Below are 57,671 nucleotides of genomic sequence, written 5' to 3' on the forward strand. Positions count from 1 at the left end.
GGGCGCCCACGATTGCGGTCCGGCGCGCGGGCGCCGGACTTCCCCTTCGTCATCTTCGTCCAGGCCTTCGGCCTTCCCTTCAGATTCCCTCGGGCGCATCGAGGTTGCCCGCCGCCACGAAGCCCTGCACGACGGGCTACGCGTGTCTCGGTTCGTTGCGCAGCTAGACCTGTGGTCAGGGCATGAAACCTGCAGGGCCAGTCAGCACCACGAATGCCAAACGCGGCCGCCCGCGCGGCCGCGGCTTGGCGGCCCTGCAGGTTTCATGCCCTGACCACAGGTCTAGCTGCGCAACGAACCGAGACACGCGTAGCCCGTCGTGCAGGGCTTCGTGGCGGCGGGCAACCTCGATGCGCCCGAGGGAATCTGAAGGGAAGGCCGAAGGCCTGGACGAAGATGACGAAGGGGAAGTCCGGCGCCCGCGCGCCGGACCGCAATCGTGGGCGCCCGCCGCCACGAAGCCCTGCACGACGGGCGACCTACGAAGACCAGACCGACGCACGAAAATCAAACCAATGCAAAGAAACCAACTCACCCCCCGAAGCCCAATTCACCAAATCCAGCGAAACAACTACCGCGAATAAGCCGAAAACTTGGACTTGGAAATAGAAGTCGCCGCCACCTGCACATGTTGCGCCAATTCAGCCTCAACACGCGCCACCGTCCATCGCGTCGTCGGCACAGAAATATTGATCGCCGCCACCGCCAACCCCCGATGGTCAATCACCGGCGCCGCCACCGAAATATCCCCCAGCACCGTTTCGTTCACGATGATGGCGTAACCCTTCTCTGCCACACGCTGCGCGCGTTCCAGCAGCTTATCGGGGTTCACTTCCGTATAGGGCGTGATCGGGTCCAGGCGGGTTTGCGACAGGATTTCGCGGCGCTGGTCGTCCGACAGGCGCGACAGGATTGCCGTGCCCGATGCCGTGAAATACGCCGGCAGGCGGCTGCCTACCGCGATGTCCACATTGACCAGGTGATGGCCCGGAAAGCGGGCCACGAACACAATCTCGTGGCCGTCCAGTTCTTGCAGATTCGTCGTTTCGCCCAGCGTGCGGCTGATGTCCAGCAGATACGGCGATGCCTTGTCGATCAGCTCGTTCGCGCGCACATAGTTGTACGAGAACTGCAGCACCTTCGGCGTCAGGCCGTAATTGCGCGTGTCCGGAATGCGGCGCAGATAGCCCAGCGTTTCCAGCGTATAGACCAGGCGTTGCGTCGCGCTGCGGTCCAAGCCCGAGGCGCGGGCAATGTCGGCCAGCGTCATGTGGCGCTTCGGGCCGTCGAAGGCATGCAGCACCTGGAAGGCTTTTTCGGTCGAGCCTACAAATAGCGAAGACCGGGTCTCGGTCGCCGCCTGCGTCTTGTCCGTATCGTCGGGCTTGCTTTTGGGCACAGGAAACAGCCTATTGAATGAAGGAGCGTGCGCGCAGATTGGGGGCGCGGTGCCGTCTTGCCGGGGGCAATCGCGCGTATCGCACACTATTTAATTGTAATTCAATTATTAATAGCAAATTCCAATTACCTGATCGTCCTGGCAGAGGCGCGCCTCCTCTTGATCCGACCCGCATGGCTGCCGCCCTGCAATCCCTCGCCCGTTGGCGGAGCCGAATTGCAAGCGCGCCGGCAGTACCCCCGTCTGTCCTACCCCGCCAACGGCACGCCCGGCTGACTCGCCGAGCGCGTGCCCGGCAGCGGATGGCACGACTGCGGATGGTAGGTATGCACCACCGAGAGCTTCACCCGATCGCTGCGGTTGCCTTGGGCCGCATGTAGCGTGCGACAGTGGAAGAACACCACGTCGCCGGCTTGCAGTTCAGGACAGACCGCGCGCGCGATCCAGTCCTGGTTTTCAGGGGCGTCTTCGCGGAAGAATTTCCTGTCGTCGAATTGCTGCGGCTGGAACGCCGCGGCGTGCGAACCCGGGATGAAAGACAGGCCGCCGTTCTCGCGCATCTCGGGGCCCAGGGCCAGCCAACAGGACACCAGGTCCGTGTCGGAAAACGACCAGTAGCGGATGTCCTGATGCCAGCCCGTCAGGCTGCCGTAGGCCGGATGCTTCGTCATTACGCAGTTATGGTGCACCGTGGACAGCACCGGGGCTTCGCCGAAATAACGCGCCAGCGACTGGCCGATGCGCGCATCGGTGGCCCATTGGGCGAACAGCGGATCGCGGGCATAGGCGTTGAGCAAGCGCCGCACCGTCAGGCCGCCTTCGGCCGCGCGGGACTCGGGGGCGCCCGGATAGCGCAGATCCGCTTCGTATTCGATGGGCGCGACATGGTCGTGCAAATGGCGTTCGGCCAAGGCGCGCAGCGCCTGGACCTGGCCGGCGTCCACCAACTGGCGCGCCACGACAAAGCCCTGCTGGCGCAGGACCGCTAACTCTTCATCTTGCAGTGACCCGGACATCTCGATCCTCACACCCCGCGGCGTAAGCTGCAAAGCGTCTGCGCACAGGGCAGGCGCGTGCCGGGCAAGGCGCCGGCGAGCGCGGGGAGAGCTAGATTACCAAATGTCCGGGCCGGACCGTTATCGGAAATCCGGCCGCAATCCTTGCGGGAATGCGGCCGGCGGCGCCTGGGCCTATCGACGGTCAAATGCGTCTTGCATCGGCGAGCCGATGCGCGGCCGAACGCACTCAGGTTGACGTCAGCCAGCCGGCGTCTTGTCCGGCAATTCGGCGGCTCGCAAGCGGGCCGTGTCGCGCTCGACTTCCTCGTGGTGCACCCACTCGCGCCATACCGCCACCAGCAGCGCCATCAGCACCGGACCCACGAACAGGCCCACGAGGCCCATGGTCTTGACGCCGCCCACCAGGCCGAAGAACGTCGGCAGGAACGGCAGCTTGACCGGGCCGCCCACCAGGCGCGGACGCAATGTCTTGTCGACGATGAACAGCTCGACGCTGCCCCACACCATCAGGGCGATGCCCGCCACGACATGGCCCGAGCCCACCAGGTACAGCGAGACCAGCGTGAACGACAGCGGCGCGCCGCCGGGGATCAGCGCCATGAAGCCGGTGACCACGCCCAGCAGCACCGGCGACGGCACGCCCGCCACCCAGTACGCGACGCCCAGCACCAGGCCCTCGCCCAGCGCGATCAGGCCCATACCGGTGACGGTGGAATTGATGGTCGCCGGCACCACGCGCGAAAAACGCTGCCAACGCGCGGGCAGGATGCGTTCGCCCAGCACGTCCAATTGGGCCACCATGCGCACGCCGTCCTTGTAGACGAAGAACAGCGTGATCAGCATGAACAATACCGTCAGCAGCAACTGGAACACGTTGCCCGTGGCGGCCAGCACCATGCGGTAGATGTTGCCCAGGTGTTCGCCGCTGACGGCTTCGACCAGCGCGCCCAGCGCGTGGGGCTGGCCGATATAGGCTTCCCAGTACTCGCCCAGGCGGTCGCCCACCACGGGCATCGAGGTGATCCACGCGGGCACGGCCACGCCATGCCGGTTGGCCGCGATGGCCCAGGCGAAGAACGTGCTGGCTTCCTTGATGGCGTAGGACAAGGCCAGCGACAGCGGCACGATCAGCACCACGATGACGACCAGCAACGCCAGCGAGGCGGCCAGCATCGTACGGCCGCCGCAGCGATCGACCAGGCGGCGGTACAGGGGCCAGCTGGCCAGGCCGATGATCAGCGCGGCCAGGGCGGGCACCAGGAAACCACTCAGGAAATACACGCCCGCCAGCAGGACGAGCAGCAAAAGCCAACGGGCGATCAGGTAAGCGGGAAGTACAGGCTGCATAGAGATCGACAGTGAATGCGTTTAGGCTTTGACTGTCGGACTATACATACGTTTCGCCAAATACGAGGGACGCAATCCCTGTATTTACTACGGGGTTTCCCGCGTTTTCGAGGATTTTCCCAGCCACTTGCCGGCACGGCGGGCCCAGGGGCCCGCCGCAAGACCGGCGCCAGCGCCATTACAGCGCGTACTCGGCAGCCTCTTCCCGGGCGCTGCGGCGCCGTTGCGGCATTTCGGGCGCATTGGCGGCCGCCACGCCGGCCACGGCCATCTGCTTGGCCTGGCTGAGGTTGCGCTGCTGGAACACGCCGCAGCTGACGGCGGCCGGATCGGTTTCGTCGCGGCCGCTGAGCAGCGGGCAACTGGCGAACAGCTCGGCCACCCAGTCGGCGAACGCGCGCACCTTGGGCGACAACTGGCGGCTTTGCGGATACAGCACCGAGATCGCGGTGGTGCTGGGCTTCCATTGGGGCAACACTTCGATCAGCTCGCCCGATTGCAGGTACGGCAGCGCCATGTAGCGCGGCGTCTGGATCAGGCCAAAGCCCTTCAGGCCGCAATCCAGATAGGCGCCGGCTTCGTTCACCGCCACCGTGCCGCGCATGTCCACTTCCTGGTGCTTGCCGTCGATCTTGAAGTCCCAGGGGCAATTGCGGCCGCTGCGGCTGGAGAAATAGTGCACGGCGTGGTGGTCGCGCAGGTCCTCGATGGTTTGCGGCATGCCGTGGCGCGCCACGTAGGTCGGCGACGCGCAGGTCACGGTCTGCAGGGTGCCGATGCGGCGCGCGACCAGGCTGGAGTCTTCCAGGTCGCCGGCGCGGATGACGCAGTCCACCGCCTCTTGCACCATATCCACGGGGCGGTCGCCCAGCCCGAGCACCAACTCGACGTCCGGGTACTTGTCGTGAAAATCACACAATGACGGGATTAGAATCAGCCGGCCGATGCAGGTGGGCACGTCGATGCGCAGCCGCCCCTTCAGACGCAGGGCCGCTTCCTGGAAGCAGGCCTCGGTTTCTTCGACGTCGGCCAGGATGCGCACGCAATGCTGGTAATAGCCCGCGCCGTCGGGCGTCAGGCCGATGCGGCGGGTGGTGCGATTGAGCAGACGCACGCCCAACAGGCGTTCGAGATTCTGGATGATGGTGGTGACGGTGGTGCGCGGAAGCGAGAGGCTGTCGGCCGCCCGGGTGAAGCTATTGGCATCCACGACGCGCACAAACACCTGCATAGCCTGAAAACGGTCCATGGCGACGGTGTCCTTTGGGGCAAGTAGTCGGGGTGTACGGAGCATAACCCGAATCCGCCCTGGATTAGACAAATCTGCCGAACAGTGTTGCCGAACAACACGTGTTTATCCGCGCCGGCAAAACACTCAGAATTCAACCATCTTGAAGTGCCCGTGCCGCCCGGCGCATCCAAGGGCCTGTCAATCCTCAGATTCCGATCACGCGAGAGCCCGTCCCCTGAAAGGACCTTCTCAGCCAGGGATACGTAACAGAGTTGCATGCTGCACCGCAGTATGACATCGGTGTTTCAGGACTGACAGACCCGCCGCGATGCTGCCCCCGCCGCCACCCGCCCCCTCGCGGTCCCGGCAAGCGCACTTCACCCCGACACCACCCTCAAGGAACATCATGGTTTCGCGTAATCGTATTGCTGTGCTCGTCGTTTTCGCGGCCGTCATCGCGGCCGGCGGTAGCTACGCCCTGTTTCGCGCCCCTGCCGGCGCCAACGCTGCCCAGGCGCAGGGCGCCCCGGCGGCTCCCCCCGTCGAAGTCGCCGAGGTGGTCAGCAAGACCATCGTCGACTGGCAGCGCTATTCCGGCCGCCTGGAAGCCATCGACCGCGTGGACATCCGTCCGCTGGTCTCCGGCACCCTGACCGCCGTGCACTTCCAGGACGGCAGCATCGTCAAGAAGGGCGACGTCCTGTTCACCATCGACCCGCGCCCCTACGCGGCCGAAGTGGACCGCGCCGCCGCCGCCCTGACGGCCGCCAAGGCCCGCGCCTCGTACACGGCCACCGAACTGGCCCGCGGCCAACGCCTGTTGACCGACAACGCCATCGCCCGCCGCGACTTCGAGGAAAAGCAGAACGCCGCCCGCGAAGCCGCCGCCAACCTGCAAGGCGCGCAAGCCGCGCTGGACTACGCCAAGCTGAACCTGGGCTACACCCGCATCGAAGCGCCGGTCGCCGGCCGCGTCTCGCGGGCCGAAGTCACGGTTGGCAACGTGGTCGCCGCCGGCGCCACCTCGGTGCCGCTGACGACCCTGGTGTCGGTGTCCAAGATGTACGCCTCGTTCGACGTCGACGAGCAGACCTTTCTGAAGTACGTGAACCCCGCCCGCAATGGCCGTGCCGGCTCGGTGCCGGTCGAGCTGGGCCTGGCCAACGAGGAAGGTTATTCGCGCACCGGCTTCGTGCAATCGGTGGACAACCGCCTGGACGCCACGTCCGGCACCATCCGCGTGCGGGCCGAATTCGACAACGCCGACGGTTCGCTCCTGCCTGGCCTGTACGCCCGCATCCGCCTGGGCGGCAGCGACCCGCGCAGCGCCGTGCTGATCGACGAAAAGGCCATCGGCACCGACCAGGACAAGCGCTTTGTGCTGGTGCTGGACGACAAAAACCACGCCAACTACCGCCAGGTCAAGCTGGGCGCCAACCAGGAAGGCCTGCGGGTCGTGGATTCCGGCCTGGCCCCTGGCGACCGCATCGTGGTCAACGGCTTGCAGCGCGTCCGCCCGGGCGACGCCGTGAGCCCGACCGTGGTGCCCATGGTCACGGCCCAGCGCAACCCGGTCAAGACCGCATCGGCTAACGCCAACTAAGCGGCCGGTGACAAGACAAGCAGAACGAGAACGTTCATGAATATCTCGAAATTCTTCATTGACCGGCCGATCTTCGCCGGGGTGCTATCCATCCTGGTGTTGCTGGGCGGCCTGCTGGCCATGTTCCAGCTGCCCATCTCGGAATACCCGGAAGTGGTGCCGCCGTCGGTGGTGGTGCGCGCGCAGTATCCGGGCGCCAACCCCAAGGTCATCGCCGAAACCGTCGCCTCGCCGCTGGAGGAATCCATCAACGGCGTGGAAAACATGCTGTACATGCAGTCGCAGGCCAACAGCGACGGCAACCTGACGCTGACGGTCAACTTCAAGCTGGGCGTAGACCCGGACAAGGCGCAGCAGCTGGTGCAGAACCGCGTGTCGCAAGCGCTGCCGCGCCTGCCGCCGGACGTGCAGCGCCTGGGCGTGACCACGACCAAGAGCTCGCCCACCCTGACCCTGGTGGTGCACCTGATCTCGCCCAATGACCGCTACGACATCACCTACCTGCGCAACTACGCGATCCTGAACGTCAAGGATCGTCTGGCCCGCATCACGGGCGTGGGCGAAGTGACGGTGTGGGGGTCGGGCAACTACTCCATGCGCGTGTGGCTCGACCCGCAAAAGGTCGCGCAGCGCGGCATGACGGCCAGCGAAGTGGTGGCCGCCATCCGCGAACAGAACGTGCAGGTCGCCGCCGGCGTGATCGGCGCGTCTCCCACGCAGGGCGACGTGCCGCTGCAGCTGAACGTGAATGCGCGCGGCCGCCTGCAGACCGAGGAGGAATTCCGCGACATCATCCTGAAGACCTCGCCCGACGGCGCTGTCACGCACCTGTCGGACGTGGCCCGCGTCGAACTGGACGCGCAGGAATATGGCCTGCGTTCGCTGCTGGACAACAAGCAGGCGGTGGGCATGGGCATCATGCAGTCGCCGGGCGCCAACGCGCTGGACGTCTCGTCGCAGGTGCGCGCCGCCATGGTCGAGCTGTCCAAGGACTTCCCGCCGGGCGTGGAATACCGCATCGAGTACGACCCGACCCAGTTCGTGCGCTCCAGTATCGAAGCCGTGGTGCACACGCTGCTGGAAGCCATCGCGCTGGTGGTGCTGGTGGTGATCCTGTTCCTGCAAACCTGGCGCGCGTCCATCATTCCGCTGCTGGCCGTGCCGGTATCCATCGTCGGCACCTTCGGGCTGCTGCTGATGTTTGGCTATTCGATCAACGCCCTGTCGCTGTTCGGGATGGTGCTGGCCATCGGGATCGTGGTGGACGATGCGATCGTGGTGGTGGAAAACGTCGAACGCAACATCGCGGCGGGCTTGAGTCCACGGGATGCGACCTATCGCGCCATGCGTGAGGTCAGCGGCCCCATCATCGCCATCGCGCTGACGCTGTGCGCCGTATTCGTGCCGCTGGCGTTCATGACGGGCCTGACCGGCCAGTTCTACAAGCAGTTCGCCATGACCATCGCCATCTCGACGGTGATCTCGGCCTTCAACTCGCTGACGCTGTCGCCGGCCCTGTCGGCCCTGCTGCTCAAGAGCCACCACGACAAGCCGGACTGGCTGACCCGGGGCATGAACCGCGTGTTCGGCCGCTTCTTCAACTGGTTCAACAACATGTTCGGCCGCGCCTCCGAGAACTACGGCGTGGGCGTGGCGGGTGTGATCCGCCGCAAGGCCGGCGCCATGGGCGTGTATGTCGTGCTGGTGGCAGCCACGATCGGCGTGTCCTACCTGGTGCCCGGCGGTTTCGTGCCGGCGCAGGACAAGCAGTACCTGATCGGCTTTACGCAGCTGCCCAACGGCGCGTCGCTCGATCGCACCGAAGAGGTGATCCGCCAGATGAGCGCCATCGCCCTGAAGGAACCGGGCGTGCAGAGCGCCATCGCCTTCCCGGGCCTGTCGATCAACGGCTTTACCAACAGTTCCAGCGCGGGCATCGTGTTCGTGGCGCTCAAGCCGTTCGATGAACGCAAGGGCGCGGCGTTGTCCGGCAATGCCATCGCGGCGTCGCTGAACCAGAAGTTCAGCGGCATCCAGCAGGCCTTCATCGCCGTGTTCCCGCCCCCGCCGGTGCTGGGCCTGGGCACGCTGGGCGGCTTCAAGCTGCAACTGGAAGACCGCGCGGCGCTGGGCTATGCCGAGCTGGACAAGGCCAAGCAGGCCTTCCTGGCCAAGGCTCGCCAGACGCCTGAACTGGGCCCCGCGTTCTCCAGCTACGAAATCAACGTGCCGCAGCTGGACGTGGACCTGGACCGGGTCAAGGCCAAGCAATTGGGCGTGCCGGTGACCGAAGTGTTCGACACCATGCAGATCTACCTGGGCTCCATGTATGTCAACGACTTCAACCGCTTCGGCCGCGTGTTCCAGGTGCGGGCCCAGGCCGACGCGCCGTTCCGCGCCCACGCCGATGACATCCTGCAGCTCAAGACCCGCAATGCCGCGGGCGACATGGTGCCGCTGTCGTCGCTGGTGACAGTCAAGCAGACGTTCGGTCCGGAAATGGTGGTGCGCTACAACGGCTACACCGCCGCCGACATCAACGGCGGCCCGGCCCCCGGCTATTCGTCGGACCAGGCGCAAGCCGCGGCCGAGCGCGTGGCGGCGGAAACCCTGCCGCGCGGCGTGAAGTTCGAATGGACGGACCTGACGTACCAGCAGATCCTGGCGGGCAACGCCGGCCTGTGGGTGTTCCCGATCAGCGTGCTGCTCGTGTTCCTGGTGCTGGCCGCGCTGTATGAAAGCCTGACGCTGCCGCTGGCCGTGATCCTGATCGTGCCGATGAGCATCCTGGCGGCGCTGACGGGTGTGTACCTGACGGGCAACGACAACAACATCTTCACGCAGATCGGCTTGATGGTGCTGGTGGGGTTGTCGGCGAAGAACGCGATCCTGATCGTGGAATTCGCCCGCGAGCTGGAAATGAATGACGGGCGCTCGCCCCTGGAAGCCGCCATCGAGGCCAGCCGCCTGCGTCTGCGCCCGATCCTGATGACGTCGATCGCGTTCATCATGGGGGTGGTGCCGCTGGTGCTGTCGTCGGGCGCAGGCTCGGAAATGCGCCACGCAATGGGTGTCGCGGTGTTCTTCGGGATGCTGGGCGTGACGTTGTTCGGCCTGTTCCTGACGCCGGTGTTCTACGTGCTGCTGCGTTCGCTGGGCGGCAAGACGCTGCACTCGGCCGCGCAACATGAAGCGCCGGTGTGCGTACCGCATCTGGACCCGAACGCGCCGCCCGCCACGCAGCACAACGCCTGAGCCGGCCTAGAAAAATAGCCAGCGCGCCCCGTCCCGAACGGCGGGGCGCGCGCCCAAGAGAATCGTCATGAAGACCAAAAGACTGATCCGAGGTTCCGCCCTGCTTGCCGCCCTGCTCGTGCTGGCCGGCTGCGCGGTGGGCCCGACCTACGAACGGCCTGCGGCCGCCGCGCCGGCGGCCTACAAGGAAGCCGCCCTGCCCGCATCGGAAGCGGGCACCTGGAAGCCCGCCGAGCCGTCGGAAGACGCGCTGCGCGGCGCCTGGTGGAAGGTATTCGGCGACGAAGGCCTGAACCAGTTGCAGGAAGAGGCCCAGAAGGCCAACCAGAACCTGCAAGCCGCCGCGGCCCGCCTGACGCAGGCCCGCGCGCTGCAACGCGAAGCCCGCGCCGGCTTCTTCCCGAGCCTGGACGCGGCGTTCGGCCCCAGCCGCCAACGCCCGTCGGCGGTGTCGCAAGGCCTGCCCGACGGCACGCCGACGAGCCCGACAACGACCTGGCGCGCCCAGGGCACGGTATCGTACGAGGCCGACCTGTTCGGCCGCGTGGCCTCGACGGCTGACGCGGCCACGGCCGACGCGCAGCAAAGCGAGGCGCTGTACCGCTCGGTGCTGCTGGCACTGCAGGCCGACGTGGCCAGCACGTATTTCCTGGTGCGCGAGCAGGACGCGGAATCGGCGCTGTACAACCAGACGGTGAAGCTGCGTACGGATACGCTGCAATTGATCCAGCGCCGCTACGATGCGGGTGATATCAGCGAGCTGGACCTGGCCCGCGCCAAGGCTGAACTCGCGTCGGCGCAATCCGAAGCGCTGGGCATCGACCGCCGCCGCGCCGCCGCCGAGCACGCGCTGGCCGTACTGCTGGGCCGCGCGCCGTCGGAATTCACGATGCCGCCGCAGCCGATCCAGAAGGTGGCGCTGTCGATCCCGGCAGGCCTGCCGTCGACGCTGCTGGAACGCCGCCCGGACATCGCCGCCGCCGAACGCGCGATGGCCGCCGCCAACGCCCGCGTGGGCGCGGCAAAATCGGCGTTCTTTCCCCGCCTGGACATCACGGGCGCGTTCGGCTACGAATCGTCGGACCTGGGCAACCTGTTCCAATGGTCGAGCCGCACGTTCCTCTTGGGCCCGCTGGTCGGCGCCGCGCTGTCGATGCCGATCTTCGACGGCGGCCGCCGCCAGGCCGGCCTGGACCGCGCCCGCGCGGTCTACGAAGAAGACGTGGCTGTGTACCGCCAAACGGTGCTGACCGCGTTCCGCGAAGTGGAAGACAATCTGGCGAACTTGCGGATCCTGGCAGACCAGACGCGGGCGCAGGATGCGGCGGTAGAAGCATCGGCGCGGGCGGCAAAGCTCTCGCATACGCAATACCGTGAAGGGTCGATCAGCTACCTGGACGTCATCGAGGCGGACCGCAGCGTGTTGCTGCAACAACGCGTGTCCGTGCAATTGAGCGGCGAGCAGGCCCGGTCGGCAGTGGATCTGATTCGCGCCATCGGTGGGGGCTGGGGCAATCCGGTGCCCAGCGCGGATAGCGTGGCCAGCAATCCCTGAGTCAGGTTATCGGCCGGAATCGAGCCCTGCGGGTGTCATACCCGCAGGGCTTTTTCATGCGCGGCGGGTGGCATTGCGCACGGCCAGCGCCTGTTCGAAAAATGAGGACAGCAAGCGGCTTTCACGGCGCTCGGCCAGGCAATAAAGATAGGTCTCCGTGCGCACCGGGTCTCCCTGAATACGGATTGCGCGAAACCGGTGGTCCGGAATGAACTCCGCTTCCGACACCGTGCCCAGCCCCAGCCCCCGCGCCACCGCTTCGCGCAGCGCTTCGCGGCTGCCGATTTCCATGACGGGCCGGGGTGTAACGCCGGCCTGCTGCAGCACGGCTTCCAGCGCCGCGCGCGTGGTCGAACCGGCTTCCCGTTGCAATAGCGGCGCATCGTGCAAGGCAGACAACGGCACGCTATCAAAGCGCGCCAGCGGGTGGGACACGGGCGCAAACAGAATGACGGCATGACTGGCGTAGTGCTCCGAACTCAGACCCGGTTCGTCGCGCCCACCCGCCAACACCGCGATGTCGGTGACGTAGCTCTCCAGATCGGCCAGCACCTCGGCGGAGTTGCCCACCCGTATCGACAGCTCAACGCCCGGAAACAGGCGGTGATAGGCGTCGACCATCTCAATCACATGGAATGGCCCGACCGCGCCGATACGCAACGTTCCCGTGTTCAATTTGCCGGCGTCATGCAACAGATTGAAGGCCTCCAGCTCCACCGCGCCCAATTGCTGGGCAACGGGCAATAACGCCAACCCGACCTGCGTGAGCAGCGCACCGCGGCCGCGGCGATGGAACAGCTCGACATCGTGCTGTTTTTCAAGCGCCTGTATCTGCGTGGTCACGGTGGGTTGAGCCAGGCCCAGCGCGCGAGCGCCCGCGCTGAAACTACCGTGGCGCGCGACGGCCAGGAATGCGCGCAGGCGGGCAACCGACATATAGGTTTGATCTATGGTTGACTGATGAAATGCATACTAAATCGATAATATGAAGGACATGTGACACCCCTAAGCTTCCTGGCATTCCTCCTCCACTACACCAGGAAGCCCGCCATGAAGTCCGCCGTCCGCCGTTGCACCCGCCGTTCGTTCGTCGCCGCCGCCGCGGCCATCTCGTTTTCCGTGCTGGGCGCCTCCGCTGCCCAGGCGGCGCAAGACACGCTCACCATCGGCCTGATCCCGGCCGAGGATTCGCAGGCGATGATCGAATCCAGCAAACAGGTGATCGAGCAGTTGCAACAGCAGACCGGCATGAAAGTGAAGCCGTTCGTGGCCACTGACTACAACGGCATCATCGAAGCGCTGCGCGCCAAGAAGCTGGACGTCGCGTATCTGGGACCCTTCTCGTACGTGCTGGCGACCTCGGTCGCGGACGTCGAGGCGTTCTCGGTCGCCGTGACCAAGAAGTCCGGCAAGAGCGCCTACAAGAGCCTGATCGTCGTACGCAAGGACAGCGGCATCGACAGCGTGCAAGCCCTGAAGGGCCGTACGTTTGCCTTCGTCGACCCCAGCTCGGCCTCGGGACACCTGTTCCCCAAGGCGGGCCTGGAACAAGCGGGCTACTCCCCCGACAAGCTGTTCTCCCGCGTCGTGTTCTCGGGTTCGCATGATGCCAGCCTGCTGGCCGTGGCCAACAAGAAAGTCGACGCCGCCGCCGTGGCCGACCGCATCTACGCCAGCGCCATTGCCAAGGGCCAGTTGCGCCCGGACGAACTGAGCGTCGTGTGGACGTCCAGCGACATCCCGGAATCACCGATGGTCTGGCGCAAGGATCTGGACCCCGCCGTCAAGGACAAGGTTGCCCGCGCGCTGGCCAATATCAAAGACGTGCCGTGGGGCGACCAGGGCATGCTCAACGGCTTTCAGCCCACCACCGACGCGGCCTACGACGTGGTTCGCGACACGGCCAAGGTGCTCAAGCTGGACCTGCGGAGCATGAAATGATCCAGCTGCGCGGCCTGACCAAGCGCTACGGCGCCAATGAAGTGCTGCGCGGCGTGGATCTGCAGGCAGGCGCCGGTGAATTCCTGGTGATTCTTGGCCAGTCCGGCGCCGGCAAGTCCACGCTGTTGCGGTGCATGAACCGCCTGGTGCGCGCGGATTCCGGTGACATGACCGTGGCCGGCATCGACGCCATGGCCGATCACGACACCCGGTCGCTGCGGCGGCAGGTGGCCATGATCTTCCAGCACCATGACGTGGTGCCCCGCCTATCCGTATTGCGCAACGTCCTGACCGGCCGGCTGGGCGCCGTACCGGTGCTGACCTCGGTGTTTCAGTTTTTCAGCCGGGCCGACGTCGCGCTGGCACAGGAATGCCTGGCGCGGGTCGACCTGGCCCATAAGGCCCAAGCGCGCACGGATTCGCTGTCGGGCGGCCAGCGTCAGCGCGTGGGCATCGCCCGCGCCCTGGCGCAACGGCCGCGCGTCATCCTGGCTGACGAGCCCGTCGCCAGCCTGGACCCCAAGACCGCCCGCCTGGTCATGCGTTATCTGCACTGTGCAACGCGTGAACTGGGCATCACGGTGGTCTGCAACCTGCATCAGGTCGACTACGCGCGGGAGTTTGCCGATCGCATCGTGGGCCTGGCCCACGGCCGAGTGGTGTACGACGGCTTGCCAGACACCATGCAGGAAGCGGATCTGGCCCGGATCTATCCGGCTGCGGACCCGGCCACCGACGCTGCCGGGATGGCGGGCGATGCGCTTTTCCGCACCGAGCCGCTGCAAGCCGCGCACAAAGGAGCCTGAGATGGATGACAAGAAATACCTTTGGGTCGCGCCCTTGCCGACCAGCCTGAAGGGCTGGGCCTGGGTCGCAGCCGCATTGGCCGCCACCATGGCGGCGCTGCAATGGAGCGCGCAAGGCGCGCAACTGAGCGCGTCCGAACTCGCCGCCGGCATCCCCCAAATTGCCGACTTCCTCAGCCGGACGTTCCCCCCGGACTGGCGCATTCTGCATTCGCTGGTGGCGCCGGCCATCGAAACGGTGCAGATCGCGGTGTGGGGCACGCTGCTGGGCGTGCTGGGCGCGCTTCCCGTGTCGTTCCTGGCGGCGCGCAACCTGCACGTCAACCGCTGGCTGTACCGCGCCACGCGCCAGATGCTCAATGTGATCCGCAGCATCAACGAACTGATCCTGGCACTTGTCTTCGTTGCGGCCGTGGGTCTGGGGCCCTTCCCCGGCGTGCTGGCGCTCGCCGTGCATGGCGTAGGCATGTTGGGCAAGTTCTTCGCCGAGAGTATCGAGGAAATCGACGAAGGCCCCTTGGAAGCGCTACGCGCCACCGGCGCCCGGCCGCTGCAGGTCATCGTGTTTGGCGTGCTGCCACAAGTCATCACGTCCTGGATCGCGGTGATCCTGTATCGCTTCGAGGTAAATCTGCGCTCGGCCACGGTGCTGGGCATGGTAGGGGCAGGCGGGCTCGGCTTTGAGCTGGTCAGCAGCCTGAAGCTGTTCAAGTACCAGGAAACGGCTACCTGCATCGTCGTCATCACCTTCATGGTGATCGTGGCGGATCTGATTTCCAACCGCCTGCGGGTCGCCATCCGGGAAAACGGACGCGGCTGAACTTCTTGATTCTTTCAGAGACTGACATGTGGCATTTTCATAACCCCGTCGCCATCGAGGCGGGCGAAGGCGCGCTCGACCGCTTGCCGGCGCGCCTGGGCAACCGGCGCGCTATCCTGATTGCCTTTCCCGAGGCGCGGCCGCTGGGCTTGTGCGGCCGGATCCAGGCGATGCTGGGCGAGCAGTTGGTGGCAATAGAAACGGACGTCCAGCCGAATCCTGACGTGGCCTGGCTGGCGCCGATGTACGAACGCCTTTGGCGTGAGCACCCCGACGTCGAGTGCATCATCGCGCTGGGCGGCGGCAGCGTCATAGACTGCGCCAAAGCCATGCTGACCCGCACGCCATCGGGCACTTTCGATGCGCTGCTGGCCTGCTTGTCGGGCGACACGGCGATGACCAGTCCGCCAGACCGTGTCCGCGCCCTGATCGCCTTGCCGACCACCGCGGGGACCGGCAGCGAAGTGACCCCTTGGGCGACCCTGTGGGACCAGCGGCAAGGCCGCAAATACTCGCTGCACCTGCCCTGGACCTGGCCCGAGACGGCCCTGATAGACCCCATGCTGATGCTCAGTCTGCCGCATGGCGCCACGCTCGCCAGCGGTCTGGATGCGCTGTCCCATGCCCTGGAGTCGCTCTGGAACATCCATCGCAATCCCGTCTCGGCCAGCCTTGCCGTATCGGCCGCACGCGAAGTGCTGGCGGCGCTGCCGCTGCTGATGCGGGATCCGTCCAGCAAGATGCTGCGTTCGCGCGTTTCCGTGGCGGCCGCATTGGCCGGCATGGCGTTTTCCAACACCAAGACCGCCTTGGCGCATTCGCTGTCGTACGGGCTGACGCTGGAACACGGCATCGCGCATGGCATTGCGTGTTCCTTCAGCCTGCCGCGCGTCATGCGGATGGCGTTTGGCGCCGATGCGGCGCTGGACGCGCTATTGTTGTCCGTGTTTGACGCGCAGGACATCGAGCAGGCCGTGGCGACGTTGACCGCCTTTCTCGAAGACCTGGACGTGAGCACCGATCCGGCGTCCTACGGCGTAACCGCGGATCAATGGGAGCAGCGCGTGGCCGACGCATTGCTCGGTCCGCGCGGCCGCAATTTCGTTGGCGCGCAGTGATACGCGCCGTTGCAGGCTTCGCCAATTCCGGCAAACCATCAACTCTCAGGCTGTTTAACATGCACCAAGCAAATCGCGCTTCAGACAAATCATGGCCCCATATCGAAGCGGTGATCTTCGACTGGGCCGGCACGCTGGTGGACTTCGGCTCCCTGGCGCCCACGCAGATCTTCGTGGACGCGTTCGCCACCTTTGGCCTGCACATCACGTTGGCGCAGGCGCGCGGCCCCATGGGTCTTTCCAAGCGTGATCACATCCGCACGCTGCTCGCGGACCCCGCAATCCAGGCCCAATGGATTCAGGCCTTTGGCAGGACCTCGGCGGATGCGGACATCGATGCGATCTATCAGCGCTTCATGCCGATGCAGATCGAGAAGGTCGCGGCGTATTCGCAACCGATCCCGGGCGCGGTGCAGATCCTGCAAACCCTGCGCGAGCAGGGCATCAAGATCGGCTCTTGCTCGGGGTATCCGCGCCAGGTGCTGGATGTGCTGCTGCCGCATGCCGCGGCCGACGGCATTGCGCCCGACTGCGTCGTCGCCGGCGATGAGCTGCCGGCGGGGGGCCGGCCAGGCCCCTATATGGCCCTGGCCAATGTACTGGCCTTGGGTGCAGGCGATGTCCGCCGGTGCATCAAGGTCGACGACACCACGCCCGGCATTGAAGAAGGGCGCAACGCCGGCATGTGGAGCGTAGGCCTGACGCTATCCGGTAACGAAGTGGGCTATTCGCCCGCCGAACTGGCCGCCGCCGCCCCGGCCGAGGTGCAGGCCCGTGTCGCGCGGGCAGCCCAGCGCTTGACGCAGGCGGGCGCGCACTACGTGATCGACAGCGTGGCCGATCTGCCGGCGGTCATTCAGCAGATCCAGCAACGCCTGGCCCGCGGCGAAGCGCCCTGATCCACGGCCCTGATGCAGGGTCCCGGCGCGCCCGGTTGCACGCCAGGACCTGTTTTCTGTGCAGCGCGCCGCCTCAAGCCGCGCCTGAGCGCGCGCCACCGCAGTGCTCGATTGCGTCAAAGAACGACGCAATCAAAGGACTATCCCGACGCTCGCGCAAACAGCACACGTGGATATGCGTCGACACTACATCGCCTTCTATACGCACGGGCCGCAGGCGCGGATCCGGCACATATTCGGATTCGGATACCGTTCCCACCCCCAAGCCCCGCACCACGGCCTCGCGCAGCGCTTCACGGCTGCCGATTTCCATAGCGACCTGCACCGTCACGTCGTGCTCGCGCAGGGCATCTTCAAGCGCCTTGCGCGTGGTGGAGCCCGGTTCGCGCATCAGCAAGGGCTGATTCGATAGTTCCTGCAGGGCAATCGACCCTCGCCCCGCAAAGGGATGGTCCACCCGCACAAAGGCAATCACCGGATAACGCGCATAGGGTTGCATGTAATAGCGTTCTTCCGGATCCCGGCTGGCCACGACGCCCACGTCGCAGACGTACTTTTCCAGGTCTTCCAATACCACTTCGGAATTACCCAGGCTGATCGACAGCGAAATCCGTGGATAGACGGCGTGATAAGCCTCGATCATCTCCGTGACGTGATAGGGGCCGACCGCGCCCACCCGCAACGCCCCGCGGCGCAGCTTGCCACTGTCGTCGAGCATCAGACGCATGTCCCCTTCCAGCGACACCATGCGACGGGCGAGCGGCAGCATTTCCATCCCCAGCGCGGACAGTTCCACCCGCCTGCCGCGGCGGTGGAACAGCTCGGCGCCGTATTCCCGTTCGATCATCTGGATCTGGGAATTGAGCGTGGTGTGGCTCATGCCCAGCACACGGGCGGCCGCAGTAAAGCCCCCGTGTTGGGCCACCATGATGAAGGCGCGTATCTGGTTAAGCGTCACGGCAGGTCTCGGCTGGCCATTGTGAAAGACAACGGCTGCAATGATGCCGCACGCACATGACGCTTACACGACCCCCATGGCCGGGTCACTGGTGCTGTCCTGGCCCGTCTCCATCCGGCCCGCAAACCGGCGTGCAAAGTCGCTGCCCTGGGTCACGGTGAAGTCATACCAGTGGTTTGACGCCTGAACCGACCAACGCGGCTCGACCTGCATGCCCGGATCGACGGTATAGGTCCAAGGACCGTCCGTACGGTAGGCGTTGGCCGTCACGACCACCGTCGCGGGGGCCGACCCCATATTCATAATGGTCAGCGAGACCGCCTTGCCGCGCTCGTCATAGCAGACACGCACCTCGGGATTCGGCCCGCTGCCCAGCGTACTGATGTCGCCCTTGAAATGCCGGTGGTAACCGTTGGGACCCAGCACCCACAGGCTGTACCGTCCGGCGTTGTCGGCGGTGGCTTGCCAGGCATCCGAGATCATCTTGCGGCCCTCGACGGTGTAACGCCGGGGATAGCGCGACAGATTCAGCTCGTCGTAGACGTGGAACACCGTGCCTTGCGTGCCGGTATTGCTGAACGTCAGCCAGACCTGGCCACTGCGCGTGTCCACGTTGGCGCTGGTATGCAGGTGGTAGGGCAATGCACGGGAGGGTCGCACCAGCCGCGCCTGCGTAGGCAGCGGCACCGTGCCCACATCCGGCACCGGCACGCTGCCCGAACCGACTTGCTGGGCCAGCGTCGCATCGGCCTCGGCGCGGGTCGGCGCTGGAATCAGCAGGGGTTTGGCGGTATTGGGATCCTTGAAGTTGAAGCACGACATCAGGTCGCCAAAGACCGCGCGCCGCCAGGGACTGATATTCGGCTCGGCCACGCCAAAGCGCTGTTCCAGGAAGCGCAGCACGGACGTGTGATCGAACTGCTGCGAATTGACCCAGCCGCCAACGCTCCATGGCGAAATCACCAGGGTCGGCAGACGCGGGCCGGCCCCGAACGACTTGCCGTCCGGGGTGACCTTGCTGGTGTCCCCCGGCGGCGCCGGCATGGTGTAGTACTCATTGGTGATATCCACCGTCGACTTTCCCGACTGCGTGCCGTCGGGCGCGCGCCAGGGCGGCGCGGGCGGCGGCATGTGGTCAAAGAAGCAATCGTTCTCGTCGTAGTTCAGGATCAGAACGGTCTTGCTCCAGACCTCGGGATTGGCGGTCAACATGTCCAGCAGCTTCTGCACATACCAGGCGCCCTGCCCCGGCACCGACATGCTGGGATGTTCGCTGTAGGGGCCGGGCGCCACGATCCAGCTGACCTGCGGCAACGTCCCCATGGCGATGTCGTCCGCAATCGCCTGCAAGTAGCCGCCGTCTGGCATCGTGTTGCCAAAGCCCTTGTACAGGGGCGACAGGGCCTCCATGGCGGGCGTGTACGGCGCGGACGGAGAACCGAGCGCAGCCAGCTGTTCATTGACCGCGCGGTAGGCGGCAAACGCCACCAGCTGATTGTTGTTGCTGTTGTTGCCCGGGGTGTTGTAGACCTTCCAGCTGACGCCGGCGGCTTGCAGGCGTTCCGGGTAGGTCGTCCAATCCAGGCCATCCTGCGATGGCCCCAGGCCGCCCCAGTTGGCGTTGGTCACGCAGGCGTGGCCGCGCACGTTGGCGCCGTTCGAGCCGCTCCACAGGAACATGCGGTTCGTGAAGGTACCGGTATTGATGGCCGTGTGATAGGCATCGCAGATCGTGAACGCATTGGCCAGCGACCAATGAAATGACAGGTCGGATTGCTGCAAATAGCCCATGGCGACCTTGGTGTTCTTCGCCCGGGGCCAAGCTGCCATCCGGCCGCCATCCCAGGCCGCCTGCTGGTCAGCCCAGTTATGGGCGCCGCCGACACGCAAGGCATTGCCCTTGGTCGCATCCAGATAATAGGGTTGCACCGTTCCCGAGGCGCCCTGCTGGATCCAGACGGGCTGGCCCGATGCCATGGGGATGGTGAACCGGTCGCTGAACCCGCGGACCCCGGGCATGGTGCCGTAATAGTGATCGAACGACCGGTTTTCCTGCATCAGGATGATGACGTGCTCGACGTCGTTGATCGTGCCGGTGGCGTTGTTGGCCGGAATGGCCAGCGCGCGCTGGATCGCAGGCGGAAAGGGACCGAGTGCGGCCGTCGCCGCGGCGGCGCGCAGAAAATTGCGGCGATTCATGAGGGTCATGGTGATCGGGTGTCCGTGGATCGTCGAAAGGAGTAGGTAGCGGCGCGCAAGCGCCGCCACCGTGCGTTCAGGGCGCGCAGTCCAGCGTGGAATTCAAGGGCGGGGGCTGCGTCGCATCGGTTCCGCCGTCCGGGCAGGAGCCGCCCGAGGGCGGCGCCACGATGGGCACCTGCGCCGCGGCTTCGCCATCGCCGGCTTGCGCCGCGTCCGCCCCGTCATCACCACCGCAGCCCGCGATCAGGGCACACGCCACGGTGGCAGCAAGCGCGCGCTTTAGCCCAGGCACGCGGAACCAGGCCTTCAGGGAAAAGGGAGTCATCGCGTTTTCCTTCAGTTCGGCGGCAGCGTCGACAAGGGCTTGTTCGACAGGAAAATGGACTGAAGCTCGCTGTCAGTCAGCACGCGGTTCCACATCGCCAGGTCCCCGAACATGTGCTGATAGGGCGGCGCGGTGGTGCATTGCCCGACCGTGTAGGGTGGCGTGGCGCCGCATTTGTTCATCAGATAGGTACCGGTGCCGTCCTCGCCGATGCCCCATTGGGGAAAAGGCGACAGTTTTGACATATCCACGGCGCCGGTCGATTTGCCGGTTGCTACCCGGTTCGTCGCGCCGGTCACGGAATCAAACACCACCATGTTCATGGTTTTGGCGACCCCGTCGACGGAGAACGCGATATAAATCCAGCGGCCGACAGTGACCTGCGTGTAGGGACTGGTCGGGCCGTCCGCGCGCACGCCGGCCCCCGAGCCGATGTTGAAGGCGATGCCGCACTGGTTCCCTGAACTGGAGAACATGCCGATCGCCACGCCCGCGTTACCGCCACTGACGTAGTTCTTGTTCGCCAGAATCGTGACATTGCTGCGCGGCACGCATTCCGGCGCCTTGAACCAGAAGCCGATAGTGAACTGCGGCGCGGCCCCTTTGGACACATCGAATCCATTGGCGGGCGTCAGCCGATAGCCCTCCAAGCCACTGGTCGCGACGAAGTTGGTATCGACCAGCAAGCCATGGGTACCGGCAAACGGGCCGGGCACCACCAGGCCCGCCGAGGCAGGCAAATCGGGAGAAGCCGGACCCATCGTGCTGTTGCCCTGCGCGTCCACGGGAGGCAGCGTCGCGCTGAAGGGGTAGTAGGACACCAGGCCATTGCGCAGGGTCGCCGCCAAGGGCACCGGCGGCACATACGACACTGGCGGACTGATGATGGCGCGCGATGCCGCGGCGTCGCCTTGGCCAGCCTGGACGGTGTACGAGAACTGATAGGTGCCTTTCGCGGTCAGGTCCGCCGTCAGCTGATTGTCGGTGTAGGACGCGGTACCGGCCGGCAGCCGGGATGCGATGACGCGGCCATCCCGCAACACGTCGACGGTACGGTCGGGCAGCGGCGTCCACGTCAGCACTACACTGACCGACGACGAATTGTTATCGGCCACCGCAGCCGCCAGCCGGGACACCGGCTGTGGCCCCAGCAGCCTGCCGCCATCCAGCGCGTACTGGGCGGTATGGGGCAACGCATCCAGATACCCCAACACCGTCGGTGCAATGTCCGCAATGCTGGCGTATCCATACAGATCGGCCAACGTCGCGGGCACGGGCGCGCCGATGCCTTGTGCGCCGCTATTGCTGGCCTGGTTCAATCCGATGAAGGTGGCGGACTCGGGAACCAGCGGCAGCCCGTCGTCCTGGCTATTGGCGCTCAAGCCATGGTTGCCGGTCACGACAATCAGCCATTGGCTGTTCGCGGCCTTGGCCGTCTCATCCAGCATGGCTCCCACCGCCCGGTCCAGCTTGGACAGCGTCGCCGCGTAGTTCGGCGAACCCACGCCGTAGTCCACCGCGGCGTCCTTGGCGGAACGGAACTGCGCGACCACCGTGCGGTACCCACCGCCGATCATCTGCACCGCGTGGCCGGACACACAGTCCAGGGTGGAGGCATTGAGCGAACAGTCGGCCATCGTGTCCAGATAACCCGCGTCGTGATCCGCCACCAGCAATTGCGCCAGCTCGGCCGAAGCCACCGCCGCGCCGTTCTGGCCCGCGTTCCTGGCTTTCGACAGCTGGAACAGCGTGGCGCCGCGCAGCACTTGCACGGGGGCATTGGAGATCACGCCATGCCGGTTTGCCCAGGTACCAGTCAGCAGCGTCGCCCAGCCCGGCATGTCCAGAGTAGGCTGTTGGCCGGGCGTGCCCGCGACCCCGCCGCTGTACGCCAGCTGCACCTGCAGCCTGGCCAGATTCGGCAGCGTGCCCGCGGCCATGCCGCTCTGCACGGCGCCGTAGAGCGCGCTATCCATATCGATGATCAGCGCATGACGGCTCGCGGGCCCGGAAGGCGTGCCGGGTGCGCCGGCGCCAGGCGTGTCGCCGTCCGAGTCGTCGCTGCCGCCGCAAGCGGACAAGGCGAGCGACAGCATGGCCACGGCGGCCATCCGCCCCCAGGGAGCGACACGGCAGCTCCTGCGTCGCCCCAGATCCGTTGATGTGCGGGCCAGGACTGGCGTGGCGGGATGATCGGCTCTCATTTTCGACTGTCTCCGTTCAGGAAGGAATAGTCGAATTGGAGCCGAGCGGAGTTACCTGGCAGCGACGATTTCCTAGGAATCGATCGTCTTTGCTGCCGAATTTTTCGGCAGAACTACAATCCCCCCATGCCGACCATCCGCCTCTTCTACGCCCTCTGGCCAGACGCCCCGTTGGCGACCCACCTCGCCACCTGGGCCGATCAGGCCCGCACACACGCCCACGGCCGCGTCATGCGCACGGAAACCCTCCACATGACCCTGGCCTTCCTGGGTTCCGTGGAGCAAGAGATCGCCGACGAACTGATCGACGCCACGCCGTTTCACCGCCTGATCCCGGGCGCGGTCACATTGGATCGATATGGCGTCTTCGCCCGTCAACGCATCCTGTGGGCCGGCCCCAGCCAGGTGCCCGACCTGCTGCAGGCCACCCATGACGGGCTGTGGCTCTGGCTGTCCGCATTTGGCGTGATGCCGCCCGCCCAGCCATTCCGGCCGCACGTGACGCTGCTGCGCAACATCGAACGCAACGATCCGCCGGCGGCCGACCCGCCCCCGCTGACCTGGCGCTATGACCGCATGGTATTGGTGGCGTCGGAATCTTCTACCGGCGGCAGCCGCTATCGGGTCGTGGCGCAATCGCGGCCGCAGCCGGTCTAGGGCCGCGAGCCAGCCCGGACTGAGGGTTCTTTCGCCGCTCTGGCACAATCGAGCGCGTCGCAATGACTTAGGACTTCCATGATCATCCTGCTCGACCAAGACGGCGTGCTGGCCGACTTCGAACACGCCTTCATCGATGCCTGGCGGGCGCGCCACCCGGATATCGCGCCGGTGGCGTTTGAAGATCGCAAGTCGTTCTACATCCGCGAAGACTACGCGCCCGAACTGCGCGGCATGGCCGAGGCGATCTATACCGCGCCGGGCTTCATCCGCAACCTGCCGCCGGTGCCGGGTGCGCTGGATGCGGTGAAGGAACTGCTGGCGCTGGGCATGGACGTGCGCATCTGCACCTCGCCGCTGTCGCAGTTCGAGAACTGCGTGGCCGAGAAGTATCTGTGGGTGGAAAAACACCTGGGACGCGAGGCAACCAACCGGCTGGTGCTGACCAAGGACAAGACGCTGGTGTACGGCAATCTGTTGATAGACGACAAGCCGTTGATACAAGGCGCGGTCAAGCCGCGCTGGAAGCACATCCTGTTTGATGCCCCCTACAACCGCGGGGTAAGCGACCGGCCACGCATCACCTGGGGCAACTGGCGCAACGTACTGGCCGGGGAGCTCTATACGGCGGATGAGTGACGCCCGGATGACGAGCCGGCGATCCCTTCGGATGAGGCCCGTCGGCGCCGTTGCCCTGCCCTGTTCAGGCGGCGTGTTTTAGGACTATCCTGTGGTGCTGTATCCCCATTTCCTGGAGGAGCCTGCACCATGAATCTGCACCGTCTGCTCAAGCAGCGAGAAGCCGACCACAAGCCCTTGCGCGTTGCGCTGTTGGGCGCCGGAAAGTTCGGCGCGATGTTCATGAGCCAGGCTCCGCGCACGCCGGGCATGCGCCTGGTGGCGGTGGCCGATCTGATGCCCGACCGGGCCCGCGCGGCGCTGACACGGGTGGGGTGGCCGGCGGCGGCGCTCAATGCCGCCAGCGTCAATGATGCGCTCAAGAACGGCAAGGTCTATTTCAGCGACGACCCGTACGCAGTCATCGCCAGTCCCGATGTCGATATCGTCATCGACGCCACCGGCCAGGCGGCCGCGGGCATCGGCCACGTGCTGGCCTGCTGCGAATACGGTAAGCACATCATCATGGTCAACGTCGAAGCCGACGCGCTGGCCGGGCCCTTGCTGGCGCGCCGGGCGCGCGAGGCGGGCATTGTCTATTCGCTGGCCTACGGCGACCAGCCCGCGCTGATCTGCGAAATGGTGGATTGGGCGCGCGCCTGCGGTTTCGAGGTCATGGCGGCGGGCAAGGGCACCAAGTACCTGCCCGAATTCCATACCTCCACGCCGGACACGGTCTGGCCATATTACGGTTTCACCGCCGAAATGGTGGCGGCCGGCGACTTCAACGCGCAGATGTTCAACAGCTTCCTGGATGGCACCAAGAGCGCCATCGAGATGGCGGCGGTGTCCAATGCCACGGGGCTGCTGCCCTCGCCGTCCGGACTGCATTTCCCGCCTTGCGGGGTGGACGATCTGGCACGGGTGCTGCGCCCGCGCGACGACGGCGGCATTCTGCATCACCGCGGGCAGGTCGAGGTGATTTCCTCGCTGGAGCGCGACGGGCGGCCGGTGTTCCGCGACTTGCGTTGGGGCGTGTATGTGACGCTGGCGGCCGATAGCGATTACGTGCGCCGCTGCTTCAAGGAATACGGCCTGGTCACGGACCCGGGCGGCAACTACACGGCCATGTACAAGCCTTATCACCTGATCGGGCTGGAACTGGGCATCAGCGTGGCCAGCGTGGGTTTGCGGCGCGAGCCCACCGGCGCGCCGGCCGGCTGGCACGGCGACGTGGTGGCCACGGCCAAGCGCGACTTGCAGGCCGGCCAGCTGCTGGATGGCGAAGGCGGCTATACGGTGTATGGCCGCCTGATGCCGGCGCGCGACTCGGTGGAAGAAGGCTACTTGCCGCTGGGGCTGTCGCACCAGGTCAAGCTCAAGCACGCCGTGCGGCAATCGCAGGCGATCCGCTGGAGCGACGTTGAATACGACGACCGATCGCAAGCGGTGCAGTTCCGCCGCGAAATGGAACAGACGTTCGCTTGAATATCTACACCGGCGCTGGCCGTTCCGCCTGGAACAGCCGCAGCCGGTCGGCGGCGTTGCGCAGGTGCTGCTCGGCCGCCCGGCCGGCGGCATCGGGGTCGCCGCCTTCGATGGCGGCGAAGATCGCCTGGTGTTCGCTCTGCACGGCCGCCATGCGCTCGGCATACCTGCGCGCCGTGTTATTGCGCGCGCTGCGGATGACGCGGCGCACATTGGCTTCCAGGTAGTCGTTCAGCGCCACCAGGTGCGGGTTGTGGGTCGCCTGCACGATGGACTGGTGGAACTGGTAGTCCTCTTCGTCGCCCAGCTTGTCGTTGATCAGCGCATATTCCATGCCGACCAGCGCCTGGCGCATTTTCTTCAAATCGGCATCGCTGCGGCGCTGCGCGGCATAGCGCGCGGCGGTGACCTCGATGGACAGCATCAGCTCCAGGATGTGTTCCAGGTCCTGGCTGTCGCCCGGGGTGGGCGCGGCGATGCGAAAGGCGTTGCGCTGGAAGTTGGGATCGACGAACACGCCGCTGCCCTGCTGCGACGTGATCAGGCCTTCGGATTTCAAGCGCGCCAGCGCTTCGCGCACGACGGCGCGGCTGACGGCGTAGATCTCGGTCAGCTGCTTTTCGGTGGGCAGGCGGTCGCCCGGCGCCAGCGCGCCTTGGCGGATCTGCTCGGCCAACGCGTCGGCCACGCCGGCGGACAGCGAATGCTTGGGTGCGGCGCGTTGCGGGTCGGAATCCCGCTTGTCCTGTTCGGAAATGGGCTGCATGGGAATCATTAAAACGTAAGGCGGCTCGCGGGGCGGCGACCTTGGGTTATAGGAGTTTTCGACGTTTCACCACGGCCACGCCCTTGAAGATTTTAGGATTTTGCCGGATTCAAGGGCACGGCCGTTCCAGACTTTACGCGATATAGATGCCGCCGTTGACCTGCATGACTTCGCCGGTGACAAAGCCTGCCAACGGCGAGCACAGGAAGGCGATGGCGCCGGCGATTTCGTCGGCGGTGCCAAAGCGCCGCAGCGGGGTGCTTTCCAGCAGTTGCGCGCCCTTCTGGCCGATCAGGTCGTGGGTCATGGACGTGGCGATGATGCCAGGCGCCACCGCGTTCACGCGGATCAGCGGCGCCAGTTCCAGCGCCAGGCTGCGGGTGAAGCTCTGCACCGCGCCTTTGGACGCCGAATAGGCGGCGTGGGCGTAGCTGCCGCGCTGCGCGGCCAGCGAGGTCAGCAGCACGATCGAGCCGTTCTGGCGCAGGTGGCGCTGGGCGGCGCGGCACACGTAGAAGGTGCCATCCAGATTCACGCCCATCAACTTCTTCCAGGCCTCGTCGCTGGTGTCCTTGACCAGTTGCTCGGGGTAGATGCCGGCGCAATGCACCAGGTGATCCAGCCCGCCGAAATGCTGGGCGGCGCGTTCCAGCACCCGGTCGCAATCGGCCGAGGCGGCCACGTCCAGCGCATGGGTGTAGACCCGCTGGCCGCTGGCGTCCAGTTCGGCCGCCACCTCGTCCAGGCGCGCCTTGTCGATATCGGTCAGCACCAGCCGGGCGCCATGGGCGGACATCAGCCGCGCGGTCGCCAGACCGATGCCATTGCCGGCGCCGGTGATGGCCACTACCTGTCCTTCGAACGAAATCATCCTGTCTCCAAAACTGTATCCAAGCGATCCGCGCCCGCTTCCGGGCGCTGCCGTGGATTCGATTGAACCGCCAAATCCGTTGCTTGACACGGGAAAAACGCTTGACCTATTATTTATCTGACAACTTAATAAAGTTGACTGACAACTTGTATTGAAAGCGTAAATCAACTGGCGCTTTCAGGCAAGGGCGTCAGCAAAAAGCACGGCCACGGGCCGCAGGACAGGCAGGGGACAACCAGGTGGACATCACCGGCAGCACTACCGTATTCGCGATTGCGGCGGACCCGATCGCTCACGTCAGGACGCCCCAGCGGCTCAACGCCCTGCTGCGCGAGCGCGCCGTGGACGGCGTGATGGTCCCCTTCCACGTGGCCGCCGCCGGCCTGCCCGGGCTGTTCGCGGGCCTGCGCGGCCTGGCGAACCTGGGCGGCATCGTCGTCACCGTGCCCCACAAGGAAAGCGCCGCCGCCCTGTGCGACGCGCTCACCCCGGCCGCGCAGCTGATCGGCGCGGTCAATGCCGTGCGCCTGCAAGACGGCTGCCTGACCGGCGGCAACTTCGACGGCCTGGGCTTCGTGGCCGGCCTGCGCAGCCAGGGCCACGATCCGGCCGGCCGCGATGTCTACCTGGCGGGCCTGGGCGGCGCGGGCAAGGCCATCGCCTGTGCCATCGCCGACGCTGGCCCGGCCAGCCTGTCGCTCTACAATCGTTCTGCGGCCAAGGCCGAGGCCTTTGCCGAACGCCTGGCGCGGCATTACCCCGCGCTGGCCATCCATATCGCCGGCTCCCGCCCCGACTCCTGTGACATCGCGATCAATGCGACCTCGCTGGGCCTGGCCGACACCGATCCCCTGCCCTTCCAGCTGGACGCCCTGGCGCCCGGCGCCGTGGTGGCCGACGCCGTGATGAGCCGCGTCGACACGCCGCTGCTGCGCGCCGCCGCCGCACACGGCTGCCGCATCCATCCCGGCCTGTACATGCTGGAAGGCCAGATCACCGAAATTGCCCGCTTCCTGGGCATACAAGAGCCGCATCAAGCAGCTTGATCGATTCACGGACCCCACACTCCCGTCCCACGGAGGAGACACGCATGAAATTGGCTTTCACCACCGGCCTGCTATGCCTGGCCGGCATTGCCGCATCGGCGCAGGCCGCGCCCGTCAAGATAGGCCTGATCGAAACGCTGTCGGGCCCGCAGGCCTCGACCGGCCTGATGTTCCGCGCCGCGGTCAAGTACGAACTGGACCGCATCAACGCGGCCGGCGGCTGGAATGGCCAACCGCTGGAACTGGTCGAATTCGACAACCAGGGCGGCCCGGTGGGCGCGTCCGACCGCTTCCGCGCCGCGGCCGCCGAAGGCGTGCAGATCCTGGTGCAAGGGTCGTCGTCGGCGATCTCCGGCCAGCTCACCGAAGACGTGCGCAAGCACAACCTGCGCAACCCGGGCAAGGAAGTCGTGTTCCTGAACGTGGGCGGCGAAGCCCTGGAACTGACCGGCCAGAAGTGCCACTTCTATCATTTCCGCTTCACCACCAACGCCGACCTGCGCGTGAAGGCGCTGGCCTCGGTCATGTCGGCCGACGGCACGCTGGGCAAGCGCGTGTACGCCATCAACCAGAACTACTCCTGGGGCCAGGACATGGAAGGCGCCACCGAGCGCTTCGCCAGGCAGTACGGCTATGACGTGGTGGGCAAGACGCTGCACGAGGTCAACAAGATCCAGGACTTCGCGCCCTACGTGGCCCGAATCCGCGCGACCAACCCCGACACCGTCATCACCGGCAACTGGTCCAACGACCTGCTGTTGCTGATGAAGGCCACGCAATCGGCCGGCCTGAAGGTGCGCTTTGCCACGGTGTTCCTGGACCAGGTGGGCAACCTGGCCAACGCCGGCGAGGTGGCGCTGGGCCACTACATCGCGCACCCGTACAACATCGAGGCCGCGGGTGAAGACGGCGCCAAGTTCGCCGAGGACTACAAGGCCAAGACCGGCCACTACCCCAGCTACACCGAGCCGCAGACCGTCATCGGCATCACCTTCCTGGGCGAAGCGCTCAAGCAGGTCCCGCCCAAGGACGGCAAGCTGTCAGTGCCGGACCTGGCCCGCGCGCTGGAAAAGGTGACCTACACCTCGCCGCTGGGCACCTACACGATGCGTGCCGAAGACCACCAGGTGCAGCTGCCGATGGTGGTGTCCAAAGTCAGCAAGAGCGCCAAGTACAAGGCCGACGGCACCGACATGGGCTTCGAGCCGGTCAAGGTGCTGACGGCCGCGGACGTGTCCGCGCCGGTACAGGCCACTTGCAAGATGGTTCGCCCGGACTGATGGACCCCGCCGCGGGCCTTGCTGCCCGCGGCGGCATCACAACAGCGCTCGCCGGCGCGGGGCCGGAAAAAACAGAGCGTGATGGATCGCCAGGCGCCCGGCGCCTGCGCGCAAGGATTTTGGAGCGGACATGGAATACTTTACGGTCTCGCTGTTGAACGGCGTGATCTACGGCCTGCTACTTTTCATGGTGTCGGCGGGCCTGACGCTGATCTTCGGCATGATGGGCGTGCTCAACTTCGCGCACGCCTCGTTCTACATGATAGGCGCGTACGCCGCCTACACCCTGGCGCCCGTGACCGGGTTCTGGACTGCGTTGGCGCTGGCCACGGTCATCTCCGGCGTGCTGGGCATGGGGGTGGAACGTTACTTCCTGCGCCGCGTGCACAAGTTCGGCCACGCGCAGGAACTGCTAGTGACCTTCGGCCTGGCGTTCATCGTCGCCGAGCTCATCAAATTGTTCTACGGCGACTTCCCGGTCGACTACCGCGTGCCGCCGTTCCTGAACTTCGCCGCGTTCCGCGTGTTTGACGCCGACTACCCCTTCTATCGTTTGTTGATGGGCGGCGTATCCCTGGCGATGTTCGCGGTGATCTACCTGCTGCTGTCCCGTACCCGCGTGGGCATCGTAGTGCGCTCGGCGATCTACCGGCCGCGCATGGCCGAAGCCCTGGGCCACAACGTGCCGCTGGTATTCATGAGCGTGTTCGGCGTGGGCGCGGCCATGGCCGGGCTGGCCGGCGCGGTGGCCGGCGCGTTCTACACCACCAATCCGAACATGGCGCTGGAACTGGGCGTGCTGGTGTTCGTGGTGGTCGTGGTGGGCGGCCTGGGGTCGCTGGGCGGCGCCATGATCGCGTCGCTGCTGATCGGCCTGATCAGCTCGTTCTCGGTCGGCATCGACGCCAGCCTGGCGACGTTGTTCGGCCTGTTCGGCGCCGGCGAGTGGGCCGAAAGCGTGGGCGGCCTGATGACGGTGAAGATTTCCAGCCTGGCCGCCACGCTGCCCTTCCTGCTGATGCTGGTGGTGCTGCTGGTCAAGCCGTCGGGCCTGAAGGGAGAGCAAGCATGAACCGCCCCGTAAACGCTACCGGCCGCGTCTCGGCCGCGCTGCTGCTCGTGGCCTGCGTGGCCGCGCTGTGCGCCCTGCCCTGGCTGCTGCCGGCCGGACAACTGGTCGCGGCGGTGCAGATGCTGATCGCGGCCCTGTTCGCCTGCGCCTTCAATCTGCTGGCGGGCCAGGGCGGCATGCTGTCCTTTGGCCATGCCGCGTATTTTGGCGTGGGCACCTTCGCCACCATCCATGCCATGAACGCGCTGGGCGGCGCGGGCCTGTTGCCCACGCCGCTGATGCCGCTGGCAGGCGGCGTGGCCGGCCTGCTGTTCGGGCTGGTCGCGGGCTGGTTCGCCACCATGCGGTCTGGCGTGTATTTTTCGATGATCACGCTGGCGCTGGCCGAGCTGCTGCACGCGCTGGCGCCGCACCTGAAGGGCGTGTTCGGCGGCGAGGCCGGCGTGTCGGCGATGCGCATGCCCGCCTGGGGTTTTTCCTTCGGTTCGGACATCGAGGTGTACTTCCTTGTACTGGCCTGGGTACTGGTGTCGCTGGCGGCGCTGTACGGCCTGACCCGCACGCCGCTGGGCCGGCTGACGCTGGGCCTGCGCGAAAACGCCAACCGTCTGCGCTATCTGGGCTACCGGCCGCACACGCTCAAGACCATGGTGTTCGCGCTGTCGGCCATGTTCGCCGGCATCGCCGGCGGCCTGCAGGCCCTGAACATCGAAGCCGGCAACTACGTGCTGTTCGAGGTCAAGCTGTCCACCGATGCCGTGCTGTTCGCCTACATCGGCGGCGTCAACGCCTTCCTGGGACCGGTGCTGGGTGCGTCCATCCTGACCTTCCTGTCGCAGACGCTGGCCGACATCACCCGTTCGTGGCTGCTGTACCAGGGCATTCTGTTCGTGCTGGTGATGCTGTTCGTGCCGGACGGCCTGGTGGGACTGGTGCAACGCGCGGCCAAGTCGCTGCGCGAACGCGGGCTGGCCGACTGGCTGCCGCGCGCTGCGGTGACGGTGGCCAGCGGCCTGCTGTTGACGGGCGGCACGGTCTTCGCCGTGGAACTGCTGCAACGCATGTTCGCCCGCGACTACCGCGCGCTGCTGGCGATGAACCCCGATGCCGGCTGGCCCGCCATCGCGCTGTTCGGCCGCGACTGGGCGCCGCTGGCGCTGTCCACCTGGCTGGTGCCGCTGGCGTTGTTCGCCGCGGGTCTGGCCGCCTGCCGCTGGGCCCTGGCCTTGTGGCGCAGCGGCGCCGATGCGGCGCCCTTGCTGGAGGCCGCGAAATGAGCCACGAGATCCTGACCCTTTCCGATGTGCGCAAATCGTTCGGCGACGCGCAGATCATCCGCGGCGTGAACCTGCAGGTCGAAGCCGGCGAACGCCACGCCGTCATCGGCCCCAACGGCGCGGGCAAGTCCACGCTGTTCCACCTGATGTCGGGCTCGTTCGCGCCGACCTCGGGCGACATCAGCCTGCGTTCGCGCGCCATCGGCGGCCTGCCGCCGGAGCAGATCAACCGCCTGGGCCTGGCGCGTTCGTTCCAGATCACCAACGTGTTCCCGCGCCTGTCGGTGCGCGAAAACCTGCGCCTGGCGGTGCTGCGCATGCACGGCCTGGTCTACAACTTCTGGCGCCCCATCGCCCGCCACCGCGCGGTCAACGAGAACGTCGACCAGCTGCTGGAAAAGGTGCGCCTGACGTCCAAGCAGCACACCGCGGCGGGCGACCTGAACTACTCCGAGCAGCGCTCACTGGAAATCGGCATGACGCTGGCCTCGCGTCCCAAGGTCATCCTGCTGGACGAACCCATGGCCGGCATGTCGCAGCACGAGGTCGACTACACGGTCGAACTCATCAAGGACGTGACGCGCGACTGCACGCTGCTGATCGTCGAACACGACATGCAGGTCGTATTTTCGCTGGCCGACCGCATCAGCGTGCTGGTCTATGGCGAAATCCTGGCCACCGGCACGCCGGCCGAGATCCGCGGCGACGCCCGCGTGCGCGAAGCCTACCTGGGAGAGGAAACGGTATGAGCATGCAATCCCCCCTCTTGGCCCTGCAAGGCGTGCATGCCCACTACGGCAAGAGCCACATCCTGCACGGCATCGACCTGACGGTGAATCGCGGCGAAGTGGTCAGCCTGCTGGGCCGCAACGGCGCCGGCCGGTCCACCACCATGAAAAGCATTATGGGCCTGGTGGACGTGACGGCGGGCCGCATCGCCGTCGAGGGCCGCGACATCACCAACAAGCGGCCCTTCGAGATCGCCCGCGCCGGCCTGGGCTTCGTGCCGGAAGAGCGCGAGGTCTTCGCCAACCTGACGGTGGACGAGAACCTGCGCATGGGCGAGCAGCCGCCCCGCGCCGACGCGCCCGCCTGGACGATCGAGCAGATGTTCACCTACTTCCCGCGGCTGCAGGAACGGCGCAACACCCGCGCCGGCAACCTGTCCGGCGGCGAACAGCAGATGCTGACCATGTGCCGCTCGCTGCTGGGCAACCCCAAGGTCATGCTGATCGACGAACCCACCGAAGGCCTCGCACCCAAGATCGTGGAAGTGATCGCCGACGTGATTCGCGACATCCACCAGCGCGGCGTATCGGTGGTGCTTGTCGAGCAGAAGCTGACCATCGCGCTGAAGGTCTCGACCCGCGTCAGCGTGATGGGCCACGGCCGCATCGTATTTGAAGGGCCGCCCGCGCAATTGCACGAGCGCCAGGACGTCGTACAGGAATGGCTGGCGGTCTGACAGACGCCCGCCACCCCATGCATCCATCACGCACCGTTAAAGGCAAGCATTTGGACAATCCCTCTCAAGCCCCCCACGCCGACGTCATCCATGCCGATCTGCGCGGCAAGACCGTGGTGATCACCGGCGGCGCCAAAGGCATCGGCTACGCCACGGCCCAGGCCTTCGTCCGTCAGGGCGCGCGCGTTGCGCTGCTGGACATGGACCCTGCCGCGCTGGCCGAGGCCGTCGCCGGCCTGCAAGCCGCCGGCGGTGAATCCCTGGCCGCGCAAGCTTCGGTCACCGACGCCGACGCGGTTGAACGCGCCTTCGCCCAGGTCGAAAAGGCCTGGGGCGGCATCGACGTGCTGGTCAACAACGCCGGCATCTCGGCCAACAAGCCCACCCTGGACGTCACCGTGGACGAGTGGCGCCGCGCGGTCGACATCAATCTGACCGGCGTGTTCCTGTGCGCCCAGGCCGCCGGGCGCCGCATGGTGCCCAAGGGTGAAGGCTGCATCATCAATCTCGCGTCCATGTACGGCGTGGTGGCGGCGCCCGACCGCGCAGCCTATTGCGCCACCAAGGGTGCGGTGGTGCTGCTGACCGAAACCTTGGCCGTCGAATGGGGCCCGCAGGGCGTGCGCGTCAACGCGCTGGCGCCGGGCTACGTGGAAACGGACCTGGTGCGCGATCTGGCCGCGCGCGGCCGCCTGGACCCCGAACGCCTCAAGCAGCGCACGCCCTTGCGGCGCATGGCGCAACCGGCCGAAATGGCCGACCTGGCGGTCTTCCTGGCATCGCGCCAGGCCGCCTACATCACCGGACACACCCTCGTGGCCGATGGCGGCTGGAGCCGCTACAGCTACCTCTAACCGCATCGACGCACCCCTAATTTTCTGGAGATTCACTCATGGCCACCTACCAACCGCTCGGCTCGCAAGCGCCCTGGCGGCAACTGACGGTCGAGGCCGGCGACTGGCAGCAGGCAGACCCCGCGCTGCTGGCCACCATGCTGACCCAGCTGCACTGGATCCGCGCCTTTGAAGAGGCGGTGCTGGACCTGGCCGCCGCCGGCCTGGTGCACGGCCCGGCGCATTCGTCGGTGGGCCAGGAAGGCGGCGCCGTCGGCTCGGTGCTGGCGCTGGGCGCCGGCGACCAGATCAACGGCTCGCATCGCGGCCACCACCAGTTCCTGGCCAAGGCACTGCAACACGTCGCGCCGCTGGGCCTGGACCCGCGCAACCCGCTGACGCCCGCCATCGACGAAGTGCTGCACAAGACGCTGGCCGAGATCATGGGCCTGGCACAGGGCTATTGCCGCGGCCGCGGCGGCAGCATGCACCTGCGCTGGCTGGAAGCCGGCGCGCTGGGCACCAATGCCATCGTCGGCGGCGGCGTGCCGCTGGCGGCCGGGGCCGCCTGGGCGCACCGCCACGCCGGCACCGACCGCGTGGCCGTGACGTACTTCGGTGACGGCGCGGTGAACATCGGCTCGGTGCTGGAAACGATGAACCTGACCGCCGCGTGGAAGACGCCGCTGTGCTTTTTCATCGAGAACAACCGCTACGCCGTGTCGACCACGGTGGAAGAATCCACCGCCGAGCCGCGCCTGTCGGCCCGCGGCCAGGCCTTCAACATCCCCGCCTGGCAAGTGGACGGCATGGACCCGCTGGCCGTGCACCTGGCCATGTCCGAAGCCGTGGCCCACATGCGCGCCGGCAACGGCCCGACCATCATCGAAGTGGACGTGTACCGCTTCTTCCACCAGAACGGCCCCTTCCCCGGCAGCGCTTTCGGCTATCGCAGCAAGGACGAAGAAGCGCAATGGCGCCGCCGCGATCCGCTGGACAAGATCGCCGCGGAAATGATCGGCCGCCAGCTGATCACGCAGACAGAGGTCGATGCGCTGCGCCAGCAATGCAAGGACGTGATGAAGGACGTGACGGGCCGCCTGACCGAAGCCGCCGACGGCGGCAAGCGCCGCGTGCGCGCCGACCTGTGGCCGCGCCCGGACTTCCGCGACGTGGGCCTGCGCAGCGACGGCTCGGAGCTGGCCGGCCTGCGCTACCAGGATACCGACGACCATGCCGGCGCCCGCGTCGAACGTAAGTTCGTGGATGCCGTGGCCGACGTGCTGGACCGCCGCATGGAAACCGATCCGGGCGTGGTGGTGCTGGGGGAAGACGTGCACCGCCTGAAGGGCGGCACCAACGGCGCCACCCGCGGCCTGAAGGACAAATACCCCGACCGCGTGCTGGGCACGCCGATTTCCGAAAACGCCTTCGCCGGCCTGGGCGGCGGCCTGGCCATGGACGGCCGCTACAAGCCGGTGGTGGAATTCATGTACCCCGACTTCATGTGGGTCGCGGCCGACCAGATCTTCAACCAGATCGGCAAGGCCCGCCACATGTTCGGCGGCGACATCGACGTGCCGTTCGTGCTGCGCACCAAGGTTGCAATGGGCACGGGCTACGGCTCGCAGCACTCGATGGATCCGGCCGGCGTGTTTGCCACCGCGCCGGGCTGGCGCATCGTCGCCCCGTCCACACCCTACGAATACATCGGCCTGATGAACACCGCGCTGGCCTCCAAGGACCCGGTGCTGGTGATCGAGCATGTGGATCTGTACGCCTCGTCGGGCGACGTGCCCGAGGGTGACCTGGATTACGCCATTCCCTTCGGCCGCGCGCGCGTGCGCCGCAGCGGCAGCAAGGTCACGGTGCTGACCTACCTGTCGATGGTCAGCCGCGCCCTGAAAGCGGCCGAAGAGGCCGGCGTGGATGCCGAAGTCATCGACCTGCGCACGCTGGACCGCGCCAGCCTGGACTGGGACACCATCGGCGCCAGCATCCAGAAGACCAACAACGTGCTGATCGTGGAGCAAGGCGCGCGGGGCACGTCCTACGGCGCCATGCTGGCCGACGAGATCCAGCGCCGCTATTTCGACTGGCTGGACCAGCCGGTCAAGCGCGTGACGGGCGGCGAAGCCTCGCCCAGCATCTCTAAGGTGCTGGAACGCGCGGCCTTTGCCGATACCGAGGAAGTGATCGCCGGCCTGGCCGATGTGATGGCCGATCTGGGAGAACGGGCATGAGCGCCACCCTGAAGATGACCGTGCCGATGGAAGTCGGCCTGTGCTGCGCCGACCTGGACGCGATGCTGGCGTTCTACACCGAGGTGGTCGGCCTGGCGCTGGTGAACCGCGTCAGCGTGCCGGCCGACAAGGCCCAGGCCACCGGCCTGACGCGCCACGGCTACGCTGTGGCGCGTCTGCAGACCAGCTACGGCGAACGCATCAAGCTGCTGCAACCCGCCACGGCGCCAGAAGCAGCCGTGCGCGGCGCCGCCATCCTGGACCGCCAGGGCACGACCTACCTGACCTTCATCGTGAAGGACCTGGCCGGCACCGTCGCCCGCCTGCAATCGCGCGGCGTGGTCTTCGACAGCGCACCCGCGCCGATGCAGGTGCGCCCCGGCACCTGGCTGGCGTTCTTCCGCGACCCCGAAGGCAATGTGCTGGAACTGGTCGAATACGACGACCCGGCGGCCTACCGGCCCGACCTGGCCGTGCACGCTGAATAGGACGAACAACGTGGCAACCCTTATCAAACTCCCCTCCGTCGCGGCCGACACCGACGGCGGCACGCTGCATCAGTGGCTCAAGCAGGAAGGCGATACCGTCGCCGTCGGCGACGCCCTGGCGGAAATCGAAACCGAGAAAGCCATCGTCGAGATCAATGCCGAGCAGGCTGGCGTGCTGGGCCGCATCGTGGTGCCGGCCGGCGCCGCGTCGGTACCGATCAACACGGTGATCGGCGTGCTGCTGGCGCCGGGCGAAGGCGCGGCCGAGATCGAGCAGGCCCTGGCACAGGGCGGCGTGGCAGCAAAGCCGGTGGCAAGCGGCGCGGGTGCGGCAGCGCCGGCGGACAATGCCGCCGCGCCGGCGCAAGCAGGCAGTGCGGGCGCGTCGACCGGCGCCGCCACGGCACCGGCCGCCGCGGCAACGGCCGCCGCAACAATCGCTGCAACGGCTGCGCCCGCCACGGCCGGCGGCCGCCTGTTCGCCAGCCCGCTCGCCCGCCGCCTGGCCGCGCAATGGCATGTGAACCTGCTGGACGTGCAAGGCACCGGCCCGCGCGGCCGCATCGTGCGCCGCGACGTCGAAGCCGCGCGCGGCCGCGCCCCGGCCCCCGCTGTCGCTACCACCCAGGCCGCCCGCGCCGCGGCTCGCCGCGTACCGCACACCGGCATGCGCCGCGCCATCGCCCGCCGCCTGACCGAAAGCAAGCAGCACGTGCCGCACTTCTACCTGACGCTCGATTGCCGCATGGACGCCCTGCTGGCCCTGCGCGCGCAAGCCAACCACGGCGGCGCGGTCAAGCTGTCGGTCAACGACTTCATCGTGCGCGCCGCCGCCCTGGCGCTGCGCGAAGTGCCTGAGGTGAACGTCAGCTGGCATGACGATGCCATCGAATTCCATGCGGGCGCCAACGTCAGCGTGGCCGTGGCCACCGACGGCGGCCTGGTCACGCCCATCGTGCGCGACGCCGATGTCAAATCGCTGTCCGCCATTGCGGCGGAAATCGTGGAGCTGGCCGGACGCGCCAAGATCAACCGCTTGAAGCCCGAGGAATTCACCGGCGGTTCGCTCACGGTCAGCAACCTGGGCATGTATGGCATCAAGCAGTTCGCCGCCATCATCAACCCGCCCCAGGCCGCGATTCTGGCGGTAGGCGCGGCCGAACGCCGCCCCGTGGTCGGCGAGAACGGCGACCTGATCGCCGCCACCGTCATGACTGTCACGCTGTCGGCCGATCATCGCGCGGTGGACGGCGCCGTCGGCGCGCGCTGGCTGGCCGCCTTCAAGGCGCTGATCGAGAACCCCGTGCGTATTCTGCTGTGAGCCCCGCCATGACCAAGACAACCTTTGACCTGGTGGTCGTGGGCGGCGGCCCCGGCGGCTACGTCGCCGCCATCCGCGCGGCGCAGCTGGGCCTGTCCACCGCGCTCGTCGAACGCGCCGAGCTGGGCGGCATCTGCCTGAACTGGGGCTGCATCCCCACCAAGGCGCTGCTGCACAGCGCCACCGTCCTGCGCGCCTGCCGCGAGGCCGCGCACTACGGCGTGGCGGGCGCCGCCGATGTGCAAGCCGACCTGGCCGCCATGGTGGCCCGCTCGCGCAAAGTCGCCGGCCGCCTGGGCCAGGGCGTGACCCACCTGATGAAAAAGAACGGCGTCACGGTGTTCGCCGCCAACGCCAAGCTGGCCGGCGGCGGCCGCGTCACGCTCGACAGCGGTGCCATCCTGTCCGCCCGCCACATCATCCTGGCCACCGGCGCCCGCGCGCGCGAACTGCAGGCCCTGCCCGTCGGCGAACGCATCTGGACCTACCGCCAGGCCCTCACGCCGCCGGCCATCCCCAAGTCGCTGCTGGTCGTGGGCGCAGGCGCCATCGGCGCCGAGTTCGCCAGCTTCTACCGCACAGTGGGCGCCGATGTCACGCTGATCGACATGACCGCCCAGATCCTGCCGCAGGAAGACGCCGAGATTTCGGCGCTGGCCCGCAAGGCCTTCGAAAAGCAGGGTATCCGCGTGCTGACCCAATGCGCGGTCCAGTCATCCACCCTGACCGCAGCCGGCGTCAAGGTGGTGCTGGACCAGCAGGGCAAGCAAACTGAACTGGAAGTCGAACGCGTCATCGTCGCTGCCGGCATTGTCGGCAACGTCGAGAATCTGGGCCTGGAACACACCCGCGTCAAAGTCGAAAAAACCCACATCGTCACCGACGGCCTGTGCCGCACCGCCGAGCCCGGCGTCTACGCCATCGGCGACGTCGCGGGCGCCCCCTGGCTGGCCCACAAAGCCAGCCACGAAGCCGTGCTGTGTGTGCAAGCCATCGCCGGCAAACCCGTCCACGCCCTCGACCCGCTGCGCATCCCCGCCTGCACCTACTCGCATCCCCAGGTCGCCAGCATCGGCATGACCGAAGCCCGCGCCCGCGACCACGCCAAGCAGACCGGCCGCGACATCCGCGTCGGCACATTCACCTTCGCCGGCAACGGCAAGGCCATCGCCATGGGCGAAGACCAGGGCCTGGTGAAAACGGTGTTCGACGCCGCCACCGGCGAACTGCTGGGCGCGCACATCATCCACCCCGAGGCGTCGGAACTCATCGCCGGCTACGGCGTTGCCGCCGCTCTGGAAGCCACCGAAGAAGACCTGATGCACACCGTATTCGCCCACCCGACCCTGTCGGAAACCCTGCACGAATCGGTGTTGTCCGCGTTTGGACGAGCGCTGCACGGTTAAAGCGAGGCATGCACGAAGTGCGCGGTGTTCAGTGCCAGGCGCAACCGCGCCTGGCACTGCCGTTTCAAAGCCGGCTGGCGAAGAAATCCAGAAAACACGCAATCCGCCGCGACAGCTGCGTATTGCGGTAGTACACCGCATGCATCGGCTGCAGATAGTCGGTGTGGATGTCTTCCATGACCCTGACCAACCGTCCCGCATCCAGGTCTTCCTGGGAAACAAAGTCGGACAGGCACGCAATCCCCACCCCCCGCAACGCCAGCTGCCGCTGGGTTTCCCCGCTGGAGGTCGCGAGCGTAGGCGTCGCGAGATAACTCGAGCCGCCCGCATGACGCAACGGCCAGACGTTCAGGCTTTCGGGCTGCGTAAACCCAAGCAGCTCATGCCCGTCCAGATCTTCGACGGTCCGCGGAACACCACGCCGCGCAAGATATTCGGGACTCGCCATCAACCACCGCGGCCGAGGCCGCAATGGCCGCGCGTGCAAGGTCGAATCGTTCAACGGCCCCATGCGCAGCGCCACATCCGTGCGATGTTCGATCAGATCGACGATCCGGTCATTGCTGGTCAGCTCCAACGAAATCGCCGGATACTCCCGCCGAAAGTCCGCCACATGCGGCACTACGCAATGCAACATGACCGGCACCGACGCATCCACCCGCAACCGCCCCGCCGGCTGCTGATTCACGATGCGCATGCACTCTTCGGCCTCTTCCAACGACTGCACAATCTGCCGCGCCTTCTGCAGAAAATGCGCCCCCTCGGCCGTCAGCTCCATCCGCCGCGTCGTCCGCGTCAACAGCGCGACCCCCAAATCCTCTTCCAACCGCGACAACCCCCGACTCACCCCCGAAGCCGTCTGCCCCAGCATTTCAGCGGCAGCACTCATCGAACCCGCATCGACGACACCCAGAAAAAGGCGTAAAGCTTCAGAATTGAGGGCCATTTTTGATTCCCGATCACAAGTCCCCAGATTCTATAGCGACCGCACGACTTAATCCGGCCCCCGAAGCGCCCGCACCGCAAAGGGCCAACACCTGGAACATCGCAGGCCCACGATCAGCACGTAAGCCATCGCCAAAGCTCGAGCGGCGCGAATACCGCGATGTTCCACGCTACCGCGCAGCGCCGGATGGGCGGCGCGCGAGACGGTCAGCCTGCGCAAACCGATACCTGTCGCGCCGCCCATCACCGCCCCTCCCCCCTGACTGCGAACCACTAGAAAACCGCTCCCCACCCGCGCGAAGCGCACCCCCACCACAGTCAACAACCCAAATGCCAAACGCGGCCGCCCGCGCGGCCGCGGCTTGGCGACCCTGTAGATCCCATTCCCCGAACACGGGTCTGGCAACGCGACGAGTCTCAAAGGACGTAGCCCGTCTGGGCGGCGGCTTGCGCAGTGGGCAACCTCGATGCGCCCGAGGGAATCTGAAGGCCGTCGCCAAAGGCGACAACGAAGATGACGAGGGGGAAGTCCGGAGCGAACGCTCCGGACCGCAATCGTGGGCGCCCACTGCGCAAGCCGCCGCCCAGACGGGCGACCTACGAAGCACCCAGTCCCCACAACAAAGCAAATTCCCAACCCACAATAAAAAACGGCGCCCTAAAAAAGGCGCCGTCTTCCAAGCATCAAAACAGGTTCAACGCTTCTGCTTCAACTGCGACAAATCCCGCACCGCCCCCCGATCCGCAGAAGTCGCCAACGCCGCATAAGCCTGCAACGCCAACGACACCACCCGCTCCCGATCCACAGGCTCCCAGGCATTCTCCCGGGCATTCATCGCCGCCCGACGCCGAGCCAGTTCGTCATCCGACACCGCCAAATGCATCTTCCGGTTCGGAATATCGATCTCGATCGTATCGCCATCTTCCACCAGCCCGATCGTGCCGCCTTCCGCCGCCTCCGGCGACGCATGCCCGATCACCAGCCCCGACGAGCCGCCCGAGAAACGTCCGTCCGTAAACAGCGCGCACGTCTTGCCCAGGCCCTTGGACTTCAGATAGGACGTCGGGTACAGCATCTCTTGCATCCCCGGACCGCCCTTCGGGCCTTCGTAGCGGATCACCACCACGTCGCCCGCCACGATCTTGTCGCCCAGAATGCCTTCCACCGCGTCGTCCTGGCTCTCGAACACCCGCGCGCGGCCCGTGAAGACCCACTGCGACTCGTCCACGCCCGCCGTCTTCACAATGCAGCCCTTCTCGGCCAGGTTGCCGTACAGCACTGCCAGGCCGCCGTCCTTCGAGTAGGCGTTTTCCTTGCTGCGGATGCAGCCCGTCTTGCGGTCCGTATCCAGCGTCAGGAACGTCGCGTCCTGGCTGAACGCCACCGTCGTCGGGATGCCGCCCGGCGCCGCGCGGTAGAACTTCTGCGCCGCTTCGCCGGCGCCGCCCGCCACGTCCCACTGCTGGATCGCATTGCCCAGCGTGCCGCTGTGCACGTTGCCGCAGGACAGGTCCAGCAGATCCGCGCGCGCCAATTCACCCAGGATGCCCAGGATGCCGCCGGCGCGGTGCACGTCTTCGATGTGGTACTTGTCCGTGGCCGGCGCCGCCTTGCACAGGCACGGCACCTTGCGCGAAATGCGGTCGATGTCGGCCATCGTGAAATCCACGCCCGCTTCCTGCGCCGCGGCCAGCAAATGCAGCACCGTATTGGTCGAACCGCCCATCGCCACGTCCAGCGCCATCGCGTTTTGGAACGCGGCCTTGGTCGCGATATTGCGCGGCAGCACCGATTCGTCTTCTTCCACGTAGTAGCGGCGGCACAGGTCCACCACCAGGCGGCCGGCTTGCTCGAACAGGCCCTTGCGCCAGGCGTGCGTGGCCACGATCGTGCCGTTGCCCGGCAGCGCCAGGCCGATGGCCTCGGTCAGACAGTTCATCGAATTGGCCGTGAACATGCCGGAACAGGAGCCGCAGGTCGGGCAGGCGCTGCGTTCGACTTCCGCCACTTCCGCGTCCGACACCTTCGGGTCGGCGGCCTTGATCATCGCGTCGATCAGGTCGATCTTGGCGATCACCTTGCCGTCCGTCGGCGACTTGACCTTGCCGGCCTCCATCGGGCCGCCGGACACGAACACCACCGGGATGTTCAGGCGCATCGCGGCCATCAGCATCCCCGGGGTGATCTTGTCGCAGTTCGAGATGCAGACCATGGCGTCGGCGCAGTGCGCGTTGACCATGTATTCCACCGAGTCGGCGATCAGCTCGCGCGACGGCAGCGAATACAGCATGCCACCGTGGCCCATGGCGATACCGTCATCGACGGCGATGGTGTTGAATTCCTTGGCAACGCCGCCGGCGGCTTCGATTTCCTTGGCGACCAGCGCGCCCAGGTCGCGCAGGTGCACGTGGCCCGGCACGAACTGCGTGAACGAGTTGACCACCGCGATGATCGGCTTGCCGAAGTCGCCGTCCTTCATGCCGGTGGCGCGCCACAGGGCGCGGGCGCCGGCCATATTGCGGCCGTGGGTCGAAGTGCGGGAACGGTAGTGCGGCATGATCTTGTCTCAGGCGGTTAGCGTGGGCGGCAAAACGGTAAATAATACGCTGGTTCCGGCCGGCGGCGCCCGTAGACCGCCCCGGGGCCGTTACATGGCCATCAGGCGGACGCCGCGCCGCGGGCCGCGAACGCGCTGGGCGGCTCGCCCAGGGCCTTGCGAAACATGGCCGCGAATGCGCTCGGGCTCTCGTAGCCCAGGTCCAGCGCCACATCCAGCACCCGGTCGCCGCGCGCCAATCGTTCCATCGCCGCCAGCAGCCGCGCCTGCTGGCGCCAGCGGCCAAACGTCATGCCCGTGTGCCGCAGGAACAGCCGATGCACCGTCTTGGGGTCCACCCCCAACTCCCGTGCCCAGTCGGCCGCGCCCGCCTGGCGCTCGGGATGGCGCACGATGGCGCGGCAGATGCGCGCCAGGCGCGGCTCGGACGGCTGCGGCAAATGCAGCGGCAGCACCGGTTCTTGCTTCAGTTCATCCAGCAGCAGCATCATCAGGCGGCCGTCGCGCGTGCCTGGCTTCCAGTCCAGCGGCACTTCGGCCGCCGCCACCATCAGCTCGCGCAACAGCGGGGAAATCGACAGCACGCAGCACTCGGCCGGCAGATGCGCCACCGCCCCCGGCTCGACGAAGACCGTGCGCATGCGCGGCTCGCCGCTCATGCGGATGGCGTGCGGCATCCACGCCGGCACCCAGACGCCGCGGGTCGGCGGCACCACCCAGATGCCGGCGTCGGTATCCACCACCATCACGCCCGAGATCGCATACAGCAGCTGCGACCGGCGATGCCGGTGGCGCCGCACGCGGTAGCCGTCCTCGTAGTCCACCGCCAGCCCGGCCACCGGGCGCAGCGAGGATTCGTAAGGGAACAGGTCCAGATCGGCCGGTTTGCGTGCCTTGGCAAGCGGCGACGGGGAAGCGGATTTGTCCATTTTGCGATGGTTCATGCCTGGATAACGTTAGACGGTCTGATCGAGTGTACCTAGCATCCTGGCTTGCTCACCTGATTTCCCTGTTGGTCACCGCACATCATGTCCGCCCGCCCGTCCGCCGCCAGCCTCCGTCCCGCGATATGCGGGGCGGGCGCCCGTTGCCTGGACAAGTCCGCCGCGACATGCCCGTCGGCGTGCCTGCCGCTACGACTAGCGCGCGGTTGCCGGGCCTTGCGCCCCGTGGCCGCCCGGCAGCCCCGGGCCCTCTGACGGGCCCGTTCGCCACCTCCCCTGCCCGACCGCCGCCGCCAGCCGGCGGCCCACAGACGCCGCGCCCTCGCGCGGCCGGAGGTTTCATGCTGAACCAACCCCAACACAAGTACCGCCCCGTCCAACCCTTTTCGCGCGACTACGCCCAGCGCACCTGGCCCACCCGCCGCCTGACCGCGCCGCCCATATGGATGAGCACCGACATGCGCGACGGCAACCAGGCGCTGATCGAACCCATGGATGCGGCGCGCAAGCTGCGCTTCTTTGAACAACTGGTGGCGGTGGGACTCAAGGAGATCGAGGTGGCCTTTCCATCCGCCTCGGACACCGACTTCAATTTCGTGCGCAAGCTGATCGAGGAAAACCGCATCCCCGCGGACGTCACCATCGAGGTGCTGACCCAGTCCCGCCCCGACCTGATCGCGCGTACGTTTGAAGCGCTGCTCGGCGCGCCCCGGGCCATCGTGCACCTGTACAACCCGATAGCGCCGCAGTGGCGCCGCATCGTGTTCGGCATGAGCCGCGCCGAGATCAAGGAGATCGCCCTGGCCGGCACCCGCCAGATCCGCGCGCTGGCCGATGCGCATCCGGAAACGGAGTGGATCTATGAATACTCACCCGAGACCTTCAGCCTGGCCGAGCTGGATTTCGCGCTGGAGGTCTGCGATGCGGTCAGCGCCATCTGGGGGCCCACGCCCGAACGCAAGATGATCATCAACCTGCCGTCCACGGTGGAGTGCAGCACGGCCAACGTGTACGCGGACCAGATCGAATGGATGCACCGCCATCTGGCGCGGCGCGACAGCATCGTGCTGAGCGTGCATCCGCACAACGATCGCGGCACGGCGGTGGCCTCGGCCGAGCTGGCGGTGATGGCGGGCGCCGACCGCGTGGAAGGCTGCCTGTTCGGCAACGGCGAGCGCACCGGCAACGTCGACCTGGTGACGCTGGCCATGAACCTGGATACGCAAGGTATCGCGAGCGGCCTGGACTTTTCGGACATGGCCGCGGTGCGCGATTGCGTCCAGGCCTGCAACCAGCTGCCGGTGGATGTGTTCCACCCTTACGCGTTCACCCCCGCAACGCCAGCAACGCTTCCTGCAGGTGACGCAGGCCGCGGCTGAGCGGCTTGTCGCGGCGCACGACGATGGCCAGCGTGCGCGACAGGCGCGGCGTCAGCGGCCGCAGCGCCAACGCGCTGCGCTGACCCGCGCCGGACACGGCTAGCTTGGGCAGCACCGCGCAACCCAGGCCGGCGGCCACGATTTCCTTCATGGCCTCGGTGCTGCCCAGTTCCATGATGGGCTTGGCCGCGATACCGGCCGCCTCGAACCAGTCGTCCACCAGCCGGCGCGTGCGCGCGCCCGGCTCGAACAGCACCAGCGGCAGCGCCGCCAGCGCCTGGGGCGTGGCCGTGTCCGGAATGGCAAAAGGGCCGCGCGCCGGGAAGATCGCCACGAACTCGTCTTCCAGCACCGGCGTGGCCTCGATCATGCGGCCGGGCGCGGGCAGCGTCACCAGCCCCATGTCCAGCGTGTTGTTCTCCAGCCCGCGCAGCATGTCCGAGGTATTGCCCGTGCTGGCCACCACGTCCAGCGCCGGAAAGCGCCGCCGCAGGTCGGCCAGCAGCGGCGGCAGCAGATAGGTGCAGGCGGTGGCGCCCGTGCCCAGGCGCACGCGGCCCGTCACTTGCGAGGCATGCGCCGTCATCGCCTGTTCGGCCTGCACCAGCGCCGCATCGATCGCGCGGATATGGGTCAGCAGTTCCAGGCCCGCGGCCGTGGGCCCGGCGCGGCGGCCGACGCGTTCGACCAGCTTCAGGCCGAAGCGGCGTTCCAGTTGGCGCACCTGCAGGCTGACCGCGGGCTGCGTGATGCCGCCGCGTTCCGCCGCGGCCGAAAAACTGCCCAGTTCGATCACCTGCGCAAAGGTGCGCAAGGCGTCCAGATTCAATCCGCGCATGGCCCAATACCAAAGTTTTACTTATGAAAATCATAATAAACCAAAGCTTTATTTATGCGTGGCATTGGGCCACACTGACGGCTGGTTTTTCGCCTGCACGGCGTCCTTCCTGGTCTGTCACTTCCTGCCCGCTACCCATTTCGCGCCCCACCCCATGTCGCAACCTGCCACCACCGTTCTCATCCGCGATAGCGCGGAAGCCGACCTGCCCGCCATCAAGGCCATCTATGCGCACCACGTGCAGCACGGCACCGCGTCGTTTGAACTGGAACCACCGTCCATCGCCGAAATGCGCCAGCGCCGCGCCGGCATCCTGGAAAAAGAGATGCCCTACCTGGTGGCCGAGATCAACGGCGAGGTGGTGGGCTATGCCTACGTCACCGCCTACCGTCCGCGGCCGGCCTACCGCCACACGGTCGAGGACTCCGTCTACGTCAAGGCCGGCCGCGCCGGCTTGGGCATCGGCGGCAAGCTGCTGGCCGCGCTGATCGAACGCTGCACCGCAGCCGGCTGGCGCCAGATGCTGGCGGTGGTGGGCGACAGCCGCAACGCCGCATCGCTCGCGGTGCATGCGCGCCAGGGCTTTCATCCCGTCGGCACCTTGCGGTCGGTGGGCCACAAGCATGGCGAATGGCGCGACACGGTGCTGATGCAGCGCGCGCTGGGCGAGGGCGACACGACGCCGCCGCAGCGCCCGTGATCGCCCCCCGCGCCATCGTCTGCCTGGGCCTGACCCAGCTGGTCGGATGGGGCGTCACCTTCTACCTGATCGGCGCGCTGGGGCCGGACATGGCCGTGGACCTGGGCTGGAGCGCGGCCACCGTGTACGGCGGCTTCTCGGCCGCCATCGTGGTCATGGCGCTGGTGTCGCCGCTGGCCGGCCGGGCGGTCGACCAATGGGGCGGCCACCGCGTCATGCCCGCCGGCGCCGTACTGGCCGCGGCCGGCTGCGCTGCCTTGGCCGCCACGCAGGGCGTCGTGGCCTACTTCGCCGCCTGGATGCTGCTGGGCGTGGGCATGCGGCTGTGCCTGTACGACGCCGCGTTCGCGTCGCTGGCGCGCGCCGCCGGCCCCGCCGCGCGGCGGCCGATGTCGCAGATCACGCTGTTCGGCGGACTGGCGTCCACCGTGATGTGGCCCGTGGGCCATGCGCTGTCCGGCTGGCTGGGCTGGCGCGGCGCGGTGCTGGCCTATGGCGCGCTGGCGCTGGCAACGTTACCGCTATACCTGGCGCTGCCGCGCGCCCGCTACGCCGCGCCGGCCAAGGACGCGGGCCAGACCAGCACGGGCCTGGCCCGCAGCAAGGCCGACCACCGTCTGGCCGGCCTGCTCTACGCTGCGATCGCCATGCTGACCAACTTCCTGGCGGCCGGCAATGCCGCCCATCTGATTCCGCTGCTGTCCGGGCTGGGCCTGACCGCCGCGTTGGCTGTCAATATCGCGGCGCTATGGGGCGTGGGGCAATTCGCCTCGCGGCTGGCCGACGTGGCGCTGGGGTCGCGCCTGCATCCGCTGACGCTGACCCTGGCGGTGGCAGCCCTCTTGCCGCTGTGCTTTGCGCTGGCGCTGTTTTCTGGCGGCAGCCTGGCTGCCCTGGCGGCCTATGCGCTGCTGTATGGCGCCTGCAACGGCCTGATGACGATCACCCGCGGCACCCTGCCGCTGGCGTTGTTCGACTTTCGCAGCTACGGCGCGCTGGTCGGCGCCCTGCTGATCCCCAGCTTCCTGCTCACCGCCGCGGCGCCGGTAGCCTACGCCTACGTGGTGGAACGGCACGGCGCGCGCGCCGCGATGGGCCTGTCCGCCGGGCTGGCCACGGCCATATTGGCCGCGGCGCTGGCGCTGCGGTGGCGCTTCATCGCGCGCGTGCACAAAGGCCCGGGCTGAAAACCTGGGCCGTGACGGCCAAAGCAAAAAACCCGGCAGTCCCGCCCTCCCTCGCCTGGGGCCGCTCAGCCCGCCTTGGGCGCCGTCCACTTCTCCCACCCTGCCAGCCGCAGTTTGCAGGCCGGGCACGTACCGCAGCCGTAGCCCCAGGCATGGCGCGCGCCGCGTTCGCCCAGATAGCAGGTATGGCTTTCCTCGACGATGGTCTCGACCAGCGCATCGCCGCCCAGGGCATGCGCCAGCGCCCAGGTTTCGGATTTGTCGATCCACATCAGCGGCGTCTCGATCGTGACCCGGCTGCCCAAGCCCAGGCCCAGCGCGACCTGCTGCGCCTTGATGGTGTCGTCGCGGCAATCGGGGTAGCCCGAAAAATCGGTTTCGCACATGCCGCCCACCAGCACATCCAATTGGCGGCGGTAGCCCAGCGCGGCGGCCAGCGTCAGGAACAGCAGATTGCGGCCCGGCACGAACGTATTGGGCAAGCCGTTGGCCTGCATCTCGATGGCGCGGTCGCTGGTCATGGCGGTGTCGCCCACCTGGCCCAGCACCTTCAGGTCCAGCAGATGGTCTTCGCCCAGGCGCTGCGCCCACTCGGGAAAGCGCGCGCGGATGTCGCGCAGCACGTTCAGGCGGGCATCCAGCTCGATGCGGTGACGTTGGCCGTAATCGAAGGCCACGGTTTCCACATGGGCATAGCGGTCCAGCGCCCAGGCCAGGCAGGTGGTGGAATCCTGGCCGCCCGAGAACAGCACGAGCGCGCGACGTTGGTGATTTTGCATGAAAGGGGGTTTCTGGAAAGACGAAGGGATAGCCCAGACTTTACCGCAGCCGCCCTCCTTTCCCGTAAGGAAGCCTGCGTAAAATCGATCCGTTTTTCATCACGGTTCACCCAGTAGCGCGCACGACCTCACCCTTCCCATTCCCAGCAGCCCGACGGATCTCCCGCCCGATGAATGCCAGCCGCCCGCAGTCCGATTCAGCAGAACCCTTGCGTCACGACATCCGGCTGTTAGGCCGGTTACTGGGCGAAGTCATCGCCGAATGTGAAGGCAAACGCGTGTTCGACACCATCGAAACGCTGCGCCGCACCGCCGTCAAATTCCGCCGCGAGGGCAACGCCGCCGATGGCAAGCTGCTGGAACAGCGCGTCAAACGCCTGGAAGGCAGCGACCCCAACTCGGTCGCGCGCGCCTTCAGCTATTTCCTGCACCTGTCCAATATCGCCGAAGACCGCGACCAGAACCGCCGCCAGCGCGCCCACGCGCTGGCCAGCGACGCCCCCGCGCGCGGCAGCCTGCGCGACGCCGTGCAGACGCTGGGCCGCCAAGGCGTTTCGGCCGCGCGCGTGCGCCGCCTGCTGGCCGATGCCTGCGTCATGCCCGTGCTGACCGCCCATCCCACCGAAGTGCAGCGCAAGAGCACGCTGGACGTGCACCGCGAGATCGCCACGGCGCTGGCCCAGCGCGACACCCCGCTGACCCCCGAGGAACTGGCCGAGCTGGACGCCGCGCTGCTCGGCCGCGTCGCCACCCTGTGGCAGACCCGCATGCTGCGCTACACCCGCCTGACGGTGGCCGACGAAATCGAAAACGCGCTGTCGTACTACCGCAGCACTTTCCTGCCGGTCATTCCGCGGGTGTACGCCGACCTGTCCAAGCTGCTGAGCCGCGACGGCGCCAAGCCCTTCAGCGCGCCGCCCACGCCGCTGGAGCCCTTCCTGCGCATGGGCAGCTGGATCGGCGGCGACCGCGATGGCAACCCCAATGTCGACGCCGGCACGCTGGAACGCGCGCTGCTGCGCCAGGCCACCGTGCTGTTCGAGCACTACCTGCAGGAAGTCCATGCGCTGGGCGCCGAGCTGTCCATCACCACCCTGCTCATCGCCGCCGACCCCGCGCTGCAAGCCTTGGCCGACCGCAGCGGCGACGATTCGCCCCACCGCAGCGACGAGCCTTACCGCCGCGCGCTGGTCGGCGTCTATGCCCGCATGGCCGCCACCGCCCTGCGCCTGACCGGCCAGAATCTGGCCCGCCGCAGCACCGTCGCCGCCGCGCCTTACGAGGCGCCCGCGGAACTGTCCGCCGACCTGGCCATCATCGCCGCGTCGCTGGCCGCCCACCACGGCGCGCCCATCGCCAAGCTGCGCCTGGCCGGACTGCAACAGGCCGTTGAGGTCTTCGGCTTTCACCTGGCCACCGTGGACCTGCGCCAAAGCTCCGACGTGCACGAGCGCGCGCTGGCCGAACTGTTCACCCGCGCGGGCAGCACCCACGACGGCCGGCCGCTGGACTACCTGGCCCTGGACGAAGCCGCCCGCGTCGCCCTGCTGCGCGCCGAACTGGCCCAGGCCCGGCCGCTGGCCTCGCCCTGGATCGCCTACAGCGAAGACACCACCCGCGAACTGGCCGTGCTGCGCGCCGCCGCGGCCGGCCGCCAGCGCTACGGCAAGCAGGCCGTGCGCCAGACCATCGTGTCGCACACCGAGACCCTCAGCGACCTGCTGGAAGTGATGGTGCTGCAAAAAGAGGCCGGCCTGATCGCGCCCGCCGGCCAGGACATCCCGCCCGAAGACGGCCTGATGGTCGTGCCGCTGTTCGAGACCATTCCCGACCTGGAGCGCGGCGCCGACATCATGGCCGCCTGGCTCGACCTGCCCGAAATTCGCCAGCGCGTGAAACAGGCCCAGAATGGCGCCCAGGAAGTCATGCTGGGCTATTCCGACAGCAACAAGGACGGCGGCTTCCTGACGTCCAACTGGTCGCTCTACCAGGCCGAACGCGCCCTGGTCGACGTCTTCTCGGCCCGTCACGTGCGCCTGCGCCTGTTCCACGGCCGCGGCGGTTCCGTGGGCCGCGGGGGCGGTTCCAGCTTCGACGCCATCCTGGCCCAGCCGCCCGGCACCGTCGCCGGCCAGATCCGCCTGACCGAGCAGGGTGAAGTCATCCAGAGCAAATACAAGGACGCCGAAGTCGGCCGCTGGCACCTCGAACTGCTGGTCGCCGCCACCCTGGAATCCAGCCTGGCCCCGCGCGCCGAAGCCACCAGCGCCGAAGACGCCCACATGGCCCACCACGGCCCTGCCATGAGCTTCATGTCGGAAACCGCCCAGCGCAGCTACCGCGGCCTGGTCTACGACACCCCGCGCTTCGCCGAATACTTCTTCGCCGCCACCCCTATCGCCGAAATCGCCGGCCTGAACATCGGCTCGCGCCCCGCATCGCGCAAGAAAGGCCAGCGCATCGAAGACCTGCGCGCCATCCCCTGGGGCTTCTCCTGGGCCCAATGCCGCCTGATGCTCACCGGCTGGTACGGCATGGGTTCCGCCATCGAGGCCTACCTGGAAACCGGCGCCCCCGGCGCGCCCCGCTCGCAACGCGGCCGCCTCGCCCAGCTGCGCGAAATGGCCCAGGACTGGCCCGCCTTCCGCACGCTGCTGTCCAACATGGAAATGGTGCTGGCCAAATCCGACCTCGCCATCGCTGCCCGCTACGCGCAACTGGTGCCCCAGCGCGGCCTGCGCGAAAAGATCTTCGGCCAAATCAGCGCCGAACACGCCCGCACCCTGGCCATGCTCAAGCTGCTGACCCGCCGCGAGCTTCTGGCCGACAACCCCACCCTGCAAGACTCGCTGCGCGAGCGCTTCGCCTACATCGACCCCCTGAACTACCTGCAGATCGACCTGATCCGCCGCCACCGCGCCGCGCTGAAACACCCCAACCCCGACGCCGACGAACGCGTGCAACGCGCGATCCACCTGACCATCAACGGCATCGCGGCGGGGCTGCGCAATTCGGGCTAGAAAGGACAGCGCGGCAACGCCTGACCGCGAGGCGCTTCGAGCCTGGGGGGCGGGGGGCGCGCGGGGCGTGTAGGTGCGCCCCGACGGAATCGGAAGGGAAAGCCGACGGCCTGGGCGACGATGAGGACGGGGGACCGCCGAGTCAACCGTCCACCAGCCGAACACCAAAAATCCCCAATTTGTCCACCCCCAACAACTTTTAGTACTATCTCCTTCAGAAATTCTATATACGCACAAAAGTTCGCATATAGAACAAACAGATTTTCCCGGCCCAAGCGCACAGGAAGACACCGACGGAAGAGACAGCAGCAAGTCCCTGGTTCCCGCCCGTGCCCCCGCAGCGCCAGCCCGGTAAGGCCCAAGCGAACCCTCATGGATACTCCCCTCAAGCATCTCGCCGTCATCGGCGCCGGCGCCATGGGCAGCGGCATCGCCGCCCTCTTCGCCTCGAAGGGACTGCACATCGTCCTGATCGACCCGATGCAAGGCGCCCTGGAACGCGCCCGCCAGACCATCGAGCGCCAACTCAACGTCTACGCCCCCGGCCAGGTCCAAGAGACCCTGCAGCGCATCCGCATGCAAGCCGACCTGCAAGCGGCCGCCGCCAGCGACCTGATCATCGAAGCCGTACCCGAAAACCTGGAGCTCAAGCGCGGCCTGTTCGCCAAGCTCGACGCCTTGTGCCCGCCCCAGGCCATCTTCGCCACCAACACCTCCGGCCTGTCGATCAACGCCATCGCCAGCGCCGTCGCCCGCCGCGACCGCTTCGTCGGCACCCACTTCTTCACACCCGCCGATGTCATTCCGCTGGTCGAAGTCGTGCGCAATGACGACACCTCCGAAGACACCGTCGCCCGCGTCATGGCCACCTTGCGCTTCGGCGGCAAGCGGCCCGTGCTAGTGCGCCAGGACATCCCCGGCTTCATCGCCAACCGCATCCAGCACGCCCTGGCCCGCGAAGCCATCTCGCTGCTGGAAAAAGGCGTGGCCAGCGCCGAAGACATCGACGAGGTCGTCAAATGGAGCCTGGGCATCCGCCTGGCCCTGTCCGGCCCGCTCGAACAGCGCGACATGAACGGCATCGACGTCCACTACGCCATCGCCAGCTATCTCTACCAGGACCTGGAAAACCGCACTGAACCGTCCGACCTGCTCAAGCGCAAAGTCGAACAAGGCCAGCTCGGCGCCAAGAGCGGCCAAGGTTTCTACACCTGGAGCCCGGAACGCCGCGAACAGGTGCTGCGCGAGAAAAGCGCCGCCCTGGGCGAACTGGCGGCTTGGCTGGGCAAGAAGGCGGACGGCTCCTGACAAGCGCCACAACGCATTACCGAACACCCATTACATAAGGCGCGCGGCAACCCGCCAGACGCGCCATCGGGCCACGAGCCCACCCACACAAAGAAACCGATCGTCCCACCCGCCGCGCGCCACCACCTGGCGCGCAGCGGCGCAAGACACCAGAGCAATACGCCTTACCGGAGTTCGTTGGAGGCTTCATGAATAAATTGGCATCTTTTTTTACTGAGCTGATGCGCAAGTATCTGCCCGATCCTTTCGTTTTCGCGATCGCGCTGACCTTGCTCACCGTGCTGCTGGCCATGGGCATCGAAGGCCAGGGCATCGGCGACATCACCCGCGCCTGGGGCAAGGGCTTCTGGAGCCTGCTGGCGTTCACCACCCAGATGGCCGTGATCCTGGCCATGGGCTACGTGCTGGCCACCGCGCCGCTGACCGACCGCCTGCTCGACCGCATCGTCAGCCACGTGCACAAGCCGCACACCGCCATCATCGTCGCCACCCTGGTCGGCGGCGTCGGCAGCTACCTGAACTGGGGCTTTGGCCTGGTCATCGGCGGCATCGTCGCCAAGAAGCTGGCGCTCAAGGTCAAGGGCGTGCACTACCCGCTGATCATCGCCTCGGCCTACAGCGGCTTCACCATGTACGGCCTGGGCCTGTCCGCCAGCATCCCGGTGCTGGTCGCCACCCCCGGCCACCCCACCGCCAAGCAAATGGGCATCATCCCGCTGACGGAAACCATCTTCTCCGTGCCCATGCTGCTCACCAGCCTGGTCATTATCGTGACGCTGCCGCTGCTCAACGCGTGGCTGCATCCCAAGAAGGGCGAGAAGATCGTTGAAGTCGACCCGGCCATCGACCGCGACGCCAATGCGTCCAACGCGGCCGAAGACATGCTGGAAAAAGGCACCATCGCCTCCAAGCTCAACAACAGCCGCATCCTCAGCCTGCTGATCGGCGCGCTGGGCGTGGCCTATGTGGCGTTCCACTTCGTCGACGGCGGTTCGCTCGACCTGAACCTGATCAATTTCATCATCCTGTTCCTGGGCATCATCCTGCTGGGCACGCCGGCCGCCTACGTGGCCAAGCTGACCGAAGGCATCAAGACGATCTCGGGCATCATCCTGCAATACCCGTTCTACGCCGGCATCATGGCCATCATGGCCGCTTCGGGCCTGGTCACCACCATCTCCAAGGTCTTCGTCGACGTCGCCACGCCGGCCACGCTGCCGTTCTGGGGCCTGATCAGCTCGTTCGTCATCAACTTCTTCGCGCCGTCCGCCGGCGGCCACTGGGTCATCCAGGGTCCGTTCATGATCGACGCCGCCCGCGAAATCGGCAGCGCGCTGAACCAGACCACCATGGCCGTGATGCTGGGCAATGCCTGGAACGACCTGGTGCAGCCCTTCTGGATCCTGCCGGCCCTGGCGCTGTCCAAGCTGAAGCTGCGCGACGTGATGGGCTATACGGTCATCATGATGCTGTGGGTGGGTGTGATCCACATCACCGCCGTGCTGGCCTGGGGCTATCTGACCCATTGATAGACGCGGCGCCCCGCAGGGCGCCGCGCACCAAAGACTGTAACGGGAAACCGATATGAGCAAACCTACCGCATATCTCGTGACCGGCGGCAGCGCCGGGATCGGCGCCGCTATCATCCGCATGCTGCTGGACGCGGGACATCAGGTGGTCAATATCGACTACAAGCTGCCCGAGCATCCGCCGGCCGGGCTGGTGTCGTACCAGGCCGACCTGACCGACGAAGCGCGCACCAAGGCGGTCGCCGCCGAAGTGACCGCGGCCTACAACATCGTCGGGCTGGTGAACAACGCCGGCGCGACGCGCCCGGGCACCGCCGACACGGCCACGCTGGCTGACCTGGACTATGTGGTGAACCTGCATCTGCGCACCGCGCTGATCCTGGTGCAGGCCGCGCTGCCCGCCATGCGCGAAGCCGGCTTCGGCCGCATCGTCAACATGTCCTCGCGCGCCGCGCTGGGCAAGCCGGACCGCGTGGTCTATTCGGCCACCAAGGCCGGCCTGGTCGGATTGACGCGCACGCTGGCCATGGAACTGGGCGGCGACGGCATTACCGTCAACGCCATCGGCCCCGGCCCCATCGCCACCGACCTGTTCACCCAGAGCAACCCGGCCGGCGCGCCCCAGACCGAACGCATCATCAACAGCATCGTGGTCAAGCGCCTGGGCACGCCCGAAGACGTGGCGCGCGCCGCGATGTTCTTCCTGTCGCCCGACAACGGCTTCGTCACCGGCCAGATGCTGTATGTCTGCGGCGGCACGACGCTGGGCGTCGCGCCTATCTGAGGCCCCGCCGCCATGCGCGTCCGCTGCCCCGTCACCCCGCGTTCGCGCCGCCTAGCGGCGCAGCAGCGCGTGGTTGATCTGGTCCGCGGCGCGGCGCAGCGGCGGCAGGAAGGCGGCCAGCATTTCCTCGCGCGAAAAGCGATTGGCGTGGCCGCTGACGTTCATCGCCGCGATCACGCGGCCGCTGCGGTCCACGATAGGCACGGCCACCGATTGCAGGCCGGGTTCCAGTTCCTGTGCCACGCAGGCGTAGCCGTCGGCGCGCACGCCGGCCAGCAGGCGCTTGAGTTCGGCGATGCCGGTCACGGTGTGCGGGGTATAGGCCTGGATCTGGCTGCTGGCCAGCACCCGGTCCAGCTCGGCTTCGGGCAGCCCGGCCAGCAGCACCCGGCCCATCGACGTGACCCACGCCGGCAGCCGGCTGCCCACCGCCAGGTTGATGGTCATGACCTTGTGCGTCGACAGCCGCAGGATGTAGACGATGTCCGCGCCTTCCAGCACCGACACGGAACACGACTCGCGCGTCAGTTCGGCCACTTCTTCCATGTAGGGCAGCGCCAGGTTCCACAGCGGCGTGCCCGACAGGTAGGCGTAGCCCAGCTCCAGGATGCGCGGCGTCAGCGCGAACTTGCGGTCTTCGACCGTGACGTAGCCCAGGTGCTCGAGCGTCAGCAGGATGCGGCGCGCGCCCGCACGGGTCAACCCGGTCACCGCGGCGACCTCGGACAAGGTCATCTGCGAACGCTGCGGGCCGAATGCCCGGATCACGGACAGCCCCCGCGCAAAGGATTGAACGTAGCTGTCGCTGGGTTGCTGGGTTTCTTGCTCGGCCATCCGTCTACCGCAAAAAGAAGCGTTGCCGTTGCCGGCAACCCTGAACCGGGGAGATTGCGCCGCGCCAGCTTGCCTTGACGGTCGACACTCCCCATGAAACGATGTTCTTCAGAAGAACGAAAGTTCTAATTAAGAACAAATTATGACACGCCACCCTATGAGCGAACACCATGATTTCTAAGCTTGTTGCAAGCGCGGCGGCCGCCCTCGCCGACGTCCCCGACGGCGCCACCGTCATGATCGGCGGCTTCGGCACCGCCGGCCAGCCCATGGAACTGATCGACGCCCTGCTCGAACAAGGCGCGAAGGACCTGGTCATCATCAACAACAACGCCGGCAACGGCACCACCGGCCTGGCCGCCCTCCTGGGCGCCAACCGCGTGCGCAAGATCATCTGCTCGTTCCCGCGCCAAGTGGACTCGCAGATCTTCGACGGCCTGTACCGCAGCGGCAAGATCGAGCTTGAACTGGTGCCCCAAGGCAACCTGGCCGAGCGCATCCGCGCCGCCGGCGCCGGCATCGGCGCGTTCTTCTCGCCCACCGGCTACGGCACCCCGCTGGCCGACGGCAAGGAAACCCGCGAAATCAACGGCCGCCAGTACGTGCTGGAATATCCGCTGCATGCCGACTATGCGCTCATCAAGGCCGAGCGCGGCGACCGCTGGGGCAACCTGGTGTACCGCAAGACGGCCCGCAACTTCGGCCCCATCATGGCCAGCGCCGCGCGCGTGGCCGTGGCCCAAGTGCGTGAAGTCGTCGAACTGGGCACGCTGGACCCGGAAACCGTCGTCACCCCCGGCATCTTCGTGCAGCGCGTCGTGCAGATCGACGCCACCCCGGCCGCCAAGGAGCAGCAATGAGCACCAAACTGACCCGCGACCAGATCGCCGCCCGCGTCGCCCAGGACATCCCTGAAGGCGCCTACGTCAACCTCGGCATCGGCCTGCCCACCCTGGTGGCCAATCATCTGCCGGCCGACCGCGAAGTCATCCTGCACACCGAGAACGGCATGCTGGGCATGGGCCCGGCCCCGGCCAAGGGCGAAGAAGACTACGACCTGATCAACGCCGGCAAGCAGCCCGTCACCGAACTGCCCGGCTGCTCGTTCTTCCATCACGCCGATTCGTTCGCCATGATGCGCGGCGGCCACCTGGACATCTGCGTGCTGGGCGCCTTCCAGGTGTCGCAGCACGGCGACCTGGCCAACTGGCACACCGGCGCGCCCGACGCCATCCCCGCCGTGGGCGGCGCGATGGACCTGGCCATCGGCGCCAAGGACGTGTTCGTCATGATGGAACTGACGACCCGCGAAGGCCAGAGCAAACTGGTCGAGGCCTGCACCTATCCGCTGAC

Annotated in this window: 48 protein-coding genes (1 of these 48 running past the window's edge); 31 read left to right on the forward strand and 17 right to left on the reverse strand. The window is 66.9% G+C overall.

What is annotated here, in order from left to right; genetic code table 11:
- Positions 1–571 precede the first annotated feature (571 nt).
- From A9974_RS00630 to A9974_RS00645, 4 genes are all read right to left on the reverse strand, one after another.
- Entirely contained in the window at positions 572–1,399 is an 828-nt protein-coding gene (locus tag A9974_RS00630) for an IclR family transcriptional regulator C-terminal domain-containing protein (protein ID WP_183002267.1), read from the reverse strand.
- A gap of 248 nt (positions 1,400–1,647) precedes the next feature.
- Complete coding sequence (locus A9974_RS00635) at positions 1,648–2,415, reverse strand: phytanoyl-CoA dioxygenase family protein (RefSeq protein ID WP_183002268.1); 768 nt, start codon at positions 2,413–2,415, stop codon at positions 1,648–1,650.
- A gap of 240 nt (positions 2,416–2,655) precedes the next feature.
- Positions 2,656–3,765, reverse strand: coding sequence for an AI-2E family transporter (locus A9974_RS00640; RefSeq protein WP_183002269.1), 1,110 nt, complete (start codon positions 3,763–3,765; stop codon positions 2,656–2,658).
- Positions 3,766–3,943: 178 nt separating this feature from the next.
- The gene (locus A9974_RS00645; RefSeq protein WP_183002270.1) at positions 3,944–5,014 is read right to left on the reverse strand and encodes a LysR family transcriptional regulator; all 1,071 of its coding nucleotides are present in this window, start codon (positions 5,012–5,014) and stop codon (positions 3,944–3,946) included.
- A 388-nt stretch (positions 5,015–5,402) separates the two neighbouring features.
- On the opposite strand from A9974_RS00645, the gene A9974_RS00650 reads away from it, so the two are divergent.
- The 3 genes from A9974_RS00650 (at position 5,403) to A9974_RS00660 (ending at position 11,409) form a co-directional block, all read left to right on the forward strand.
- Positions 5,403–6,599: an efflux RND transporter periplasmic adaptor subunit gene (locus tag A9974_RS00650; protein WP_183002271.1), complete on the forward strand. Its 1,197-nt coding sequence runs from the start codon at positions 5,403–5,405 to the stop codon at positions 6,597–6,599.
- 36 nt (positions 6,600–6,635) lie between these two features.
- The gene (locus tag A9974_RS00655; protein ID WP_183002272.1) at positions 6,636–9,854 is read left to right on the forward strand and encodes an efflux RND transporter permease subunit; all 3,219 of its coding nucleotides are present in this window, start codon (positions 6,636–6,638) and stop codon (positions 9,852–9,854) included.
- Between the two features lie 67 nt (positions 9,855–9,921).
- Positions 9,922–11,409 (forward strand): efflux transporter outer membrane subunit, encoded by a 1,488-nt coding sequence (locus A9974_RS00660; protein ID WP_183002273.1) that lies wholly within the window; start codon positions 9,922–9,924, stop codon positions 11,407–11,409.
- A gap of 54 nt (positions 11,410–11,463) precedes the next feature.
- Here A9974_RS00660 and A9974_RS00665 read toward each other — a convergent pair whose 3' ends face one another.
- On the reverse strand, positions 11,464–12,345 hold the full coding sequence (locus A9974_RS00665; RefSeq protein ID WP_183002274.1) for a LysR substrate-binding domain-containing protein: 882 nt from the start codon (positions 12,343–12,345) through the stop codon (positions 11,464–11,466).
- Between the two features lie 114 nt (positions 12,346–12,459).
- Between A9974_RS00665 and phnD the strand changes: the two genes are divergently transcribed.
- The 5 genes from phnD to phnX are packed head-to-tail and all read left to right on the forward strand — an operon-like array spanning position 12,460 to position 16,993.
- Positions 12,460–13,350: a phosphonate ABC transporter substrate-binding protein gene (gene phnD, locus A9974_RS00670; protein WP_183002275.1), complete on the forward strand. Its 891-nt coding sequence runs from the start codon at positions 12,460–12,462 to the stop codon at positions 13,348–13,350.
- Positions 13,347–14,156, forward strand: a complete 810-nt coding sequence (gene phnC, locus A9974_RS00675; RefSeq protein ID WP_183002276.1) for a phosphonate ABC transporter ATP-binding protein — start codon at positions 13,347–13,349, stop codon at positions 14,154–14,156. The genes phnD and phnC overlap by 4 nt, the downstream gene beginning before the upstream one ends.
- Position 14,157: 1 nt before the next feature.
- Positions 14,158–14,976 (forward strand): phosphonate ABC transporter, permease protein PhnE, encoded by an 819-nt coding sequence (gene phnE / locus A9974_RS00680; RefSeq protein WP_183002277.1) that lies wholly within the window; start codon positions 14,158–14,160, stop codon positions 14,974–14,976.
- Between the two features lie 26 nt (positions 14,977–15,002).
- Positions 15,003–16,094, forward strand: a complete 1,092-nt coding sequence (gene psrA, locus A9974_RS00685; protein WP_183002278.1) for an iron-containing alcohol dehydrogenase PsrA — start codon at positions 15,003–15,005, stop codon at positions 16,092–16,094.
- Positions 16,095–16,153: 59 nt separating this feature from the next.
- Positions 16,154–16,993: a phosphonoacetaldehyde hydrolase gene (gene phnX / locus A9974_RS00690; protein ID WP_183002279.1), complete on the forward strand. Its 840-nt coding sequence runs from the start codon at positions 16,154–16,156 to the stop codon at positions 16,991–16,993.
- A 73-nt stretch (positions 16,994–17,066) separates the two neighbouring features.
- On the opposite strand, the gene A9974_RS00695 is transcribed toward phnX, so the two are convergent.
- The 4 genes from A9974_RS00695 to A9974_RS00710 form a co-directional block, all read right to left on the reverse strand.
- The gene (locus tag A9974_RS00695) at positions 17,067–17,951 is read right to left on the reverse strand and encodes a LysR substrate-binding domain-containing protein (RefSeq protein WP_183002280.1); all 885 of its coding nucleotides are present in this window, start codon (positions 17,949–17,951) and stop codon (positions 17,067–17,069) included.
- Between the two features lie 63 nt (positions 17,952–18,014).
- Positions 18,015–20,159: a phosphocholine-specific phospholipase C gene (locus tag A9974_RS00700; RefSeq protein WP_183002281.1), complete on the reverse strand. Its 2,145-nt coding sequence runs from the start codon at positions 20,157–20,159 to the stop codon at positions 18,015–18,017.
- Between the two features lie 67 nt (positions 20,160–20,226).
- Positions 20,227–20,478 (reverse strand): hypothetical protein, encoded by a 252-nt coding sequence (locus A9974_RS00705; protein ID WP_183002282.1) that lies wholly within the window; start codon positions 20,476–20,478, stop codon positions 20,227–20,229.
- Between the two features lie 11 nt (positions 20,479–20,489).
- Positions 20,490–22,574 carry a hypothetical protein gene (locus A9974_RS00710; RefSeq protein WP_183002283.1) on the reverse strand — a complete coding sequence of 695 codons (2,085 nt, stop codon included), beginning with the start codon at positions 22,572–22,574 and terminating at the stop codon, positions 20,490–20,492.
- A gap of 234 nt (positions 22,575–22,808) precedes the next feature.
- On the opposite strand from A9974_RS00710, the gene thpR reads away from it, so the two are divergent.
- From thpR to A9974_RS00725, 3 genes are all read left to right on the forward strand, one after another.
- On the forward strand, positions 22,809–23,339 hold the full coding sequence (gene thpR, locus A9974_RS00715; protein ID WP_183002284.1) for an RNA 2',3'-cyclic phosphodiesterase: 531 nt from the start codon (positions 22,809–22,811) through the stop codon (positions 23,337–23,339).
- Between the two features lie 78 nt (positions 23,340–23,417).
- Positions 23,418–23,978, forward strand: coding sequence for a 5'-3'-deoxyribonucleotidase (locus A9974_RS00720; protein WP_183002285.1), 561 nt, complete (start codon positions 23,418–23,420; stop codon positions 23,976–23,978).
- A gap of 129 nt (positions 23,979–24,107) precedes the next feature.
- Positions 24,108–25,445 carry an NAD(P)H-dependent oxidoreductase gene (locus A9974_RS00725; RefSeq protein ID WP_183002286.1) on the forward strand — a complete coding sequence of 446 codons (1,338 nt, stop codon included), beginning with the start codon at positions 24,108–24,110 and terminating at the stop codon, positions 25,443–25,445.
- A 4-nt stretch (positions 25,446–25,449) separates the two neighbouring features.
- Here the strand turns inward: A9974_RS00725 and A9974_RS00730 are convergent, their stop codons facing one another.
- Entirely contained in the window at positions 25,450–26,211 is a 762-nt protein-coding gene (locus A9974_RS00730) for a FadR/GntR family transcriptional regulator (RefSeq protein WP_183002287.1), read from the reverse strand.
- A 133-nt stretch (positions 26,212–26,344) separates the two neighbouring features.
- Entirely contained in the window at positions 26,345–27,082 is a 738-nt protein-coding gene (locus A9974_RS00735; RefSeq protein WP_183002288.1) for an SDR family NAD(P)-dependent oxidoreductase, read from the reverse strand.
- 239 nt (positions 27,083–27,321) lie between these two features.
- On the opposite strand from A9974_RS00735, the gene A9974_RS00740 reads away from it, so the two are divergent.
- The 11 genes from A9974_RS00740 to lpdA all read left to right on the forward strand — a co-directional run bounded on the left by A9974_RS00740 (position 27,322) and on the right by lpdA (position 39,513).
- Positions 27,322–28,128: a shikimate dehydrogenase gene (locus A9974_RS00740; protein ID WP_183002289.1), complete on the forward strand. Its 807-nt coding sequence runs from the start codon at positions 27,322–27,324 to the stop codon at positions 28,126–28,128.
- Between the two features lie 44 nt (positions 28,129–28,172).
- Positions 28,173–29,408: a branched-chain amino acid ABC transporter substrate-binding protein gene (locus A9974_RS00745; protein WP_183002290.1), complete on the forward strand. Its 1,236-nt coding sequence runs from the start codon at positions 28,173–28,175 to the stop codon at positions 29,406–29,408.
- Between the two features lie 130 nt (positions 29,409–29,538).
- Entirely contained in the window at positions 29,539–30,480 is a 942-nt protein-coding gene (locus A9974_RS00750) for a branched-chain amino acid ABC transporter permease (protein WP_183002291.1), read from the forward strand.
- Positions 30,477–31,757 carry a branched-chain amino acid ABC transporter permease gene (locus A9974_RS00755; protein WP_183002292.1) on the forward strand — a complete coding sequence of 427 codons (1,281 nt, stop codon included), beginning with the start codon at positions 30,477–30,479 and terminating at the stop codon, positions 31,755–31,757. Before A9974_RS00750 ends, A9974_RS00755 begins: the two co-directional genes overlap by 4 nt.
- On the forward strand, positions 31,754–32,506 hold the full coding sequence (locus A9974_RS00760) for an ABC transporter ATP-binding protein (RefSeq protein WP_183002293.1): 753 nt from the start codon (positions 31,754–31,756) through the stop codon (positions 32,504–32,506). The genes A9974_RS00755 and A9974_RS00760 overlap by 4 nt, the downstream gene beginning before the upstream one ends.
- Entirely contained in the window at positions 32,503–33,222 is a 720-nt protein-coding gene (locus A9974_RS00765; RefSeq protein WP_183002294.1) for an ABC transporter ATP-binding protein, read from the forward strand. The genes A9974_RS00760 and A9974_RS00765 overlap by 4 nt, the downstream gene beginning before the upstream one ends.
- Before the next feature lie 50 nt (positions 33,223–33,272).
- Positions 33,273–34,076, forward strand: a complete 804-nt coding sequence (locus A9974_RS00770; RefSeq protein WP_183002295.1) for an SDR family NAD(P)-dependent oxidoreductase — start codon at positions 33,273–33,275, stop codon at positions 34,074–34,076.
- Between the two features lie 38 nt (positions 34,077–34,114).
- Complete coding sequence (locus A9974_RS00775) at positions 34,115–36,298, forward strand: thiamine pyrophosphate-dependent enzyme (RefSeq protein WP_183002296.1); 2,184 nt, start codon at positions 34,115–34,117, stop codon at positions 36,296–36,298.
- Complete coding sequence (locus A9974_RS00780) at positions 36,295–36,786, forward strand: VOC family protein (protein ID WP_183002297.1); 492 nt, start codon at positions 36,295–36,297, stop codon at positions 36,784–36,786. The genes A9974_RS00775 and A9974_RS00780 overlap by 4 nt, the downstream gene beginning before the upstream one ends.
- Before the next feature lie 10 nt (positions 36,787–36,796).
- Entirely contained in the window at positions 36,797–38,107 is a 1,311-nt protein-coding gene (locus A9974_RS00785) for a pyruvate dehydrogenase complex dihydrolipoamide acetyltransferase (protein ID WP_183002298.1), read from the forward strand.
- An 8-nt stretch (positions 38,108–38,115) separates the two neighbouring features.
- Positions 38,116–39,513: a dihydrolipoyl dehydrogenase gene (lpdA, locus tag A9974_RS00790; RefSeq protein ID WP_183002299.1), complete on the forward strand. Its 1,398-nt coding sequence runs from the start codon at positions 38,116–38,118 to the stop codon at positions 39,511–39,513.
- A 64-nt stretch (positions 39,514–39,577) separates the two neighbouring features.
- Here the strand turns inward: lpdA and A9974_RS00795 are convergent, their stop codons facing one another.
- The 3 genes from A9974_RS00795 to A9974_RS00805 form a co-directional block, all read right to left on the reverse strand.
- Positions 39,578–40,459, reverse strand: a complete 882-nt coding sequence (locus A9974_RS00795) for a LysR family transcriptional regulator (RefSeq protein WP_183002300.1) — start codon at positions 40,457–40,459, stop codon at positions 39,578–39,580.
- Between the two features lie 694 nt (positions 40,460–41,153).
- Positions 41,154–43,016, reverse strand: a complete 1,863-nt coding sequence (gene ilvD, locus A9974_RS00800; RefSeq protein WP_183002301.1) for a dihydroxy-acid dehydratase — start codon at positions 43,014–43,016, stop codon at positions 41,154–41,156.
- Positions 43,017–43,117: 101 nt separating this feature from the next.
- Complete coding sequence (locus A9974_RS00805; protein WP_370539558.1) at positions 43,118–43,960, reverse strand: helix-turn-helix transcriptional regulator; 843 nt, start codon at positions 43,958–43,960, stop codon at positions 43,118–43,120.
- Between the two features lie 341 nt (positions 43,961–44,301).
- Here A9974_RS00805 and A9974_RS00810 point away from each other — a divergent pair, with 341 nt between their 5' ends.
- Positions 44,302–45,339 (forward strand): 2-isopropylmalate synthase, encoded by a 1,038-nt coding sequence (locus tag A9974_RS00810; protein ID WP_183002302.1) that lies wholly within the window; start codon positions 44,302–44,304, stop codon positions 45,337–45,339.
- On the opposite strand, the gene A9974_RS00815 is transcribed toward A9974_RS00810, so the two are convergent.
- Positions 45,287–46,177, reverse strand: a complete 891-nt coding sequence (locus A9974_RS00815; RefSeq protein WP_183002303.1) for a LysR family transcriptional regulator — start codon at positions 46,175–46,177, stop codon at positions 45,287–45,289. The two genes, A9974_RS00810 and A9974_RS00815, sit on opposite strands and share 53 nt — an antisense overlap.
- 154 nt (positions 46,178–46,331) lie before the next feature.
- On the opposite strand from A9974_RS00815, the gene A9974_RS00820 reads away from it, so the two are divergent.
- Complete coding sequence (locus tag A9974_RS00820; RefSeq protein ID WP_183002400.1) at positions 46,332–46,877, forward strand: GNAT family N-acetyltransferase; 546 nt, start codon at positions 46,332–46,334, stop codon at positions 46,875–46,877.
- Positions 46,874–48,064 (forward strand): MFS transporter, encoded by a 1,191-nt coding sequence (locus A9974_RS00825; protein ID WP_183002304.1) that lies wholly within the window; start codon positions 46,874–46,876, stop codon positions 48,062–48,064. The genes A9974_RS00820 and A9974_RS00825 overlap by 4 nt, the downstream gene beginning before the upstream one ends.
- Positions 48,065–48,129: 65 nt before the next feature.
- On the opposite strand, the gene queC is transcribed toward A9974_RS00825, so the two are convergent.
- A complete protein-coding gene (queC, locus tag A9974_RS00830; protein ID WP_183002305.1) occupies positions 48,130–48,843 on the reverse strand; it encodes a 7-cyano-7-deazaguanine synthase QueC in 714 nt (237 codons plus the stop codon).
- Positions 48,844–49,013: 170 nt separating this feature from the next.
- Here queC and ppc point away from each other — a divergent pair, with 170 nt between their 5' ends.
- The 4 genes from ppc to A9974_RS00850 all read left to right on the forward strand — a co-directional run bounded on the left by ppc (position 49,014) and on the right by A9974_RS00850 (position 55,484).
- Positions 49,014–51,863, forward strand: a complete 2,850-nt coding sequence (gene ppc, locus A9974_RS00835) for a phosphoenolpyruvate carboxylase (RefSeq protein WP_183002306.1) — start codon at positions 49,014–49,016, stop codon at positions 51,861–51,863.
- A 372-nt stretch (positions 51,864–52,235) separates the two neighbouring features.
- Positions 52,236–53,171, forward strand: coding sequence for a 3-hydroxyacyl-CoA dehydrogenase family protein (locus tag A9974_RS00840; protein ID WP_183002307.1), 936 nt, complete (start codon positions 52,236–52,238; stop codon positions 53,169–53,171).
- Between the two features lie 188 nt (positions 53,172–53,359).
- Complete coding sequence (locus A9974_RS00845) at positions 53,360–54,700, forward strand: short-chain fatty acid transporter (protein ID WP_183002308.1); 1,341 nt, start codon at positions 53,360–53,362, stop codon at positions 54,698–54,700.
- A gap of 55 nt (positions 54,701–54,755) precedes the next feature.
- Complete coding sequence (locus A9974_RS00850) at positions 54,756–55,484, forward strand: SDR family NAD(P)-dependent oxidoreductase (protein ID WP_183002309.1); 729 nt, start codon at positions 54,756–54,758, stop codon at positions 55,482–55,484.
- Between the two features lie 51 nt (positions 55,485–55,535).
- Here the strand turns inward: A9974_RS00850 and A9974_RS00855 are convergent, their stop codons facing one another.
- Positions 55,536–56,318, reverse strand: coding sequence for an IclR family transcriptional regulator (locus A9974_RS00855; protein WP_183002310.1), 783 nt, complete (start codon positions 56,316–56,318; stop codon positions 55,536–55,538).
- Between the two features lie 170 nt (positions 56,319–56,488).
- Here A9974_RS00855 and A9974_RS00860 point away from each other — a divergent pair, with 170 nt between their 5' ends.
- Both A9974_RS00860 and A9974_RS00865 read left to right on the forward strand, forming a co-directional pair.
- Positions 56,489–57,178, forward strand: a complete 690-nt coding sequence (locus tag A9974_RS00860) for a 3-oxoacid CoA-transferase subunit A (RefSeq protein WP_025138288.1) — start codon at positions 56,489–56,491, stop codon at positions 57,176–57,178.
- Positions 57,175–57,671, forward strand: partial view of a 3-oxoacid CoA-transferase subunit B gene (locus A9974_RS00865; protein WP_183002311.1) — the 5' portion only. The gene runs 148 nt beyond the window's last position; only the first 497 of its 645 coding nucleotides appear in the window; it begins with the start codon at positions 57,175–57,177; the stop codon falls past the right edge of the window. The genes A9974_RS00860 and A9974_RS00865 overlap by 4 nt, the downstream gene beginning before the upstream one ends.

Origin of the sequence: Achromobacter sp. UMC71 (assembly GCF_014170305.1) — a bacterium.
Classification (GTDB): domain Bacteria; phylum Pseudomonadota; class Gammaproteobacteria; order Burkholderiales; family Burkholderiaceae_B; genus Achromobacter.

Bases quoted from the DNA above. Each gene is read 5' to 3' on its own strand.
- A9974_RS00635 (WP_183002268.1), bottom strand. From the start codon at position 2,415: ATGTCCGGGTCACTGCAAGATGAAGAGTTAGCGGTCCTGCGCCAGCAG.
- A9974_RS00640 (WP_183002269.1), bottom strand. From the start codon at position 3,765: ATGCAGCCTGTACTTCCCGCTTACCTGATCGCCCGTTGGCTTTTGCTG.
- A9974_RS00645 (WP_183002270.1), bottom strand. From the start codon at position 5,014: ATGGACCGTTTTCAGGCTATGCAGGTGTTTGTGCGCGTCGTGGATGCC.
- A9974_RS00650 (WP_183002271.1), top strand. From the start codon at position 5,403: ATGGTTTCGCGTAATCGTATTGCTGTGCTCGTCGTTTTCGCGGCCGTC.
- A9974_RS00655 (WP_183002272.1), top strand. From the start codon at position 6,636: ATGAATATCTCGAAATTCTTCATTGACCGGCCGATCTTCGCCGGGGTG.
- A9974_RS00660 (WP_183002273.1), top strand. From the start codon at position 9,922: ATGAAGACCAAAAGACTGATCCGAGGTTCCGCCCTGCTTGCCGCCCTG.
- A9974_RS00665 (WP_183002274.1), bottom strand. From the start codon at position 12,345: ATGTCGGTTGCCCGCCTGCGCGCATTCCTGGCCGTCGCGCGCCACGGT.
- phnD (WP_183002275.1), top strand. From the start codon at position 12,460: ATGAAGTCCGCCGTCCGCCGTTGCACCCGCCGTTCGTTCGTCGCCGCC.
- phnC (WP_183002276.1), top strand. From the start codon at position 13,347: ATGATCCAGCTGCGCGGCCTGACCAAGCGCTACGGCGCCAATGAAGTG.
- phnE (WP_183002277.1), top strand. From the start codon at position 14,158: ATGGATGACAAGAAATACCTTTGGGTCGCGCCCTTGCCGACCAGCCTG.
- psrA (WP_183002278.1), top strand. From the start codon at position 15,003: ATGTGGCATTTTCATAACCCCGTCGCCATCGAGGCGGGCGAAGGCGCG.
- phnX (WP_183002279.1), top strand. From the start codon at position 16,154: ATGCACCAAGCAAATCGCGCTTCAGACAAATCATGGCCCCATATCGAA.
- A9974_RS00700 (WP_183002281.1), bottom strand. From the start codon at position 20,159: ATGACCCTCATGAATCGCCGCAATTTTCTGCGCGCCGCCGCGGCGACG.
- A9974_RS00705 (WP_183002282.1), bottom strand. From the start codon at position 20,478: ATGACTCCCTTTTCCCTGAAGGCCTGGTTCCGCGTGCCTGGGCTAAAG.
- A9974_RS00710 (WP_183002283.1), bottom strand. From the start codon at position 22,574: ATGCTGTCGCTCGCCTTGTCCGCTTGCGGCGGCAGCGACGACTCGGAC.
- thpR (WP_183002284.1), top strand. From the start codon at position 22,809: ATGCCGACCATCCGCCTCTTCTACGCCCTCTGGCCAGACGCCCCGTTG.
- A9974_RS00720 (WP_183002285.1), top strand. From the start codon at position 23,418: ATGATCATCCTGCTCGACCAAGACGGCGTGCTGGCCGACTTCGAACAC.
- A9974_RS00725 (WP_183002286.1), top strand. From the start codon at position 24,108: ATGAATCTGCACCGTCTGCTCAAGCAGCGAGAAGCCGACCACAAGCCC.
- A9974_RS00730 (WP_183002287.1), bottom strand. From the start codon at position 26,211: ATGCAGCCCATTTCCGAACAGGACAAGCGGGATTCCGACCCGCAACGC.
- A9974_RS00735 (WP_183002288.1), bottom strand. From the start codon at position 27,082: ATGATTTCGTTCGAAGGACAGGTAGTGGCCATCACCGGCGCCGGCAAT.
- A9974_RS00745 (WP_183002290.1), top strand. From the start codon at position 28,173: ATGAAATTGGCTTTCACCACCGGCCTGCTATGCCTGGCCGGCATTGCC.
- A9974_RS00750 (WP_183002291.1), top strand. From the start codon at position 29,539: ATGGAATACTTTACGGTCTCGCTGTTGAACGGCGTGATCTACGGCCTG.
- A9974_RS00755 (WP_183002292.1), top strand. From the start codon at position 30,477: ATGAACCGCCCCGTAAACGCTACCGGCCGCGTCTCGGCCGCGCTGCTG.
- A9974_RS00760 (WP_183002293.1), top strand. From the start codon at position 31,754: ATGAGCCACGAGATCCTGACCCTTTCCGATGTGCGCAAATCGTTCGGC.
- A9974_RS00765 (WP_183002294.1), top strand. From the start codon at position 32,503: ATGAGCATGCAATCCCCCCTCTTGGCCCTGCAAGGCGTGCATGCCCAC.
- A9974_RS00775 (WP_183002296.1), top strand. From the start codon at position 34,115: ATGGCCACCTACCAACCGCTCGGCTCGCAAGCGCCCTGGCGGCAACTG.
- A9974_RS00780 (WP_183002297.1), top strand. From the start codon at position 36,295: ATGAGCGCCACCCTGAAGATGACCGTGCCGATGGAAGTCGGCCTGTGC.
- lpdA (WP_183002299.1), top strand. From the start codon at position 38,116: ATGACCAAGACAACCTTTGACCTGGTGGTCGTGGGCGGCGGCCCCGGC.
- A9974_RS00795 (WP_183002300.1), bottom strand. From the start codon at position 40,459: ATGGCCCTCAATTCTGAAGCTTTACGCCTTTTTCTGGGTGTCGTCGAT.
- ilvD (WP_183002301.1), bottom strand. From the start codon at position 43,016: ATGCCGCACTACCGTTCCCGCACTTCGACCCACGGCCGCAATATGGCC.
- A9974_RS00805 (WP_370539558.1), bottom strand. From the start codon at position 43,960: ATGAACCATCGCAAAATGGACAAATCCGCTTCCCCGTCGCCGCTTGCC.
- A9974_RS00810 (WP_183002302.1), top strand. From the start codon at position 44,302: ATGCTGAACCAACCCCAACACAAGTACCGCCCCGTCCAACCCTTTTCG.
- A9974_RS00815 (WP_183002303.1), bottom strand. From the start codon at position 46,177: ATGCGCGGATTGAATCTGGACGCCTTGCGCACCTTTGCGCAGGTGATC.
- A9974_RS00820 (WP_183002400.1), top strand. From the start codon at position 46,332: ATGTCGCAACCTGCCACCACCGTTCTCATCCGCGATAGCGCGGAAGCC.
- queC (WP_183002305.1), bottom strand. From the start codon at position 48,843: ATGCAAAATCACCAACGTCGCGCGCTCGTGCTGTTCTCGGGCGGCCAG.
- ppc (WP_183002306.1), top strand. From the start codon at position 49,014: ATGAATGCCAGCCGCCCGCAGTCCGATTCAGCAGAACCCTTGCGTCAC.
- A9974_RS00840 (WP_183002307.1), top strand. From the start codon at position 52,236: ATGGATACTCCCCTCAAGCATCTCGCCGTCATCGGCGCCGGCGCCATG.
- A9974_RS00845 (WP_183002308.1), top strand. From the start codon at position 53,360: ATGAATAAATTGGCATCTTTTTTTACTGAGCTGATGCGCAAGTATCTG.
- A9974_RS00850 (WP_183002309.1), top strand. From the start codon at position 54,756: ATGAGCAAACCTACCGCATATCTCGTGACCGGCGGCAGCGCCGGGATC.
- A9974_RS00855 (WP_183002310.1), bottom strand. From the start codon at position 56,318: ATGGCCGAGCAAGAAACCCAGCAACCCAGCGACAGCTACGTTCAATCC.
- A9974_RS00860 (WP_025138288.1), top strand. From the start codon at position 56,489: ATGATTTCTAAGCTTGTTGCAAGCGCGGCGGCCGCCCTCGCCGACGTC.